Here is a 48,165-nt window from a genome sequence, read left to right on the forward strand (position 1 = left end):
ATGAGATGTTATGGCTCAGCGTGGACGCATGGATGACCTTCTCTGTCAGCGACATACGCAAGAACCAACGATAAGCAACGTTGACTTCAATTTCTTTAACAAGCTGGCGCTCGCTTTTGATGCCGAAGAGATAGCCAAGCAGGATGATTTTAAATAAGCGAACGGGGTCAACGGGTGGACGGCCATTATCTTTGCAATAAAGGTGAGCGACTTCATCTCGAATAAACTCGAAGTCGATGGCGCGGTCGATTTTACGAACAAGATGGTCTTTGGGAACAAGTTGTTCCATCGTCACCATTTCAAGTTCATATTGGTGTGGAGAAGGTTCTTGAAGCATACCGGAGCATCCCTATTGCAACACTCCTATTAGATCAAAGGTCTAGCTCGAAAGCTAGACCTTTGTCAGCAGTCTGACGCCATATCGTTATGATATGGCGCTTTGTTTTTATCAGGTCATCTTATCGGTTTATGCCAATGTCACGTTGCAAATGTGCGGGTAAACGGCTTGCATCATAAGCATGTGCATTGGTGTTGCTGGTAAACAACACATCCATGGCATGAGCGATCAGTCCTTTGATTGTCACCGCGTAAGATCGACGTGTGCGTGGCATGTTTGCCGTAACAGTTGTCATACGATCCTCGCTTTGTTTTCTGAATCACTCGCGGCGCATTATAGAAACAGTGACTTAGATTCTAAACTGATGATAATTCAACCCAGGCATTAGTTTTATTTATCCGAAACACGGCTATCCACCGCAATGACTTTTGTTGATTTTCGGTTAAATAAAGAGCTAGGATAAATAATGGGGGATACGGCAGATTTTAAACAACGTCGATTGCTGAACCTGCCTTCTGCGACATGCTATATCAGGCTTTTTTGCGTATAAATCGACGAAAACGAACAAACTTTACTCACTTTCAGGAAAAAGCTGGTAACATTGCCGTTACACATGTGATTAGGGTGCTGTCCATGCTAGCATTTCTTGCTCGACATTCTGCGTTGTTTCTTTTTATTGCCGCTTTAATCGGTTTTGCGTTTCCTCACCTTTCATTGGCACTTTTTCCCTACCTGCCCTATGTGTTATTCGCATTAATGTTATTTACCTTACTCGGGATCAACCAGTCCCTATTGGTAAGGGCTCTCGGGCAATGGCGCGTTTGGCTTTACGCATTTGTTCATGCCGTAGCTCTGACCATCATCACCTGTACGATTGCATGGGGACTGGGCGCCTCCGATAACATGCTACTCGCGATCAGCGGGATCTGTGCCACTGGCTCGTTATTCGCGACACCTGCCATTATTCGCTCATTAGAAATGGACGCATTAATCGCCATGGCATACACCATTGCGTCAACCTTGCTAATGCCCATTGTACTCTTTATCAACCTCAGCCTATTGAGTGGCGAAGCGTTCTCACTCGACTTACACAGTTATATCGCAAGGCTCGTGATCTTTATTTTTGGTCCGATGGGGATGGCCGCGCTATTTCATGCATGGATTAAGCCTGAGAAGTTAAAACGTATTCATGGAAAACTGGCGCAGTTCACGATTGTATTGGTGTTTAGCTTTCCACTGGGCTTGGTGGGTCCGATTGGCGCTATGTGGCAGAAGGATAGCGGTTACGCCTTGGAGCTGTTAGCAATTTCAGTCGCATTATGCATGCTTTTCTTTGCAGTTGTGTATTATATCTATCGGCGGTACGGGGAAGAAGCCAGCATGATTGCCGCAGTCACCGCCGTAAATCGTAACGTGTTACTCACTTATACAGTAGCTGGCGCTGCATTGGGGCCGGTATTTTTACCTCTCATTGGTGCCATTCAGCTACCTATTTATTTACAACCGTTACTGGTGCGTTGGGGAGTACGTTTAAAGCGCGCATCCCACAACGCCACCACGGATAACTCGCTTAAATAACGGGCACGAAATACACTAACGATGCCCACGCGAGTAGCCAAAAGGTGATTAAACCCACATCGAACCAATCACGCATTTCCATACGAACCTCACTTTCTATTCGTGTGCCGATAAACTGCGTTCCTAGATACATATCGACCATGGAGATGAAAACTTAACCTTGCGGCAACAAAGTGCCGTGGTTACCCTTCATCTGATAGTAAGCAAGGGATGGGCCAAGTAAGTGATTATGATTGCCAGCAGCTATCGCCCTGCTGAGGTGATGCGAGATAACACACCAAAGGCTGGTCAGGGAGCTGCAATACATCTTGAGCTCGCGTGTACTGCATGAAGCATTCTGCCATCGATAAACCAATCGAGCGACGACGCCCGGTTTGAAGTGCATCGTAGCCCTCTTTACCTTGCGCGGTATATGAAGATGACACACCAACGTATTGGCGCTCATCGTCAATCGCAATCCAGTGCTGACCGCGCTTAATGTCTAATTGGGTGATGCGCCCGCCCATTGGCTGCCATGCTTCATAGCGATAGCGCAGATCGGCACAATAGGGAAAACTGCCCGAACCGAGTCCAATCACCCCATTATCCGTGGCATTATTAATCGCACCTTCCAGCGCATTGCGGATTTGCGCGCCAGTTACCCGATACGCAATCACATCAATCGCAAACGGAAGTAACGAACCAGCGATAAGTGCGGCAGAGAGCGGACCTGCATTTAAGCTCACCCGAACGCCACCGGCATTATGAATGGCAAAATCTGCCTCGATACCTTGCTCACGCGCCGCCCATAGAAAGCTTTCCGTCACCAATGGCGCGACATCACTGCCGCCTTGCTGATCCGGCACGCGAACATGACGCAACCGCTGCGGGACATACGTGACAATGTCACTTTCTAACTGTGCTACCCGAGGGCGGTAAGTTTGCTGCAAATACTGCTTGAGGGTGAGATCACTCGGCAAAATCAGAAGATTTTGCTGTTGGTTCAAATAGTCACGTGCCGCTTGGTATGAAGAAGCGGTCAGTTTATGCTCACGCGACGCATCCATCGCCAAACTGCGGCCTAACAATAAATAGTTTTGCCCCTCAAATTGGGTCGGGCGCCCTTTAGCATCTAGCGTTAACGTAAAACGTCCAATTGCCTGAGCGTGGCAACCAGCTTGGACAATCCAGGTATCATTCACTCGATAACCGTAAGGGTCTTGGTTGTCGAGGCCAATGTTTTGAAAATCACCCTGCAGGACGTGGGTGTGCCCACCCACAATCACATCAATGCCAGAGACAGATTCAGCCAATGATTTATCTTTGTCATACCCTAAGTGGCTGAGCAGGATCACGGTACCGACCCCTTGCGAACGCAAGTATGCCACCGTGTTTTTGGCAATTTCTGTCGCGGGCAAAAAGGGCGTGTCATGATCAGGGTTAGCCAGTGCAGCCATTTGCTCGACCGCAAGACTAAAAATACCCACTTTACGCCCCGCTATCGTCTTGATCATCACGCTGGCGCGTTTCTGTTCGGGCAAATACGGCAATAACGCGGGCTTTTCACTGACGCGCTTTTCTTTGTCTGCAGCTTCATTGGCAACGTGCCAATTGCCGGCCAGCAAGGGAAAGGTAATACGATCAAGAAAATCAGCAACCGGACCATTACCCTGATCTAACTCATGATTCCCGATTGCCATCGCATCAATGCCCAGCTGATTGAGCATATCGGCATTGGCTTGCCCTTTAAATAGGGAATAGTACAAGGTACCTTGAAAGCAATCCCCCGCATGCAAGAACATGAAAGCGTGGCCTTTCTGGTCCGCCTCAGCACGAAAACGCTTAACGGCAGATGCAATACGTGCAAAGCCACCGCAGTTCGCATAAACACGCGTCTGTGTGCTATCCAAGCTCAGCGAAACAGGTGTCGATTCAAAATGCGAGTGGGTGTCGTTGATGTGTGCAATGGTTAAAGCGATAGATTGAGGTGCTGTCATAGTAATCCGTGTTACAACACAAAATGTGATGGTACAAGATTATCATCTGAAGGAACAAATCAGGTTAAGTTTCTGATAAATTATCGCTCATATAACAACAAGGATGCTATATGACAACTCAAACTCCTTCCGTGGCTTTTATTGGCCTAGGCGTCATGGGGTTTCCCATGGCCGGACATCTACAAAAAAATGGCTTTCCAACCACTGTCTATAACCGCACAACGGCCAAAGCAGAACACTGGTCAGAACAATATCAAGGGGCCTTCGGTACGACACCAGCGGAGGCTGCCGCTCACGCCGATATTGTTTTTATGTGCGTCGGTAACGATGACGATGTGCGCAGTGTCGTGTATGGCGATATAGGTGTACTTGCCAACATGAAAAAAGGCAGTGTGCTGGTCGATCATACCACGACATCAGCCGAACTGGCCTTAGAGCTCGCCGACGTCTGTGGCCGACAGGGTATCCAATTTTTAGATGCTCCTGTGTCGGGCGGACAAGCAGGCGCGGAAAATGGCGCATTGACCATTATGGTTGGTGGTGAGCCATCCGTTTTTGAACGTGTTGAACCTGTCATGCGCGCTTACGCCAAAGCAAGCCAGCACATTGGCCCCCATGGCAGTGGACAGCGCTGTAAAATGGCCAATCAAATTTGTATTGCGGGCGTTTTGCAGGGCTTGTCAGAAGCGATCGCATTTGCCCAGTCGGCCAATTTAGATATCGACAAAATGATTAGCGCCATCCAGCACGGTGCAGCAGGCTCGTGGCAGATGAGCAACCGCGCCCACACCATGGCAGACGATCAGTTTGATTTCGGTTTTGCCATTGACTGGATGCGCAAAGACCTTGGCTTTTGTTTAGACGAAGCCGCCAAATTAGGCGTGGATCTCCCTCTCACCCAACAAGTTGATCAGCGTTACGCACAACTTCAACAGCGCGGGTTTGGCCGCTGTGATACCTCTGTTTTAATCAAGCAATTTGATTCGGACGATCATTCCAGCCAATCCTAAACCGCGCTGAGCGTGTCTGGCTCAAGCATGTGTAGAGCCAGGCACTGCGGTATTTCTCCTGAGCCTCTTATTGCTGCAGTTGGATCAGCTCTGTCGCCATCGACGAGACAGACTGCGCACCGCGCTCAATTTCTTCCATCGATGCCGCAACCTGCTCGATTTTATCTTTCCCCGTATCTGATGTGCCTTGAGCTTCTTGTATCGATATTCGTATTGCCTCAATATGGCTACGGTTATTTTCAACGACATTAGCAATCTCGCTGGTTGAGGCGCTGGTCCTTTGCGATAGCTGGCGCACCTCATCGGCAACAACAGCAAATCCCCGCCCTTGCTCACCTGCGCGCGCAGCCTCAATCGCTGCGTTCAGTGAGAGTAAATTGGTTTGCTCTGCGATATCACGAATGGTGTGGACGATTTTTTCAATATCAGCAAACTGCGCATTTAACTTTTCAATGCTGACGGTGGCTTGGCCAACCTGCTGTGCAATCAATGCTGATGTCTTGAGCGCTTCTTGCAAATAGTTAAGCCCCTCTTGGCAGACCTGTGCCGTTTGCTCAGACGTACTACTAGCAATTTCCGATGCTTCCTTAATGGTGCACTGAATCTCTTGCTCTCGCTCAATGCGTTGAGTGACATCGCGCGCAAACTGAATCACATTGATGATATTTCCTTGACCGTCTCGTATCGGGTTATAGCTTCCTTCGACCCAAATAATGTCACCGGTTTTTGAGAGCACACGATACAGTCCAGATTGAAACTGTCCTTGGGCAAGTTGAGACCAAAACTGCGGGTTTTCCTTATTAAAGGTACTTTCGCACAACACACTGTGAGGCTTACCCTGCAATTGGTCAGCCTGATACCCCACTAGCGAGAGAAAATTGCGATTAGCCGTTTTTATCGTTCCATCAATATCGTACTCCACCACCCCTTGTGAGCGATCGAGTGCTTGCATGATTGAACCCGTTTTATCGGCTTCCTGCTTTCGTTGCGTCACATCCGCGGCGATCTTGATGGCACTGATCACCTTTCCTTGTTCATCTCGCACAGGAAAATAATTGGCTTCTAGCCATAACGTGTTCCCCTGCGCATCAATGCGCTCAAAGATGCCGGAGAAGTTCTCGTCTTGCTGAACTTTCTGCCACAACAAGCCGTAGTCTGGGTGGTTGGCAACATGAGGCGGACAGAACATTCGGTGATGCTGTCCCTGAATTTGATCCAAGCGATAGCCCACTGCACCGAGAAAGTTCTCGTTGGCCCGAATAATTGTGCCATCTGGTTCAAACTCGATGACAGCATTACCGTCCCATATCGCATTGTACTTTTGCTGTAATACCGTGATTTCGCTCTCTGTCAGACTCTTACTTTTATTCCATCGCAACATAGTCGCCTTCTCTCTTAGCAAAGTGGCTAACCAGAAAATGAGCGATGTTCTACATCACTTGGCACAACCGCCCACACAAACAAATTTAGTCTAGCAAAGCTTTCACGTCTGACCTTATTTGTATTCATTTGTGTACATAGAACGACGATACATCTCCGCAACCGCTTTCTACTCCTGCTTTTGTCTCAAAAAATGATAGGATGACGAGCAAACATGACGGTCACTCGAAAACGTATAAAAGATAAAACGCTGTCCGCGAGTGACTGCGGATGAGAAAAGGCAATTTTTCAAATGGTTAATAATAAGATTCAATGGTTTCCGGGCCATATGCACAAGGCGCGGAAAGAAATCGAAGAAGTCGTTCCTAAGATCGATGTGATCATCGAAGTACTCGACGCACGCATTCCCTTTAGTAGCGAGAACCCGCTGATCCGCACACTACGTGGCGATAAGCCTGTTATCAAAGTACTGAACAAACGCGATCTTGCTGATCCTGCCATGACAGATATCTGGATGGCACACCTAGAACAAGAACAAGGCGTTTCTGCTATGGCCATCACCACGCAGCAGCAAAGTGAAGTCAATCGAATCATGGAGCGGTGTCGCGCGCTTGCTCCTCATCGCGAAGCCATGGGCAAAAACATTCGCTCGATGATCATGGGGATCCCTAATGTGGGGAAATCAACCATCATCAACAGCCTTGCCGGTCGAGTAATTGCTAAAACAGGTAACCAGCCCGCTGTCACGCGCCAGCAGCAGCGAATTAACTTGCAAAATGGCGTAGTGCTTTCGGATACACCGGGAATTCTATGGCCAAAAGTAGAGAATCCACATAGCGGTTTTCGCCTCGCGGCAACCGGCGCCGTTAAAGACACGGCGATGGACTACGACGAAGTGGCGTTTTACACCGTCGAGTACCTAGCCAGCGCCTATCCAGAGCGTCTGCAAGAGCGCTATCAGCTGGACGATTTACCCGAAACTGAAATCGAGTTGATGGAAGCGATTGGTGCGAAACGCGGTTGTTTGCGTGCTGGCGGGCGAGTCGATATTCATAAAGCGTCAGAAATCCTGCTTCACGACCTCCGTGCCGGCGCGTTAGGAGGTATCACTCTGGAAGCGCCCGATATGATTGAAACTGAATTAGTGCAAGTGGAAGAAGAAACCGCACGCCGCGAGGCAGAAAAAGCGGCGAACAAAGAAGCACGGCGTAAGCGCTATTTAAAGAATAAACGCTAAACACTATCCCGCATCTACCTTGTTAGATGCCGGAGAATCCGCACACAATAAGGCCCGATTGCATCGGGCCTTATCTCTTTAGTCTCTAGCATTCATAAAACACGGGCATTCATAAAATACTGGGAAACACAAAGCCGTTGGTCTCAGCCGATTTGGTCAAACGCATTGCGCGCTTGAATGACCAGACCGACAGCCTGTTCAATCAATAAACTGGCAGGCGCATTGATGTACGATACCGTAAATCGCAACGGACTGGGTTGCCAGTCAGCGTCAAGCAGCACTAATTGGCCACAAGCCAATTGATCACGGATCACTTCTTTCGGCAACGATGCGATACCGACGCCTTTTTCGACCAGTCGCACGCTGGCTGACAAAGAGCTAGCAGAGTAAAAACGTACGGCGAGTCCCTTATCTTGCTTAAAATGACGCGATATTTCATGGTACGGGGTTGTATTGCGTGCATAGGTAATAATAGGCCACTGCGCAAAATCTTCTGCTTTAGCCTGCGGGCTAGCAAGTAAATCAGGACTGGCTACCCAGTAAAGTGGATAATCACAAATCGCCTGATTGATAACCGATGGCTCCGCGATTGGTCCCAATAACAACGCAATATCTACGTTACGCGCCAGTAGTTCTTTGCGCAAATTCACCGTTGAATCGACTATCAACTCAACTTCCACATCCGGTAACTGCTGATGTATCAGCTTCAGACAATCCGGTAACCAAGTATGAATCAGCGTCTCAGACACCCCAATACGCAACATTCCGGATAAAGCTTTTGCCAAATCCGCTTTGTATTTCAGCTGTTCAGTACTGGCAAGGATTTTCTCCGCCAGAGGCAGTAACTCTCTTCCTTTGGCTGTCAGCGATACCACTCCGCCCTCACGGTAAAACAGCGTCGTGTTTAGCGCCTGCTCCAAATTCGCAATCCGGGTAGAAATAGCTGGCTGTGTGGTACACAGATGCTCCGCCGCTTGCCGGAAACTGCCGAGATTTGCAATCCATACAAATGTTTCTAGCTGTTTTAGGTTCAACATTGCCGCTTTTCCTTCACCCAAAATCCCGATGAGTAGCAAGTAAATATAGAAGACATCTCTGGTCGATAAATTTTATTTATCACATAAACCAAAAAATCAAGAATAGACATTATCACAAGAAGACTTATTGTTACCAAGTCTTTACATAGTAAGAACCACGGAGGGATCCGGATGTTAGTCTCAGGAAGAAAAGAGCCCTTTGTTCCGCAAGCGCTGCCCCTTGCCGAGCTTCGTCAGAAAATAGGCGTGAATGCTTATACCGGTTCCACGAGCGGATTGGCGCCCGGCTACCTACAAGCCAACCTCGTCATACTGCCGGCTGACTGGGCAAATGATTTTCTACTGTTTTGCCAGAGAAATCCGGTAGCTTGCCCACTCATTGGTGTCACAGAGCCAGGCTGCCCGTTTTTAAACGACATCGGCGCCGATATAGACATCAGCCGTCATGCCCCAGAATACCATGTTTTTTATAACGGCCAGTTTGATACCTCGGTGGCGGATCTAAGCGAGCATTGGCGTGATGATCTGGTGGCTTTTATTCTTGGTTGCTCCTTCTCTTTCGAAGACGCTCTTGTTCAATCTGGCCTGACCGTTCGTAATATCGAGCAAGGTCACAATGTCTCCATGTATGACACCCAGATCGCCTGCCAGCCTGCCGGTCGCTTTTCAGGGAACTTGGTGGTTTCTATGCGCCCCTTCACACCTCAAGACGCGATCCGAGCCATTCAAATTACTAGCCGTTATCCGAAGGCACACGGTGCGCCTGTTCACTTCGGCACTCCGGCTGCCATTGGCATCAGTGATATCAACACGCCAAATTATGGCGACGCGGTAGATATCTTCGACGGCGAAGTACCAGTGTTCTGGGCTTGCGGCGTGACCCCACAGAATGTGATTCGCCACAGTAAACCACCAATTTGTATCACTCATGCACCGGGCAAAATGCTGATCACTAATTTGCTGAATAATGCACTGTCAGTGCTTTAAGACTTTTCAACGCGTCGAGTCAGGGAGGAAACCGTATGAAAATCAATTGTGATATGGGCGAGAGCTTTGGTCTCTGGAAAATGGGCAATGATGAACAGGTTATGCCTTATCTGGATATGGCGAATATTGCGTGCGGTATGCATGCCTCTGATCCCACGGTAATGCTCAATACCGTCAGGCTGGCTAAGCAGCATCAGGTAAGTGTAGGAGCGCATCCCGGTTATGCTGATCTGCAAGGCTTTGGCCGCCGTGACATTGCCATGAGCTCAGATACATTGTCTGCCCTTTTTATCTATCAGGTTGGGGCGCTGGCAGCCATCTGTCACAGCGAATCTGTCGTTCTGAGTTACGTAAAGCCTCACGGTGCACTTTATAACACCATGATGAAAAGCGATGAGGTCTTTACCACGCTGGTTAAAGCGATGAGTAAAGCCGCACCGTCTTTGCCATTGGTGGTGATGGCGGTCCCTAATTATGAAAAATATCAATCCCTTGCTGCTGATCACGGCATTCAAGTAATGTTTGAAGCCTTTGTGGATCGTGCATATGACCAAGATGGGCGACTCGTGCCACGCACTGTAGCGGGCTCAAGTTATCACGAACTATCGCAAATCCGTCGTCAAGCTCGCCAGATGATCGAGGAAAAAAGCGTGACAACCCTTGATGGTCAGATCATCCCTATCTATGCCAATACCCTGTGTATACATGGCGATACGCCATTGGCGCTGCCCACCGCTCAGCTACTCCGTAATTTATTAGCGCTTGGTAACTCATACGGAGTCACCTTATGACTATCATGCCAGTTAATGAAAATTCTTTGATGGTGTACTTTGCCAATCAAGCCAGTCCAGAAACCGCTGATCGCATCGCCGCAGTGCTGCCAATATTACACGCAGAGCTAGAACAATATCTGGTTGACCTTATCCCTTCGTATACCTCTATTCTGGTGACGTTCGACCTGATGGCCATTGGTCAGCGTGATTTTACAGCGCTGATTAAAAAAGCCCTGTCTATCGCTGAGCAGCAGTATATCGAGACCAATGCGAGCCCGATGATCGAGCTACCTGTCTACTACGGACCGGAAGTTTCCCTTGATGCTGATACGCTCTGTCGCCACACCGAACTGGATTTTGACCAAATCATCTCCATCCATGCCAGCACGATATACCGAGTCTATGCGATCGGTTTTGCACCGGGGTTCGCTTATCTCGGCAATACGGACTCACGTATTCATATACCTCGCAAACAAACACCACGCGCCCAAGTTCCTAAAGGCAGTCTGGCACTGGCTGATCAACAAACGGCCATCTATCCGAAAGTGTCCCCAGGTGGCTGGCAGATCATCGGTCGTACCCCCATCGATTTGATCGATTATCAGCGGGAAAATCTGACCGTGTTCGAGATGGGTGCCAAGGTCAAGTTCACTCCAATCAACCGGGATGAATTTCTGGTATTGGGTGGGCGCATTGCAGAGGAAGAATATCGCCGCGCAGAACTGCGCGCAGCGGCTAAACCCGTCTGGGAGGTGGCATGACATTATATGTATTGACACCCGGGCCATTGAGTCTGGTTCAGGATTTAGGTCGTCACGGCCATCAGCATATTGGCGTCAGCCCCGGTGGGCCAATGGACGAACATGCATTTTTATGGGCAAACCGCTTGCTGGATAACCCGTTAAACGCAGCACAAATCGAGATTGCGATGGGGCAATTTAGTTGCGAATTTTACGCAGATACGACGATTGCATTGACCGGGGCAGATATGAATGCTCGCCTTAACGGCAAGGCGGTTGCCTCTTGGCAAAGCCTTCGTGTTCGTGCCGGTGATCAACTTTCATTACCCGGCGCACGAACCGGTATGCGTTCGTACCTCGCAGTCAAAGAGGGGTTTAAAGTCACTGGCGTTCTCAATAGCTGTGCCACGGTTATGCGTGACGGGTTAGGCGGTTTCAGCCGTCAAGGTGACAAATTGATGACGCAGGATCGCCTGCAATACAAGGTAACGCCTCCAATACCAACGCGCAGAGTACCGGAGAAATTCATTCCTGACTACGGTCAACCGCTGATCCTAAGTGTCATTCCCGGCTACCAATACGAATTGTTTGCTCACGCCGAGCGCAAGCGTTTTTTCAGTAGTGAATTTACCGTCACGCCGAAGATTGATCGCATGGGCTATCGCCTGTCCGGTGCTGCTATTCAATGTCAGACCACCAGCTTGATCTCTGAAGGGATCGCGCTGGGTGCAATCCAGATCCCCGCCGACGGGCAACCGATCATCCTGATGCGGGATCGTCAGACGATTGGGGGCTATCCCAAAATCGGCTGCGTCACAGCAAGGGATCTGAGTAAGCTTGCTCAGTGCCAACCGGGGACAACCGTTCGTTTTATTGAAAAAGATCTTTATCAAGCCGAGGCCGAGCGCATGATTGAGCATCACTTTTTTCACGGATACGTCGGCAAAAAATATGCTGAGCAACGGTTGAGTCAAGCGAAGTAAAAAGGCGCCCTTAATTAGGAGTACGTCAGCGAGCTCACTGATTACAGAGACAGAGACGCACACTAAGGTAAACATCATACATTGCCCAGCGGATATGGGCCTTTCAATACAGGAGTAGACGGATGGCATCAGAAAAAGTAATCACCCAGACAGGCAGATCGTCAGCATCAACGACATCTGCGTCGACCAAACCCCATTCAATAACACAGTCAGAATCACGTTCCGGCTTTAACTGGTCGCTTATTATGGGCGCCGCTTTCCTAATGGCAACCTCTGCCGTTGGTCCCGGCTTTCTGACCCAAACGACTGTCTTTACTCAAACCCTTGGGGCCAGTTTTGGCTTCGTCATTTTAGTGTCCATCCTGCTCGATATCGGTGCGCAACTTAATATCTGGCGTGTCATCGTCGTGGCCAAAAAACGCGCTCAGGATATTGCCAATGAGCTACTACCGGGACTCGGTTTTGCCATTGCAGGTGCCGTTTCTCTCGGTGGATTGGCATTCAATGTCGGTAACATTGGCGGGGCTGGCATGGGCATGAATGTGCTATTCCCCTCCCTGTCACCGATTGTCGGCGCTGCCATCAGTGCGGTTATCGCCGTCACTATCTTCCTATTGAAAGACGCCGGTAAAATCATGGACCGCTTTACCATTCTGATGGGAGGTGCGCTGATTGCCATGACACTATATGTACTCTTCTCCACCGAAACCCCTGTCGGTGAAGCACTCTATCGCTCTGTCTGGCCAGAAAATGTCGATGTGATTGCTATCGTGACACTCGTCGGAGGTACGGTTGGTGGATATATCACTTTTGCCGGCGCACACCGCCTGATTGATGCTGGAGTCACCGGCCAAGAGGCCCTGCCACAGGTCAACCGAGGCTCGATTTCAGCCATCAGCCTCGCTTCTCTGGTTCGTATCGTCCTGTTTCTGGCGGCACTCGGTGTCATCAGCCAGGGCGTGATACTGGATCCAAGCAATCCACCTGCTTCTATGTTTCAGCATGCAGCAGGGCATATCGGCTATAAGCTCTTTGGTATGGTGCTTTGGGCGGCAGCCATCACCTCAGTTATCGGGGCGGCGTATACCTCAGTCTCTTTCCTCAAAACTCTGCACCCAATGATTGAGAAGCACTCAAGCGCCTGCATCATTGGTTTTATTGTGGCTTCCTCACTGATCTTCTGTTTTGTGGGCAAACCGGTCACGCTCCTGATTATTGCGGGTGCACTGAATGGTTTTATTCTGCCCGTCACCCTTGGCACTATGCTGATTGCCGCGCGTAAAAAAACCGTCATCGGTCACTATGAACATCCTGTTTGGATGTCGGTTGTAGGTTGGTTGATTACAGCAATGATGGCCGCCATGAGCGTTTATACGCTGTATACCATGTTTCTCAAATAACGCCGCATAGAAAAGCCCCTCATTGAAAGTTTTCTCTATGAGGAATCTCCGACCGCCAACAAAGGTCTAGCTTGCGATCTAGGCCTTTGTATTCGTCGGCGTGCCAAAAAGGCAAGCACTTATCGATAGAACAACCCAGTGATCACGCTATCGCATTTATTAGATCACGATAAGATTTGTTTAATATCGGAAGAAATATCACTGATCAATTGCCGAGCGCTCTCATCTCTTTGTTGCACCAAACTGATAAACAGTAAATCTGTGATCACATTTTGCGCCGTACGGGACGCAATAGACGAACTGCGATGCTTGGTTTCGTCAGCAATGGTATCGAACGTAATGTCTGCGATGTGTCTGATACGACTTCGGCCGGGTCCTAATAAAGCGATCACCTTGGCACCTTGTTCCTTAGCCGCCTCCGTGGCGACTAAAATCTCTTTTCGTTCCCCCGAAAATGAAATGACAATTTGCACGTCATCCACCCCCAATGTGCGCGCGACGGCAATTTGTACATGACTGTCTTGTTCACACAGCGCCGTGATCCCTAGTTTCAATAATTTAAAACTCAGATCTTTCGCAGTCAGCGCCGAACTGCCAATCCCCACCACTTGTACCCGACGTGCTCCATTAAGCCACGCTACCGCTTGATGACAGGCTTCATAAGAAAGGGCATTGGTGGTTTGAAACATGGCCTCCGTTTTCGCTTTCACTAATTTTTGGGAAATCACCGTCATGGGATCATCAGCCAAAATATCACTGTGCATTGGTGTCGATTGCATCACTTGCTTACGGCCAATCTCTTCATTCAGCGCCAACTTGAACTCACTGTATCCTTTGTAACCCATTTTTTGGCTGAATTTCACAATGCTCGATTGACTCACCCCCACCTGCTTAGCCAGTGCTTGGCTCGTTAGCTGCGCCGCTTTCTCTGGATGCGCGATAATCCAATCGCCAATCAGGCACCCCTGCTGCGACAATTGTGTCCGCCGAGCTAAAATTTTATTGATAATTGACATAACGCCTCAACGCCATAAATAAATTATTCCAACATTAGAATTACATCGAATACCCCTAAACTGCTGAAAAAGCATCATTCACCTGCAAATTAAGCGCCATTCATCCCAAATATTATCGACATTATTCCAGAGTCTCCGTGTATAAAGAATAACCATAACAGTGATTTTGATCACTATATTGGAATATTTTATTCCATAGAATCGCCGTCAAATAACAGCTGATGTGAGAACAAAGCATGACAATTGATTTAAGCGGATTGGTCACAGAAAGCCGCAACCCGGCCAGTGCAGAGATAGACACACTTTCAACGGTCGAAATGCTACAAGTGATCAACGATGAAGACCAAAAAGTGGCGCTTGCGGTAAAAGCCGTCTTGCCACAAATTGCGCAAGTGGTGGATGCAATTACGCATGCATTTGCACACGGCGGACGCTTAATCTACATGGGTGCGGGAACATCTGGCCGCTTGGGTATCTTGGATGCCAGCGAATGTCCTCCCACCTATGGCACACATCCGGATCAAGTCATTGGGCTTATCGCGGGTGGCCATCAAGCCATTTTAAAGGCGGTGGAAAACGCGGAAGATAACGAGCAACTTGGCCAAGACGATTTACAGTCACTCAACCTAACCGATAAAGATGTGGTTGTCGGCATTGCGGCGAGCGGACGTACACCCTATGTACTCGGCGGATTAGCCTATGCGAAAACCATTGGCGCCATGACAGCATCGATTGCTTGTAATCCTCATTGCCAAATGGCTGAGGCGGCAGATGTTGCCATTCTGCCCATCGTGGGGCCTGAAGTCGTCACCGGCTCTTCGCGCATGAAAGCCGGTACCGCGCAAAAGCTCGTCCTCAATATGTTGACATCCGGAGCAATGATCCGCAGCGGTAAAGTGTTTGGTAACCTGATGGTTGATGTTGAAGCCACTAACGCCAAACTGATCCAACGCCAAATCAATATTGTCGTGGAAGCTACCGGTGCCTCAAAAGCGGTAGCAGAACAAGCCCTCTGCGCATGCGATCGTCATTGCAAAACTGCCATCTTGATGATTTTGGCCGACTTAGATGCCGAGCAAGCAAAAACTCGCCTCACCGAGCACAACGGTTTTATTCGTGCAGCCCTCCATCGTGATTAACTATTTTTAGCTCCAGAGGATCGCCCCCATGGCCAAAATCACTGCAAATACCGTCGCGCAACTGCTGTCCGCCGTTGGAGGGAGCAGCAATATCAGTCGATGTGGTAACTGTATGACAAGACTGCGGTTATCCCTTGCCAATAACAGTTTGGCTGACCAGTCTGTTCTCAAAACAATCCCCGGCGTTATGGGGGTAGTCGAGAGCGATGAGCAGTTTCAAATCATTCTCGGCCCCGGTAAAGCACAACAAGCGGCGGAGATGATGAATCAGCTTCTTGAATCCTTGACCGTCAGTGGTGACGAAACGTCAGCTGCGACACAGCCAGATCTGGCTACACTGGCGGCCGAGCAAAAACAACAGCTAAAAAGCAAACAAACCAGCGCTATTCAACGCTTTCTGAGTAAGTTTGCCACCATATTCACGCCACTGATCCCCGGCTTTATTGCCGCGGGATTGATGCTTGGATTTGCGACCTTGTTAGAGCAGATGTTTGTACTGGGCCAAACCCCGAGTCCTTTTGTGGTCGATTTGATCGCGTATATGCAAGTATTTGGCAAAGGCTTGTTCGCGTTTCTGAGTATCTTACTCGGCTACAACGCCCAGCAAGCGTTTGGTGGTTCGGGCGTCAATGGTGCCATTCTCGCGTCTTTATTTGTGTTGGGCTATGACCCCGACGCCAGCTCGGGGATCTACTCGGGGATGAGTGAGTTTTTTGGCATGACGATCGATCCTCGCGGCAACATTATTGGCGTATTGATCGCAGCCATTGTCGGTGCGCAAGTGGAACGTCAGGTTCGCAAGTATATGCCAGACGATCTCGACATGATTTTAACCTCGCTCATTACCCTATTTATCATGGGTGCGGTGACCTTCTTGTTGATCATGCCGATCGGCGGCGAGCTATTCAAAGCGATGTCTTGGCTGTTCCTTAACTTAAACGATAACCCGTTAGGTGCTGCGGTTTTAGCCGGCGTGTTCCTGATTTCAGTGGTATTCGGTATTCACCAAGGATTCGTCCCTGTGTACTTCGCGTTGATGGAGGCCCAAGGCTTTAATTCGCTGTTCCCTATTCTCGCAATGGCGGGTGGTGGTCAAGTGGGTGCATCCATGGCGCTGTATTTCAAAGCGAAGAAAGATGCGCTACTGCGCACCCAAGTGAGAGGCGCGATTATTCCTGGTCTGCTCGGTATTGGTGAGCCACTAATTTATGGCGTGACCTTACCTCGCGTGAAGCCCTTTGTGACAGCATGTATTGGTGGCGCAGCCGGCGGATTTTTTATCGGCCTGGTATCGTACTTAGGTCTGCCAGTTGGTTTGAACACAGTATTCGGTCCTTCTGGTATCGTAGCGATCCCGTTGATGACGTCAGATAGCGGCATTTTCCCGGGCATGCTAGTCTTTGTTGCCGGACTGCTTATCGCTTATGTGGTTGGCTTTCTCGCGACATACTTCTTTGGCTGTAAAGATGTCGATTTAAGCTAGTTCATCATCCCCCATCCACATGAACCAGCTTGCGCCCTTGTCTTCCTCAAGGGCGCACCTTTTTCTACGTCCGCGTGCGCGTTTTACACTGACAAAAAAAGAGGGCCTAGCAATATGCGCTAAAAGCCCTCTTCCGTTATACAACCCGCGCTCAATTAAGAACGCGTTACGTCCACCAGCGCATCGGCCAGTATATCAATATGGCGCTCCGCTAAGCCGGCAATATTGATGCGGCTATCTCCAACCGCATACACACCATGCTTATCACGCAGTTGATTGACTTGCTCTGAGCTCAATCCCAACACAGAGAACATCCCACGGTGCTGTTGAATAAAGTCAAAGTAGCCATCACCGGTTCGATCGCGCAACGCTGCCGTCAGGCCTTCACGCAGGCGGTTAATGCGCGTGTTCATCGCTTCGATTTCTTCGCGCCACTGCTTCGTGAGGGCGTCGTCGGTGAGAATGGTTTCGACGATCGCTGCCCCATGATCCGGTGGCATGGTGTAGGTGCTGCGCGCCAGTTGCAAAATACGCCCTTTGGCATTTTGCGCTTCCTTGGCGGATTTACCCACCACAATGGCAGCACCGGTGCGCTCACGATAGAGGCCAAAGCTTTTCGAGCAAGAGGTGGCAATCAGCATCTCTTCAACGTTATCGGCTAACACACGTAGACCACGCGCATCTTCATCTACGCCATCCCCAAATCCTTGATACGCAATATCCACAAACGGGGTAAAGCCATTACGATTAGCCAGCTCAGTGATGGCTTCCCACTCTTTCAGGCTAATGTCCGCCCCCGTTGGGTTATGGCAACACCCATGCAGCAACACCACGTCGTCAGCGCCGGCTTGCGACAATGCATTCAGCATGGCATCGGTATCCACCATTTTGGTGTCTCGATTGAAATACGGGTAGAACTTGACCGTTAGGCCTGCCGCTTCCATGACAGGTTTGTGGTTCACATAGCTTGGGTCAGTCAGCCATACCGTAGTCACCGGCTTGGCGAGATGCATCAGGTCAGCCAGCATCCGCAACGCACCGCTCGCACCCGGCGTTTGTACCGCGGCACAGCGATGGTAAGCATCCGTTCCCTTCAGCAGTAGATCAATCATGGCTTGGTTGAAGTTTTCATTGCCGGCAAGACCAACATAGGCCTTGGTTTGCTGGCTTTGCGCCAATGATTGCTGCGCGGTTTTAACCGCTTGCATAATCGGTGTTTGCCCGTGACTGTCACGATATACACCAATGCCCAAATCCATTTTGTGCTCACGAGGATCGTCACGAAATGCCAATGACAAAGAGAGGATCGGATCCTGCTGGGCAGGCGAGAGCAGATCTAACATAGTATTACGTCCTTTTAGGCTTGGATGCTCAAGATACGTAATACCCTACCCCATGCGGGAAAATTGGCAACCTCTCAGCGCTGATTCTCTTGCCACTGCTGGGCTCGCTCGGACAAAAAGTGTACGCATTGGTTGTCACTCCCTCGCCAGACTAAGTTAGGATCGGCGCGAGATTGTATAAACTTCCCATCAATCAGCACATCAACGTAAGCCAATATTGCTTGTTGTTCCGGCGAGAGCTCCGTCAAGGTATAGCCACTCCATAGCCAAACATCCTTGTCTGGTGCATGCCTAGCTACTTTTTGTAACAATAATTTTACACCGGCGAGATTCGCAGGATGCAGGGGATCACCACCACTCAGTGATAAACCACGCCTTGGAACACGGTTATCCGTGAGATCGTGCATGATTTGCTCACACATTAAGTCCGTGAATGGATGGCCGCTGGTAAGCGACCATGTTGATTTATTGTAACAACCACGACACTGATGCTCACAACCCGAGACGAACAATGTGCACCGTGTGCCGGGACCATTCACGACATCGACAGGAATATATTTGTGGTAGTTCACGCCCCTCTCCTACATGTGTTTGACGCGACGAATCACTTCTTGCTGTTTACCCGGATTAAATGGCCGCGTATCAGGACTGCCCAAGTAACCACAGACACGGCGCGTGACCGATACTTTGGCGGGATCATGGTTGCCGCATGCAGGGCAGGTAAACCCTTTACTGGTGCAATCAAATTCCCCTGTAAATCCGCACTCGTAGCACTCATCAATAGGCGTATTGGTCCCATAGTAAGGCACACGTGTGTAGCTATAGTCCCACACATTCTCGAGCGCTTCGATGTTGTGCTGCATGTTGGGGTACTCGCCGTAACAAATAAATCCGCCGTTTGCCAAGCGTGGATAATCCATTTCAAAATCAATCTTGTCGTAGGGCGTCACCTGCTTTTCCACGTCCAAGTGGAAACTGTTGGTGTAGTAGCCTTTATCTGTGACCCCTTCAATCATCCCAAAGGCTTTAGTATCGAGTTGGCAAAAACGACTGCACAGGTTTTCACTCGGTGTGCTGTACAAACTAAAGCCGTAACCCGTTTCCTCTTTCCAGCGCTCCGTCGCATCATGTAAATACGCGACTATTGCCTTGGCTTTTTTCTGTTTAATCACGCTGTCGTAAAGATGAGGCTCACTGCCGTATAGAGCATTGATGGTCTCATGAAGTCCGATATACCCTAAGGAGACAGATGCGCGACCGTTTTTAAAAATCTCGCTCACGTCATCATCCGCATTAAGACGCACGCCACAGGCCCCTTCCATGTACAAAATCGGCGCAACACGGGCCTTCACCCCTTTGAAACGTGCGATACGGGTATCCAAGGCTTGGCGGGCAATATTAAGCGTCGCATCTAGGCGCGCAAAGAATGTCTCTTCGTCGCCTTCAGCCTCAATCGCCAATCGGGGTAAATTAACACTGACTACCCCCAAATTATTGCGTCCTTCGTGGACCCACTCACCATTTTCTTGATAAGCGCTTAAAAAGCTGCGGCATCCCATGGGTGTTTTAAAAGAGCCTGTTACCTGAACGACTTGCTCATAGTTGAGAATATCGGGATACATGCGTTTGGACGCACACTCCAACGCAAGCTGTTTGATGTCGTAATTCGGATCTGAAGGATGACGGTTGAGCCCTTCGCGAATACAAAACACAAGTTTAGGAAAAACTGCCGTTTTGCGATTTTCGCCCAAGCCCGCAATACGATTGGCAAGGATGGCTCGTTGCACCGCACGAGCGGCCCAGCTTTGTCCGAGTCCGAAGCCAAACGTCACAAATGGCGTCTGCCCATTGGCGGTATGCAAGGTGTTCACTTCATACTCCAACGACTGAAACGCATCGAAGCATTCTTTTTCGGTACGTGCCATGGCGTATTCATCCGCCTTGGCAATGGACCAGGTTTGCGCCACTTTTAGGTGTTTGTGATAGCTGGCTTCGACATAGGGTGCCAGCACTTCATCGATACGATTGATCGTGGTGCCACCATAAATATGACTGGCCACTTGCGCGATAATTTGTGCCGTTACCGCGGTTGCAGTCGAGATGGACTTTGGCGGCGCAATTTCCGCATTACCCATCTTAAAGCCTTTTTGCAACATGCCCGCCAAGTCAATCAACATACAGTTAAACATCGGGAAAAAAGGCGCATAATCGAGATCGTGATAATGGATTTCTCCCGATTCATGCGCACGTACCACCGCACTGGGTAGCATATGTTGTTTGGCATAGTGCTTGGCGACAATACCGGCCAGCAGATCCCGCTGAGTTGGGATCACTTTGCTATCTTTATTGGCATTTTCGTGCAACAGCTCGGTGTTCGTTTGTCCTACCAAGCCTTGCACTTCGTGATTCAATCGGCCACGGCGTTCACGCGCAATATCGCGATCGTGACGATACTCAATGTAGGCACGTGCAACCGCTTTATGCGGCCCAGACATTAGCGCATCTTCCACGGCATATTGAATGTGGTCGATATCCACTTCTTTCTCGCCAGCGAACTGGGTTGCGATCTTATCGGCCAATGATCGAATCGCCTGATCCGATAACGAACACGAACGCGTCCCCTGCGCACGCTGTGCCGATTCTCGCGCACAAGTTACCGCTTGAACAATCCGGTCTGCATCAAATGAGACGCGTGTTCCGTCGCGCTTTATTACCGCTGGCATATGCCCTCCATCACCATATATTGGTTTTAAACCTAGCAAACAACACAAGATGTGGCATTTAATAGCAAGTGGGGTCGCCATTGTGTTGATACAGATCATCGAAGTTTCGAATAGAGAAATTCGGAGGAATAAACGCGTACAAGGTCATCAATGTTGTGATGAATTGTTGTGACTTTTGTTAGTTAAAATCAAACCTTGTCCGCATTTTGTGGGTTCGATCAAATGTGACTTACAGGCTTCAAGTAAGATCACAGTTATGAAGTCATAATTGAGGTTTACGCCACTGTGATCCGGCGGTTTGGAATCGTAGTGATGCTTTGGGCGGTAACGTGCCCGAGCTTTGCGCTGACGATAGCAACATGGAACTTTGAATGGTTAACCCTAAAAGGCGATCAACGCGCTGGAGATCGTGGTGACGAAGACTACCATCAACTCGCCTCGGTTTTTGAACAGCTCTCGCCAGACGTGCTCGCGTTTCAAGAAGTTGATAGCCCGGCGGCACTTGCTCGCGTGGTTCCCAGCGATCAATACACCTATTACTTTTCTGACCGCTACCCCGCGTTGCGTGATAAGCCCAATAGTCAACAACTGACTGGCATTGCGGTACGCAATGGATGGACCGTTTCGAATCCAAAAGATCTTCGCGCGATCGCGTTACCCAGCTTTTTTGGTGTCCCAGCGCTACGCTACGCCACCTACGTGATTATTACGCCCCCTGACCAAGCGCCGTTTCATATGCTGTCTGTCCATCTGAAATCAGGTTGTTTTCATCAATCACAAGGCACCCGAAGCTGCGATAAACTTAACAAGCAGATGCGCGTTCTAGCCGATTGGGTGAGTGATCGTCATCATGCGGGCGAACACGTCGTTGTCGCGGGCGATTTTAATCGCTACATTGGTGAGAGTGATGATGCCGTTTGGCGAGATTTTCAGGCGCGTCTGGTTGAAAAGTCCCCCACACCGCCCCATTTAATAAACGTCACCGCGTCTGTCCGAGCGCGTTGCAAGGCAAGACGGTACAACCATCGAACCCAATCGTGGAATCAAGTCATGTATAACCGCTTGGTGGATCACATCTTAGTCAGTGAACCTTTGGTCAAGCAGTGGCAATACAGCTACCAGCATCACTTTGATTACCATACCGTGATGCGTTACCGTTTAAGTGACCATTGTCCCGTTGTGGCGCAGTTCACTCCGCCAGCAACGTCGCTACGTTAACCCAAAGCACATCATTGCTGTGGTTAACTTGTCACAATACTGACATCGAGCCGCCATAGACTGAATACACTGATGGCAATCAAGCATCTAAATCGTTTAATGTGGTCAGTTAGTAAAAAGACGCAGCCTGTCATCTGGCACCCTGAGTCAGCTAACTGCCATGTGCAAACTAAAAGGGGAAACCGCTAAGCCTTGAAAACAGGCGCAGCACAAGGAGAACCATCATGGATACATTACAACAGCACGTGATCCCAACCGATGACGATCTGCTTGCCGACCATCTCGGCAATGCTACCGGCTTCGAGGAAGACGACGTATTTAGCGATGATGTAGAAGACGCATCCCGCTAGCGGATATCATTGCGTCACTCGTCAGCAGTGACGTACGAATCTTTCAGTTTTAACGCAGCGCTGACAACGTTCCCGCCGCCATTTTGCTAGGTTGTCAGCAAATCCACCGACTTAACGATGCGTCATGAAAAAAATCCTCTCGATGTCCATGCTTTTTGCTTCACTGCTTTCTTTCAATGCATTTGCTGCGCCGGAATTGATTGCCAAATCCACCCTCGATTTTGGGGATTTTGAGAAGACCGCCAATATCGAGATCCAAGGAAACATTCAAGAAGATGTGCTGCGTTTAGCAGAGCGTGGCGTTCAAGATCAAGACGCAGACTTTTTCGTGATTGAACATATTAACGAAGACACACAAGAAGAAGTGTTAGTCGTCTCGGTTAGCCTGTACCGTGAACATGCCACTGACAACCAACAAATGGTTGAAGACCGCCTCGGCTAGCGATTATCCAAACACAGGCGAGTAGCTGCTGGCCTGTGTTTTCCCACCTGACGTCCGTGCACGCCATTTGCTACACTTGCCGCTCTTAATAAAACTAAAATGAGCAATGTCGTGATTGGAACCTTAGATAAGATGCGCACAGAAGCCGGCGCAGAGGTACAGTACTTTCTGCGTGTCGGTGACGAAGAGCTGCATCTCAACCCTCTCCTTGGACAAACCCTAACCCTGACCCACACTGGCAATATCTTTTGCGATGCGTGTGGGCGAAAAACAAAAAAGAGTTACTCACAAGGCCATTGTTATCCTTGCATGAAAAAGCTCGCCCGCTGCGACATGTGTATTATGAAACCTGAAATCTGTCACTATGCACAAGGGACGTGTCGCGAGCCAGAATGGGGAGAGCAGTTCTGCATGACAGACCATATCGTCTATCTGGCCAACACGTCTGGGTTAAAAGTCGGGATTACTCGCGCTAACCAAATGCCAACTCGCTGGCACGATCAAGGCGCCACGCAGGCTCTTCCGCTGTTTCGGGTAAAAACACGCCATATTTCTGGGCTGGTTGAAGTCGCCATTGCACAACATGTCGCGGATAAAACCAATTGGCGCGCGATCTTAAAAGGCGACAATGGTCAGCTCGATCTCCACGCCGAAGCGACGCGACTTACTCAAGCGATTGAATCGGAACTCGCAGATATTCGCCTACAGTTCGGTAGCGATGCGGTTCAGCCCGCCGAGCTAGATGCATTGAGCTTTAGTTACCCTGTCACTAAGCACCCTACCAAGATCAGTTCGCATAATTTTGATAAACACCCTGAAGTCAGTGGTGTGTTACAAGGGATCAAAGGTCAGTATCTGATCTTTGATACGGGCGTGATCAATGTGCGCAAGTTTACCAGCTACGAGGTCAGCGCGTCGCACAGTTAATCACGCGTCCAATCCGCGACACTGTGCAAGTGATGATTAACGCTTGCACAGTGTGCTTTTCTCACGACCTCCAAAGGAAGATGCTGTTCATTTCAGTCAGATTATTGCGGTTGAATACCGGTAATATCTGAGATCAACGCAATATGTTGGGCACTTAACGGCAGTGACCAACGAACATCGCCAGCATCAGCCACCAACACATTGGCATCCGCAATCATCTGTAACGAATCGGATTGAACCTGCATACTTAATTTCATTGCGGGCAATTTGATCACCACTTCATGCGCGGTCACGATTAGCTTACCGTGTTCGATATCAACCACCATCTCCCTCAGTCCTCCAACGATTTATCAGCACGCTTATCGGTGAGCACCGCCATCGTGAGTCGGCTCACACACACGTCTCGACCTCGCTCATCGTGAATAGTGATATTCCACACCTGAGTGGTTGCCCCAAGATGCACAGGACTTGCCACGCCAGTCACTGTTCCCTCTCGCATCGCACGCAAGTGATTAGCATTGATATCTAACCCAACACAATACTTACCTTCGGGCACACACATGTTTGCCGCCAACGATCCCAGCGTTTCTGCGAGCACCACAGACGCGCCACCATGCAACATGCCTAAAGGTTGATGGGTATGGGGAGCCACAGGCATGGTCCCAGTGAGGCTCGATTCATCAAATGCCGTATACTCTATGCCCAAGTGAGCAACCAAGGTATTGCTCGAAGAAGCGTTCAAAGCCTCCAATGACATCGCTTTTTTCCAAATGCTCACACTTTGCCTCTATTTTTCATCGTCGCTGTGGATGTTTGTCATACTGTTGGGTGGGGATCAAGCTACATGTCATGACAGCCCGATATTGAAAACGGCGCCCAGTCGATTACTATACGTTAGTTTTTTCAGTAGCTTGCCATCATCAACGAGTATAACCATAAAGGGAGCCCTCATGCTACGCATCGCAAAAACCGTGTTCTTGTCAGCAAGCCTCACGATATTGCTCTCAGCATGCGCACACTCTCCCACCGGGCGCAATCAACTATTACTGTTTTCCGGTGACCAAATGGCCAACCTTGGTCAACGCTCTTTCGAAGAGATGAAACAGTCTCAGCCGATTAGTTCCGACCAAGCCATCAATGCCTATGTACAATGTGTCACCGATGCTATTTTGGCCGTCGTGCCCCCACAGGCGGATTTCTCCGAATGGGAAGTAGTGGTGTTTGACAGCGAGCAGGTCAATGCCTTTGCGTTACCGGGAGGGAAAGTGGGCGTATACACGGGTTTACTCAATGTGGCAGACACTCCGGATCAACTCGCGGCAGTCATCGGGCATGAAATCGGACATGTACTAGCCGATCACAGCAACGAACGCCTATCTCGTTCTCAACTCGCCACGCTGGGACTCACCATCACAGGTATGTCAATGTCTGACAGCCCATACGCTGCGATGGCAATGGCCGGTTTAGGGCTTGGCGTGCAAGTGGGGATATTACTGCCCTACAATCGTGCGCAGGAGTCTGAATCTGACAAAATTGGCCTACAGCTCATGCATCAAGCTGGCTTTGATCCGAGTGCGAGTGTCACCTTATGGCAAAACATGGCCGCGGCCTCAAAGGGTGCGCCACCAGAGTTACTCTCGACCCACCCATCGCCTGACACTCGTATTCAAGCGCTAGAAAAAGGCGTAAAGGCGCTTCCTCAGGTGCCTCATCGTTTGACACCACGCTGTCAAAAGCCTAGTTAGCCTTATCAATGTAAACATTTGATTAACATCGTGAAGAGCGTCACATACTGCCCTAAATCTCGCTGATGCAAAGGATCTCAGCCGCGTTAGGCCACCAGCGTCACACAAAAAATTAACTTATATGTTACGCTTAAATTTTAGGCCATACGCAGCGAACATCACTTGTGATGAAGCAGTTGTTGATGTTTCTGTTAAACGTCTTGCTTGTGCCGGTAGCCTTTGCCACGCCACAGAGCCAAGTCGACCTATTCGATCAGATGTTTGAAAAGAATACGCTGGCGATGATGCTGATCGTGCCAGACAGTGGTGAAATTGTGGCTGCCAACCCCGCAGCGAGTCGATTTTATGGCTATTCAATCGCTGAACTAACCCAAATGGGTATCAATGATATCAACGATTTACCACCAGATGCGATTGCTGAAGAGCGCAAACTGGCTAAACTTGAAAATCGTAATTATTTTGTCTTTCGTCACCGTATAGCCGACGGAACTACCCGCACCGTAGAAGTCTCGTCGGTACCTGTTGACTATCAGGGCACGACATTACTGTTCTCAATTATTACTGATATTAGCGATCTTCGCGCCACGCAAGAGTCCCTTTGGCACTATCAAAACCGGCTCGAACAAATGGTCGAGACACAAACCGAGCAAATCGCAAAGCAAAAAGATCATCAACTCGTCATTACATCACTGATCATCTTTCTTTTAGGCGCAGGGCTCGCGGTCATGTGGTTGGTGCTAAGCAAATCCAGACGGACGGAGTACGAGCTAAAACTCGAACGGCGACGTCTCGATGAAATCATTCGCGGCACCCACGTGGGCACGTGGGAATGGCATATTCCCTCTGGGGAGCTGGTGATCAATGAACGCTGGGCCGAAATCTTGGGTTACCAGAAAGAAGAGCTTACCCCAGCCTCGTTTGAAACCAGGAAAAAACTCTGCCATGGCGACGATTTCAGCCGTGCATCGAAAGAGATAGAAGCCGCGTTCAGTGACAATAATCCCTTTTATGAGTGTGAATTTCGCATGTTGCATAAAGACGGATTCTGGGTATGGGTATTGGCGAAGGGCAAGATTATGGAGTGGGACCGGAACCACCAACCGCTACGGATGGCCGGTACCCATCAAGACATCAATGAGACCAAACGCTTATATCTTCAATTCGAGCATATGGCGCATACTGACACCTTAACCGGTGCTTTAAATCGTGTTGCGTTTAAACAACGTGCCGATGTCGTCATGGCTCAAGCACGTCAGCAAAGCGCTCACTTTGCGCTTTTGTTTATCGACCTTGATGGCTTTAAGAAAATAAACGATACCTATGGTCATGATGCGGGAGACTGTGTACTCATTGAAACCACCAAACGAATGGGCCATAGCATCCGTAATTCCGACACGCTAGCACGACTCGGCGGGGATGAATTTGCGGTGATTCTCGAGTACACCAGTCAGCCAGACGATGCTGCGCGCGTAGCAAGCAAAATTATTGCCAGCCTAGATAAACCATTTGACGTGGGAGACGGACAACGGGCGCGACTCTCTGCCAGTATTGGCATTGCTTGCTACCCTGAACATGGCGAATCCGTCGAACAACTACTCAATTGCTCTGACGCCGCGATGTATTACGCCAAAAAGTCGCTATCTGGCGGCACCTACGCTTTTTGCGAGCCGGAACATCTATCATCGTCACCCCGCGACGATCAAAAGTAAGCAAGGTTATGACGATGCAGTTCGAGTCGGTGCAGTGGCTCGGGGCGTTTGGCTTGCTAACGCTTCATTGGTCACATCTTGAATCGAAATAAACATATGATTCACCTCGCCGCGTGTATTGGCCATGGGGTGCATGGTGACGTTTTGATACATAAAGGGAAGCTGCCCGGTAATAGGACGCACGTGACGGCAACGAAACAAGTAAGGGCGCTGCTGCCAGACAATAAAGCTGCGGCAACGTAACTCAAACACCGGCTGTGATTTAGCGCGAAACCAAGGCTCGTTGATTTCCGGAAACACCTCAAATAAGGTGCGATTTTGCACATCCTTAGCGTGTTTGCCGCTGTGGTGAACCATAAAGCCGTTCCACATCTGAATTTGGAAATCTTTGTCTAATACAATCAATCCCATATCGATGTGTTGCACCATATCGAGCATCCAATGGAATTGATCAAAATCTTCTGTCATGCCTTACTCCTCATCCATCAGATAAGCCAACTTCGCATCCAATAAAGGTAGCGATTCATCCAGTAATAACAGCAATAGATCGCACTTAATCTCGGTGCCATCAATCTGGTAGCTCACTTCAATGGTCACCGTGCGTTTCCAAGAGCCTTTCATCGCGGCTATCAAATGGTCCGCTTCGACATGTTGTCCCATTAATGCCGGATAGCTTTGCGAAAACTCGAGCGCAGCTTGCTCACCGAGCCCTCGCAAAAAGGCACTAATCAAGATATTGCTGATGTCGACCAACAGCTCAAGTTCATTATCGAGCGAGCCATCATCGGGGTAATCCAACAAGTCAATCATGTCACTGATACTGGAATCGCTGATCAGCATTAATGCTTCACCGGCAATCCCTTCGCCACTAAAACCTTGGCATACGCCGTTCATGGTATCTGACTGTGCCAAGTGGCGAATCGTCATGGTCAATTCAGTGACCTCAAACACGTTAACCTGCGGCAGAGGCATGTGAACAAAGACACCACAATGACGCGCGAGTTTATCTGCCGCCTGCCCCATGGCGATGTTGACCACTTCCATATATATATCGCGCCGGCTCAGTTTCTCCTTCGGTGCATGGGAGCGCTCGGTTTCCGAGGCGGTTGCAGTAGGGAGATAGGCCTTAATTAAAGCCTCAACGCGCTCGCGGCTAATAGGTTTTTTAACAAAGTCTTTCGCTCCCCGTTCAAGCACTTGCTGCTGAGCGAGCGGCTGAATATCACCAGACACCACCACGACGGGGACTGTCATCCCAGCGGCTTGCATCGCTTCAAGGGTTTGATAACCATCCAATTCCGGCATGGTTAAATCAAGGAACATAATATCGATCGACTGACTGTTTAAAACATCTAAAGCCACCTTGCCATTCTCGGCAAAGTGCACCTCAGCATCTAAATCTTTGGGTAAGGTTCGCGCGAGCTGCTTACGCGCCAGTGCGGAATCATCAGTGATCAGAATTTGTGTGGTCAAAAGCCTCTCCTTGTCGACTTCTTAACTGAGGGTGTGGCTGGGTCAACACAGTAAGCATAAACCAAGATGAACAGGGATGAGGGCAAACCAGTCAAAATACTGTCTTTATCGGTCACTGGTTTGAGTTTCAGCCAAGTCACAGAGTGCTTGAAGACGATCCGCGCGACTGATTAAATGAGGATGTTGTAAGTACAAATGATGCAGGCAGACCAAGCAAAGCTGAACACAATCGTTCACCTTTTCGCTGATCGTTTCTGGGTCTTCAAAAAACTCGCCCGTCAGCAACGCCTGCCAATCCTCTGCGAGTGCACTAATCATAGAAATATCTAACGGCGCATTCACAAGATGACGCGCCGCAGGTTCAATGCGCGCCATGTCATCACTGGCAGCAAAAATGTTTCGCAACGCAATAATCGCATCCACCAGCGCCCCTTGCGTGTTGGGACGTTTTGCCGCGGCATATAAGCGGGACATGGCTAAACGAATGCCGCTCGAATCCGTATCATCGACCAACATGCTCCATCGCTCGATGTCCACCAAATCGAGTTCACCTATCGCGATAGGATCGCTGGTTTCGGCCACTGAGCCAAAATCTTGCCGACGGTTATCCAGCGAAAAAGGATCAATGCGCCAGACCCACTCGGGCGCGACAAAGGGTTTGTATTCTGTGAGGTAGCAAAGCGCCATACACAAAGTGATATTGAGTTCCGTGGTTTGCTGATCGGTATTGGCATCCATCACTTCATCTGGCCAATCGTCATCTTCGAGGAAGTCACCAAAGTTGATCGCAAACGCATAGCCCGACTCCAACATAAAACCGTTATTGCGTCGTTTGGCCATTAACCCCGGCGCTTGAAGTACGTATTCAGCAATGCTTGGCGTATAACGGCGAATGCTTCCCCATTTAGTATCCAATTCCGCTAAGTTGGTGAGTGCCGCATTACGAAATCCAACAAACATCGGAATATGTGCCACTTCGCCATCGGCAAGACTGCGGGCGATATCCAACATTTCTTGTACAGTGCTGACAAAGCGATCCGCAGAGACGATCCCGCGGATCCGCATCAAGTCATAACTGTTGATTAAAATCGATACCGGCAAGCTCGCCAAACTCACTACACCACGATGACCGGTTGCATCTTTGTAGTCACCGAACGTTTGCTGAGGATCATTACCTATGGCGTCAAACAAGCGCTCGAGGGACGGATCGGCCAAAATACGCTTTTGCACAATCTTACTGATTGGAAACTGTTCGATAGCAGCCGTTAAGTAACCTGCCCCACGATAGAAAAGATGAGGACGGTGGCCCGCTTTGATCAAAAAGAGTGGATAGAGCTCACCGGCAAGCTGACAAAAGGCACTGATAAGCGGATCAACGCTATTAACACGCGTTGCCAACTCTCCACCTTGTTGTGCGCGCCACACATTGAAAATATGACGACCATTTTGCATCACATGGGGCAGACGATAGAAGAAAGATTGCTCGCTCTCCCCCTGCTCCACCGCAGACACACGTAGCTGTCGACACAGCTCGACATATTGGTTGAGTGTGTCGCGCTGTGTGCGGCTTAGCCCCAATTTTTGCATCAAGATCAGTCGGCCTTCCGCCTCTGTGACATTGAGAATGTAGCTCACCACCCGGTGACCCATGGTTTTCACAAAGTGCGGAATAGCCGGATAGGACATCATGCTTATCCGCCTATTTTTAATCGAAAAATCAATCCAGTTTTTATCACCGTTATCGGCAGAAAACGGCACCCCTTCACCGTGACTATCGTTAACATCGTACTCGTCACATCATCTCGTGAAAGCTAAGTATAGCTATCTCAACAAGTAACAGACGAAGGACAAAAACAGAAACAATTTTGTGACGACTCAATGCGGGGGAATGCTTGACCAAGCTGTAGCACGCATCTATTCTAGCGTACAAGTGTACGCTTAAATAAAGATAACGAGTTATGGATACCAAGGCTTCAACCTCTCCCCCTCAGAAACCACGCTTAATCTGGTTAAACATTAGCGTGTTTACGCTTACTTTTTTGATTGCCGCAATTGGTACGCCATTGTGGGCATGGCATCATGGCTTTGATTGGATGCAGATCACTGCGCTGATTGTCGCTTTCAGCTTTTGCGGCCTGTCGATCACCGCCGGTTATCACCGGTTGTGGGCCCACAAAACCTATCAAGCCCATCCGGCTCTGCGCTTTATCTTCGCTATTGGTGGGGCATTTGCGCTGCAAAACAGCGCGCTTCATTGGTCGTCAGATCACCGCATTCACCACCGCCATGTCGATGACAACGATGTTGATCCTTATTCGGCCAAGCGCGGCTTTTGGTTCTCACACCTTGGTTGGATGCTGCGCGAATACCATCCCAACCGTTACGGCGACTACAGCAACTGCCGCGACCTGCAAAAAGATAAGATCGTGATGTGGCAACACAAGCACTACCTTGCGCTGACACTGGCCACCAACTTTGGCTTCCCTATCGCGTTTGGTTTGCTCCATGGCGATCTTTGGGGCGCGATTTTACTGGTCGGCTTTACTCGATTGGTGCTAAGCCACCACACCACCTTTTTCATTAACTCATTGGCGCATGTGTGGGGCAGCCAGCCTTATACCGATAAAAATACCGCGCGGGATAATGGCGTGCTTGCCTTAATGACCTTTGGCGAGGGCTACCACAATTTTCACCATATTTTTGAGAACGACTACCGCAACGGCATTCGCTGGTGGCAGTTTGATCCCACTAAATGGCTGATCAAAACCGCATCTTGGCTAGGCCTGGCGGAAAAACTGCGCGTGACCCCCGAAGAGAAGATTGAAAAAGCGCGTGCGACCATGCAATTGCAGCGTGTCACACAGCAGCTCAGTGACAAACCACACGCATCGCATCGTCTGCAAATCCTGCAACAAGAGTATGATGCCTTGGTCGCCAAAATGGCGGATTACTATACGCTGAAAAAACAGCTGTTAGCGCTCGAGCGTGACAAGCTGCGCGAAAAAGTCGAAAACGCCGAATTAACTCAGCAATACAAAGATTTAAAGGTGCGTTTTCAGCAACAAAAACGTAGCTGGCAGGTGCTCACCGCCAAATACGCCAGCTAGCCCCGCGACGAACAAGCGACACACGACAAACCGGCCACTTCGGCCGGTTTTTTATCGGATAAGAAGGCGCCGTTGGCAAGATCTGTGTATGCCAGTTAGTTAGACGGGGTAAGGAAAGAAAGCAGGATCGACTCTAGCTCATCCCAAGGTAAGGCGTCGGTATCGATCACTTCGATGCGCGACTCGGCCTGTTCAATCGACATAGGCGTCACAGTAACCACCTGATTGGCGACGTTAAACGCGTAAAACCCCTCGTCTGTATTGACCACCGCTTTAATCCGTTGGGCGTTGATGTTGCTTAATAGCCCATATAAAGCATCAAAGGGAAAGCAACAGTGCGCGGCGAACAACCAGCCGCAGCTGACATAACCCTGCCCTTGGTTTTCTTTGCGGGTATAGGTATCGTCCGGGCCCAGAGCGAGTGTAGTCATCGGCTCGGCATCGTTGTGATGGTGATGATAGTGCGCTTGACGGGCATGACGCGGTAACGCAAGCCACGCAGTCTCGAGCGCCCCCTGCTCAACGCCGGTTACCAAGCTCTTCTCACCATCAAACGCGGCGACATAATTATAAAAGGTGGCGATTTGCGCCTCGCTACACTGGTCAAGCTTATTGGCCACTACCACATCCGCGAGCGCGATTTGATCATGAAAGTTTTGATTTTCACGATAGCGCACATCATCAATACAACGCGGATCCACCAAAGTAATGGTCGCGCCCAACGACAAGGTGCCATCGAAAGGCGGCTGAGTCAGCTTACCGATAATGTCTTTGGGATGACCGAGTCCGGTCGGCTCAATCAAAATCCGATCCGGCTGCTCGGCGAGTAAGGTATTTAGCCCCACTGTCATGGGTAAGCCAGCCACACAACACATGCATCCGCCCGGTACTTCCTTTACCAGCGCACCTTGTTCAGAGAGGATAGCGCCATCGACACCCACCTCACCAAACTCGTTCACCAAGATAGCCCAACGCTCATGCTCGGGTTTATTCGCTAATAAATGACGAATCGCCGTGGTTTTCCCCACGCCAAGAAATCCAGTGATAATGTTGGCTGCGATCTGACTCATGATTCTATCCGCTCCTTACTTGTATCGGCGTAGTGTAACGGATTGCGCCACACTCGTCGCCTTTTGGTCACACGCATGGAAAGTGTCCACGTGCAGGTCAGTGAATGGCTCAAAAAATGATGAAATATCATGCACTCACTGCAAGTGGTGATCATTACCAATAAAAGCTTGGTAGAATGAAAGGTTCGCTAACACACTTCTTAGGAGGAAGTATGCTGAATCCATCAACGGCAAAGTCGGTGATTGACCATGCCCTGTTTTTAGGCGCGGATTTCGCCGAACTCTTTGTCGAACGCCATCACTCAGGCAACGTAGAGCTGTTGTCTGGTGAGGTGGATAAAGTGAGCTCAGGGATTGATTTTGGTATTGGTATCCGGTTGTTTTTCGGCCATAAAGTGCTTTATGGCTACACCAACAGCCGCGATGAAGAACAATTGAAAAAAGTCACCAGCTTGCTGTGCGCGCGTGACAAACGCGATCAAATTGCCACCGCGGGACCGCTCAATTTATCCCATTTAAATGACAAGCACCCGGTGTCTGAACCGTTATCGTCGGATCAACATGTCGCCGATAAGGTGGCGTTCTTACGTCAAGTGGATGCTCGCATTCGTGCCGAGAGCGATAAAATCGCCCAAATTATTGGTCGTGTCGGCCAACGTGAGCAACAGGTCGAAATTTTTAACTCTCATGGCCTGCATGTCACAGATACCCGCCACTACACCCGTATTGCCGCCACGGCGGTCGCCACTAACGGCGAGGAGCAATCAACGGGCTTTGATGCCCCCGGCGCGCTCACAGGCTGGGAGTTCCATCAGGATATCGATCCGGTTGAGCTTGGCGAGCGTGTCGCACGACAAGCGCTGGTTAAACTCGGTGCCCAAGCCTGCCCATCGGGCGAAATGCCGGTGGTGATTGGCAACGGCTTTGGTGGAGTGATTTTCCATGAAGCCTGTGGCCACTTGTTAGAAACCACCTCGGTTGCGAAGCAAGCTTCCGTCTTCCATGACCAAATGGGCGAAATGATTGCAAGCCGTGTGGTAAGCGCGGTGGACGATGGCACCTTGGCGAATGCATGGGGCTCAATCAATATCGATGATGAAGGCATGGAAACCCAGCATACCCAGTTGATCAAAGACGGTAAGCTCACCTCCTTTATGGTCGATCACATGGGGAGCCTGAAAACCGGTTATGCGCGCACCGGCTCTGGCCGACGTGAGTCTTATAAATTCGCACCGACCTCGCGGATGCGAAACACCTTTATTGAGCCCGGTAACGACAGCTTAGACGCCATGATTGGCTCCATGGAGCGTGGCATCTACGCCAAGAAGATGGGGGGCGGCTCAGTACAACCCGGCACCGGCGAGTTTAACTTTGCGGTCCAAGAAGCTTACTTGGTCGAAGACGGTAAGATCACCGTGCCACTCAAGTCTGCCACCTTAATCAGTACGGGGCCTAAGGTGCTTAAAGAAATCAGCATGGTCGGCAAAGATCTTGCCCTTGCCGCCGGTATGTGTGGATCGGTGAGCGGCTCAGTCCCCACCACCGTAGGCCAACCTGCATTGAAAGTCGATAACATCCTAGTAGGAGGCGGTAACGCATGAGTGAGCAAACCATTAAAGCAACCCTAAGCGATGCCGTCGATCAGGTCCTCAGCTTGGTGAAACAGCAAGGTGCGCAAGCAGACGTGATTGCCAACGCCAGCGAAAGCTTGTCACTCAAAGCCGACCAAGGCGATCTCTCCGAGCACAAAGTCACCGCCGGTCAAGTGATCGGCGTGAGGGTGGTCAAAGGGGATCAAGTCGCCACCAGCTATTCAGAATCACTCGATAGCGACAGCCTTGCCAGCATGGTGAACGCCGCACTCACCAACGCAAGCTTTACCAAGGCCGATCCGGATCAGCAAATTCGCGCTGAAGGGCAGCAAATTGATCAACAAGATCCTAGCTTACTGCAAGCAGATAACACCCCGATTGAAGACAAGATTGCGTTGGCGCTGGCCCTTGAGCAAGAGGTGGTTAGCCAACCCCGTGCAACGGGTGCGCCCTACAATGGTTACAGTGAGCAAACCCAATATCAGTTGCTTGCCAATACCTTAGGCACACGCTGCTATCACAGTGAACGTAGCTTTAGTTGCTACACCGCAGCACTGCTCAATCACGACGGTAAGCAAGCGATGCATCTCGGCGCGTCAGTGTCACGCCGCTTTGCTGATCTAGATCTCGCCCATGCGACCCAACTGGCCTACCAAACCGCTGACGCCTTGCTTGAGGGTGGCCCAGTGAAAACCGGTTCGTATCCGGTGATTTTTGAGCATGATTGTCTCAGCGAATTGCTGGGCGCCTTCGGCAGCTGCTTCTCCGGTGATGCCGCCAAGCGCGGAACCAACCCGTGGCGTGAAAAAGTCGGCAAGCCCGTTGCAGATAGTGCGCTCACCATCACCGATGTAGCAAGGCTTGATGGCGGGATGCGTATTAAAGCGTTTGATAGCGAGGGCTTTGCCACCGCCGACACGCCTTTGATTGAAAACGGCGTCTTAGTCGGCTTTTTACACAACAGCGCCACGGCGCAGTATTTTGGTGTTTCCCACACGGCTAACGCGGGCCGCAGCCCCAAAGGCGGTTTGGATGTCACTTCTCGTCATGATGTGATTGCCGCAGGTAAGCACAGTGATGCGGACGTACATGCCGGTGAATACCTTGAGTTGGTGTCACTGCAAGGGGTGCATTCAGGCGCGAATGCCATCAGTGGCGACTTCTCTTTCGGTGCAAGTGGGTTTGTTTGCCGAGATGGCAAACGCGTTCGTCCGGTTCGCGGGATAACGGTGGCTGGTAACTTCTATACCATGCTCAATGAGATAGAGGCGATCGGCAATACCGTGTTACCCAACTATGATGGCGCCTTCTTTGCGCCACGCATCCGCTTCGCCCGCTTATCCATCGCGGGTGAATAACATCGCATCTTCTAAGGTCACTAAAGGCATCGGTTTAGGCTGATGCCTTTTTATTCTCAGTTTGTGCTTCTACGCTTTGTACCGCTGGATTCATCTTTGCCGCCAAGTCGGTAAATGCCTGCAAAGCGACGTCACTGGTAAGAATACGCCCATGCCCTAACCCTTCGGTAGCTAGCACAGTCACATGTGGATAGTCAGTGGCTTTTTCAGTGACGGTAAAGGAAGCAAAACGGTCGTTTTTATCGTGGGCAATCACCACCGGATGACGACGACGTGACAATTTTTCGAGCGGCTCAATGGTCTCGATCGGATAACCATGTTGATCACCCACTTCTCGGACAATTTCATCAAACAGCTTCAGTGAATACCCCGATTTTCGGACTGTGGCATATAAATTCTCGCGATAATTCAGCACAGGTGCGACCAAAAAGAGCGGTAAATCATCCATCTGCGGATGCTGGCTTTCTAGTACCGCGGCAGCGCCCATACTATGTGCAATGATCCCAGAAACATTATCAACTTGATCTAAGACATCATTGATTGCCTGCACAAAGCCGGGAATATGGCTCTCCTCTCCACCGCTTTGACCGTGGGCAGGATGGTCAAATGCCACCGCACGAAAGCCCAGTGACGCGATATGCGCCATCAGTGGAAAAAACTGGCTGGCAGACCCCGACCAACCGTGCGTCAGCAACCAAGTTGGCCCAGCGCCAAGGCTATACATTTGCAACAACCCTTCTTGGCTTTGTACTTGCGCACGCACCAAGCCTTCCGGTTCTGGGTTTGCCATTGGACTGCGGGTTGGAGTGAGAAAGAGCTTACGTGCCACTTTTTTAGCATGACGAGGTGCCAAGCGATGATGACAACGGCTTACCGCTCCCACGAGCGCGCGTTTAGCGCTAAAACGACCCGGCGTTGAAAAATAGACTTTTCTGCTCATTTGCGATCCTTTACGTCAATAACACACCACTCCTAATGTTTGCTACACCAATCATCACGGCGTCTGGGGATTAACACACGTCGCCACCTTACCGGAAGCCTTGTCGTATTAATAGAACGAGCACCCGTTTTAGAATAGGTTGACCTAATACATACTTTCTATTGGACACTATACCATCAATAGTCGCGCAATCGTTGCGCCATATTCGATTTGGTTTTAACAAGTGCTTTTTTTATCTAATTGCACTGTGACATATGTCTTCATTATGTGCACCAGTCGGCATAAGATGCGAGGCAATATCGATCCATTAGCGACATCCGCGGGATCTCACGCTCAAATTATTATAATTCTCTAGATTGGAACGCCGACTATGACAGTTATCCTTTTAAATCTGATCGCTTTTGCGCTGTTGCTGGCGGTGCTTGTCAAATTGCACAAGCAGCAAAAATCCTTATCCACACGTGTGTTTACAGGCCTCGGCTTAGGGGTCGCATTTGGTGCTGCCCTACAAGCGCTATACGGTGCCGACGGTGCAATCACACGCGAAACCATTGGCTACATCAATATTGTCGGGTCTGGCTACGTCAGCCTGCTTAAAATGATCATCATGCCGCTGATCACCGTGTCAATTATCGGCGCGATTTTGAAAGTGAAAGACTCTGGCTCGCTGGGCAAAATCTCTAGCCTGAACATCGGCATCTTGCTTGCCACGACCGCCGCCTCTGCGCTCATTGGTGTATTCGTGAGCAACCTGTTCGGTTTGTCTGCGCAAGATATCGTACAAGGGGCGCGTGAGATGGCGCGCGGTGCTGCTCTGGAGCAACGCTTGGGCTCAGTCGAAGACTTATCACTGGCGGATATGGTTATCTCTTTCTTCCCGCAAAACCCATTTGCAGATCTCGCCGGCAGCCGCCCGACGTCAACCATCGCTGTGGTGATTTTCTCAGCACTCGTTGGTATGGCTGGTGTCACCTTGTCACGTACTCAGCCTGAACTCGGCGAGCGTTTTGAACGCTTTATGGAAGTGGCACAAGAGCTTGTTCGTGCCTTGGTACGTATGATCATCGGCCTCACGCCTTATGGTATTTTGGCTCTAATGACCAAAGTGGTGGCTGGCTCAAACGTGAGCGAAATTCTTGAGCTGGCGAACTTTGTGGTTGCCTCTTATGTAGGCTTGGGTGCCATTCTGGTGATGCATCTGGTATTGATTGGCCTTGTCGGCATGAGCCCGATTCAATATCTGAAAAAAGTGCTCCCAGTGCTGACGTTTGCCTTTACGTCTCGTTCAAGTGCGGCCACGATTCCTCTTAATATCGACTCGCAAATGAAGAACTTGGGCAATGATCCGGCCAGCGCCAACTTCTCCGCCTCATTTGGCGCCACCATGGGTCAAAATGGTTGTGCCGGCCTGTATCCAGCCATGCTAGCAGTCATGATTGCGCCAACCATTGGTATTAACCCACTCGATCCGGGCTTTATCGCCACCTTGGTTGCGATTGTCACTGTGAGCTCATTCGGCATTGCAGGTGTAGGCGGCGGCGCCACCTTTGCGGCACTGATCGTGCTCTCTGCATTGGATATGCCTGTTGCGCTTGCCGGCTTGCTGATTTCTATCGAACCCTTGATTGATATGGGCCGTACTGCTGTGAATGTGAGTGGCTCAATGACAGCCGGCACTCTCACCTCGCGTTTAACCGGTGGCCAAGATAAAAGTGTTTTCGATCACCATGAAGTGGTAAAGCAAGACACGGCTAACGCCTAACGTTACATAACCTTGATTGAAACAATGCCACGCGTTTGCGTGGCATTTTTGTTTTTGCGTTACTCGACATATATAGCCACTCTATTCGCTGACTCAATCCCTTATAACTTGTAAGAATTTATGTCAGCGATTACACTCTGCCTCATTGTAAATGCAGGGACCTCCCTGCCCGTTGTGAGATAAAACATGAGTATTGAACAAACGCTTCAGGCACGCAGTGGCGGCCAATGTGAACTTTGCACCAGCCAAGACAACCTCTCTGTGTATGAAGTCCCGTACTCGCCAGACACCACAGCCAACAGCTGCGTTTTGGTCTGTGGCACTTGTCATGATCAGCTTAACAACCCGGAAAACATGGACGTGAACCACTGGCGTTGTCTAAGCGACAGCATGTGGAGCCAAGAGCCTGCGGTTCAAGTGGTTGCCTATCGCCAACTTTCTCGTCTTTCTAGCGAAAGCTGGGCACAAGATAATCTCGACATGATGTACATGGAAGACGATGTCCGTAAGTGGGCAGAAACGGGGCAAGATATCGAAGAAGTCAAAGTGCTGGACGCTAACGGTGTCGCACTGCAAAAAGGCGACGACGTGACCGTGATTAAAGATTTGCCTGTTAAAGGCTCAAGCCAAGTGATCAAACAAGGCACCGTGATCCGTGGCATTAACTTGACCGACGATCCGACCCATGTACAGGGTAAAGTAAACGGCCAAACCATGTTTGTGATTGCGGAGTTCTGCCGCCGTAAGTAATCGACTTTCGCGCCTGTCGAATTCGATACGTAACATGCAAACCGACGCCATCAAGGCGTCGGTTTTTTTCGGCTGACAAACCGCTGACAGAGTCATACAAAATTCCGCTAGTCGGTATGTGTCTCACGCACTATTATACGCGCCTTTCTCAATCATCTTGGAGTTACTATGAAAACGCGCGGTTGGTTCTTCTTGTCAGTGTTGCTGTTGGCCGGTTGTGCAACGCCTTACTCAACCGAGAAGAACTTTTGGTCATTCGGCATGGGCTTTGATGTGATAGCGGTGAGCGAAGACACGTGGCACATCAGTTTTGTGGGTAATGACTTTACCGACCGGGCTATTGCCCATAAATACGCCCTGCGCAAAGCCGCAGAGCTGGCACAAAACGCTGGCTATCCATACTTCACCTTAAGTGACGAGCAGCTACACGTTGACAATAAAGGCAGCCACGCCACATATAGCGAGCGTAAAGATAAGAAGTGGGATTACGGCTACGGCAATACCTCCACCACCAGCGAAACCACCATCATGGTAATTGCAAAAGGTTATCATCAAGCGCCTAAAACCGACGCCATGGTCTATCAAAGTGCCTTTATTTTACGCAGCGTTACGGTCGAGTAGCGCGCGAAAGTGTGCATCATGGTAAGGCACTTGCGTTATTTTCGCCTGCTTGTACACCATGATGCTTGCGCTAGGTCAGTATCGATGGCATGACGAAGGGTGTATACTTCCGCCTCTTTGCTCATTGCCTCGCTCGATTATGTACAACGACCAATTTTTAATGTTGCTGGCTGTGTTTGAACGCGCCGCCCTTCTCCTTATGGCGCTGTTTTGGCTCACTCGCACCCACCTGATCCAAACCATTGTGCAGAAAACCCAGCGCCATCCGATGGAAACGGCGCTGATTGCCGCGTTGTTCGTGTTGTTTGCATTGTTCAGCACCTACACAGGTGTCAATGTAGATGGATCACTGGTTAACGTGCGAATCATCGCCATCGTCGCTGGGGGCATTTTGTTTGGCCCTTGGGTAGGTGTGACAGCAGGCGTTGTCTCAGGTATTCACCGCTACCTGATTGATATTGACGGACCAACCTCACAAGCCTGTTTGATCGCCAGCATTATTGCTGGGTGCCTGTCTGCCCTGATCCATTATCGCGCCGATAAACAGCACTATGCCCGTTATGGCATTTTAGCGGGAATGATCTGTGAATCGCTGACCATGTTGCTGATTCTTTTACTGGCGAGTGACCAAGCTCTGGCCCAACACATTGTCGCGACCATTAGCTTTCCGATGATTGCGGGTACCGTCTGTATTGGCCTGATCATCCAACTGGTACAGTACATCGATGATGAAAAAGAACACCTCGCCGCCCAGCAAGCCAAACAAGCGCTGGATATCGCTAACCGTACGTTGCCTTACTTCCGCCGCGGTGAAACACGAGGCTTAACCAAAGCGTGCAGTATTATTCGTAAAGACACCGGTGCCGATGCGGTTGCCATTACCGATACCGCCGATGTGTTGGCGTATGTTGGCATTGGTGAGGAGCAATATATTGATGCCCATCACCAAATTAGTCGCCTGACTCAGCAAGCGGTAAAAACCGGTGAACAAATCATCAGCAATGATCTCAACGTGCATGACTTTCGCTCTTTGTTGATCATTCCGCTTTGGGAAAATGGCGTCGTCACCGGGACGTTAAAGGTGTTTTATCGTCAACCTCACCGTATTCGTCGCCCGATGCAAGAAATGGCGATTGGTTTATCGCAATTGATTTCAACCCAGATGGAAGTAGCGCGCATACAAAAGCTTAAAGAAATGGCCAGTAAAGCCGAATTTGCCGCACTACAAAGTAAAATTAATCCACATTTTTTGTTCAACGCTCTCAACGCAATCTCCAGCTTGATCCGGTTGCGTCCGGATGACGCCCGTGGCTTGATTGCCAATCTAGCCGACTTTATGCGTTACAATTTAGAGCGCACACAAGATCTCATCCCTATTACGGATGCTATCAAGCAAGTCAAAGATTATGTGGCAATAGAGCAGGCTCGTTTTGGTGACAAACTTTCCGTTCACTTTGATATTGAAACGACCGACATTAATATCGCGCCTTTACTGATACAACCGCTGGTAGAAAACGCCATTCGCCACGGTTTTCAACCTTCTCGCCGTCCTTGTGATGTCACCATTGCAGTGCGGGCGATTGAACGCGGCGCAGAAATTAGCATTACAGATACCGGCGTGGGCATCGACCCAAATATCGTTAAACAGCTTTATCATGGCACCATCGACAGCCATCATATTGGCTTGATGAACGTTCATCAGCGCTTGATCTTACTTTATGGTCAAGGCCTCACCGTCGAGCCACTTCAGCCAGGAACGCGGGTATCATTTACAGTCGAAAACAAGGAGGCATAATGCGCGCTGTCATTGTTGAAGACGAATATCTTGCTCAAGAAGAGTTGAGATACCTCATTGAAAAGCACAGTGCTATTACTATCACCGAGAGTTTTGATGATGGGTTAGCAGCGCTTAAATATCTGCAGACCCATAAAGTGGATGTGCTGTTTTTAGATATCAACATCCCCTCTATTGATGGCATGTTGCTGGCGCGCAGTTTACACGCGGATGCGCGCCCGCCCTTTGTGATTTTTACCACCGCGTATAAAGAGCATGCAGCAGATGCATTTGAGCTTGAGGCATTTGATTACTTGCTTAAGCCGCTCAATGAAACGCGCGTGAAAGGCGTGCTCGACAAGCTTGCTATCGCAGCTACTCCTGCTGATACCCTGACAGAGCAACGCCATACCTTGCATTTAATGCGCGATAACCGGATCCGTATTACCGATACCGCCGACATTCTTTACGCCGCGGCCAACGAAAAAACCACCTTGGTATATACCCCAGATGGCGAGTTCTATGTGCCCTACACCATCAGTGAATTGATGACACAATTGCCAGCCAACTTTTTCCGTTGCCACCGCTCTTACTGCGTTAACTTAGATAAAATCACCGAAATTGCACCGGGCTTAAACAGCACTTACCACGTTTTTCTTCCCGGTATTCCTCATCCCGTGCTGGTCAGTCGCAGCAATCTGAAGGCGTTTCGCGAACGCATGCAGTTGTAATTCATGCCATCTCGCTGCAGTTCATGCCCGCTAACTGCAGCTCATTTTATCTTTTTCACCTACTCTTGATGTGGGGATTCAGGGTCGTATCTTGGGGGTGTTCCCAATAGATAAAACCCTGGAGCGTTACCATGAACGCACGTTTATCCCCCGGCATGAAAACCCTGCTTGGCACTGTATTAGCCCAATTTGCACTTGGCTCTGTCTATACATGGAGCCTGTTTAATGCTCCCCTTGCAGCCCAACTTAATGAGCCTGTCAGCCAAGTGGCTTTCACCTTTGGTATTATGACACTGGCACTGGCACTGGCGTCTTCCGTTTCCGGCCATCTACAAGCACGCTTTGGTGTGCGCCGTGTAACTATCGGCGCAGGCTTATTGCTTGGCGCCAGCCTCGCGCTAACCTCTGTCGTCGGCCAACTATGGCTACTTTATCTTACCGCCGGCCTTCTGATTGGCTTGGCTGACGGTACTGGCTACCTCATGACGCTCTCCAATTGCGTACGCTTTTTTCCAAAAAACAAAGGGCTTGCCTCAGCTTGTGCCATTGGCGCTTATGGGTTAGGTAGCTTAGGTTTTAAATACATCAATCTATACTTTTTAGCCGCAGGCGGTGCAGCACTCAGCTTTCAAATGTGGGCGGTTCTGGCCTGTGTCATGGTCGTGATTGGCGGCGCACTGATGCACGATGCACCACAGCAAAAAGCCGCTACAAACGCGTCTGAGACCGATGCACCTGCCGATTACAGGCTCTCTGATTGTTTTAAAACGCCACAATTTTGGCTGCTTGCCACAGTATTCGTCACGATTTGTATGAGTGGGCTTTATGTCATTGGCGTCGCTAAAGATGTGGGTGAACTTTATGTCCACCTCGATGCTGCCACCGCTGCGGAAGCCGTTGCCATTATCGCACTGGCAAATCTAGGCGGCCGTCTGGTGCTGGGTGTGCTGTCTGACCGCATGGCGCGCAGCAAAGTGGTTGGCTTAGCGCTGTTAGTCTGCGCCGCCGGTGTCGGCATGCTCCGCTTTATGCCACTTGACCAATACAGTTTCTATCTATCAGTTGCTTGTGTCGCATTCAGCTTTGGTGGCGCAATTACGGTCTTCCCAACCTTAGTCAGCGACTATTTTGGTATGAATTATCTCAGCCAGAACTACGGGTTTATTTATCTTGGCTTTGGTGTGGGCAGCTTTATGGGCTCTGTCATTGCAGCGCTATTTGGTGGCTTTGTCGCCGCGTTCAGTGTCATGCTGGTGATGATCGCGCTCTCGCTATGCATTGCCTTTACTATCCAAGCGCCGAAACGTGATAACCAAGCGGTCAATCACAGCTGGCAGCTTGAATCGTCAACCCATTAAGCGCTCGCCATCTCGGCACGTTACCTCGCTCTGAACGCTTTCCATGATTCAGGGCGAGGTATTTCTCTCTCCAATCTTCATTCTTATCTCCCCACGGACTCTTCCCTTATTCACATAAGACCAAAATGTGACAGTGTCACCAAAAGGTGAATATTTACACTGTAAAGTCCCAGAGTGTGGGCGATATCTCCTTGCTTTATTGATCATTCCTTAACCCTTGCCTATTTTCAATGGACGGCAGATCGCCACTCCTCGCTTTTATATTAGGTTTTTGCATGGCACGTACGTTGTTTGTCACCCTACACAGCAAAGCCGCACTGATTTTCCTTCTCGGTATTGTTGGGATCATCTTTAACAGCTTATTAGTGACTCGCTATTTCTTTTTGTTTGGTATTAACCATTTAGAAGACATAGAGATAACCCGTGCCAACCAGCAGGCAAAAGCCGTTATCCAACGCGTGGTTGATAACCAAGTTGAGTACGCCGTCGATTGGGCCTATTGGGATGACACCTATACGCTACTCACCAACGGGAATACACAATATGCCAGCCGCAATCTCGAGGCCGATACACTGATTTCACTCGGGTTGAGTATGATGGGTTTTGCTGATTTAGACGGTCGCGTGGTGGAGGCTCGGGTGCTCAATAACGATGATGAACGTGAATTTATCCAACGCATTTATCAATCAGCCGCTATCCGTGAGCATATTTCGCAATCGCTGCCTGATGATGCCCTGACGCCACTTTCCGGCCTGTTAGAGATAGATAATCGCCTTTGGGTGATCAGTCTCAACCCCATTCGTGATAGCTCAGGCACAGCGCCTGCGGTGGGTTGGATGGTATGGGGCCAAGCGCTCACCGGACGTTTCCCATCTGCCTATGAGAACATCCTTACCGGCGACAACAGCCTGCTTGAAGGTGCAATTCTGAAACAAATTGAAACCAGCGAGCATATTGTTCGTACCGACACCAAGCTGACTCGCTACACCCCTTTGTACGATTTAAATAATCAGATTGTTGCGACCCTGAAAACCACCGAACAGCGGCGTTACTATCAAAAAGGTAGGCAAGTATTCCAGTATTTGATCATGACGATGCTCGCTATCACATCACTAATTGGCGTACTCGTTTTTATACTCTATCGCCGGAAAATCGCGAAACAGTTTATTTCCTTTGAGCGCGATGTCAGTGCCCTCCTCGGCGACGGCCCGTTACCGCACAAACGCAAAGACACATTCACCCATATTACCGAGCAAATTAAGGCGCTAGCGCACGCGTCATCAAAAACAGAACGCCAGCTCAAGGAAACGCTGTCGCGTTTCGATGCCTTGTACCACAGCCAGCACTTGGGAATGATTATCTTAATGGATGATCAAATTATCGATGTTAATCAAGCGCTATTGGATTTATTGGGTTACGAACGAGAACAAATTACCAGCTTATCCATTCGTGATCTCTGCCGTAATGATGAGAGCACGCTCGAACGTCTTAATTCCCTCTATCAGCAGGGCCCCCGTGATGTGACTCACTTTGAGACGGCCCTGCGCTGCTATAAAGGAAACAAGCTGCCTTGTGCTATTGAAGCAATCAGGCTCGATGAAGGAGAAAACAGCTCGCTGATGCTTTCCGTGAAAGACATTAGCCAACAAAAACAACAAGCAGAGCTGATTGAAACCTTATCACACTATGACACCCTATCTGGCTTACTCAATCGCCCATCAACAACAGAAGCGTTGAACGCGGCATTGGCGAACCAAAAGGGCGTATTCGCACTTTATTTTATTGCCACACGGCTGAGAGAGATCTACGAGATTTATGGCCATCATGCCTATGACAGCATGGTGAAACACATTGCCGATACTTTAAAAGGACAGTTTGTTGGTGCCACCATAGGCCGATTAAGCGAAAACGAGTTCATTGTCTTTACCGACAAAAGCAATGAGCGTGACCTTGAGGCTCATGCCTGTCTTGCCCTCAAAGCCAGTGATAACCATATTGCACTGACCGATGCCGAATTTGATATTGGCTTGAAAGGCGCGCTGATCGGCCCACACCTGCAGTTCCAGCACTTTGAAACCTTGGTACATTGCGGTTTTTACGCTATTGAACAAGCACGTACCGGTAGTAAATACCGCGTAGAGATCGTTGACGAACATATCGCACAGGCAGCGCAAGAAACCTTAGTGATCAACCGCAACCTTGTCTCTGCGTTAAAAAACAATGAGTTCACCGCCTACTTCCAACCCATTGTCAACGCCACATCCAACCAAGTGATTGGCTTTGAAGCACTGGCACGATGGCATCACCCCTCACTCGGTTTAGTCTCACCAGGTGTTTTTGTTCCTTTGGCAGAAAAACACAAATTAATCATTGAGTTGGATGAGGTTGTTCTCGAAAAAGCTTGCGCATTCTTACAACAATTACAGCAGCATTGGCGTAAAAAATCACAACATCGTCTGACCATCCACGTGAACCTTTCCAGTCCCCACTTTGGCGCGAGACGATTAGTGGACAATCTAAAACGCTTGATCAATCGCTATCAGCTTGCCCCGGGGCAACTGGTACTCGAAGTAACGGAAAGCATTCTACTGGGTGCCGATAAAGAAACCATCAAACGAATGCATGCGTTAAAAGCGTTAGGCGTACAACTGGCTCTCGATGATTTCGGAACCGGCTACTCTTCATTCAGTTCTTTATGCAATTTCCCGTTAGATATCGTCAAACTCGATAAATCTTACATGAGCGAAATTGAAACCAATGATAAAGCCAAAACCTTGGTCCGCAGTATCATTAACATGGCACAAGAGTTGGGAATGACCACAGTTGCAGAAGGCGTCGAAACCGCCTCTCAATTGCGCATTGTGAATGTATGGCGCGTCGATGAAATTCAAGGATTTTATTTCTTCAAGCCAATGAGTGCAGAGCAAGCATTAAACACCTTTGGTGAAAATGGTTAATTGTAAGAGCGAGAATAAACCCGACATAAAAGCTATACTACTCGGTCGCTTTCTCTTCTTCTTGCTGATAAACAAGGTGTTTATACTGATCTTTCAGCCTTTTTATCTTTACGAACTCGATGCTAGGAAAGAGTGAACGTAATGTAGCAAGTAGTTCTTGCTTTTGGTCGAGAGTGTTGGTGAATATATCACCATAGTAAGCATACGCACCTTTCTCGGGGATGGCGAATGACAATACACCATCATTCTCTAAGTCAAACACAACCGTACGCTCACAAATCAATGTGGAATGCTTATTAATCGTAGGACGAAAATTCGTCATCCCAAACGACATCAGTGCAAAACCGCCGGCCCCAACAAAGGCAAGAGGACCGAGCATAAACGCGGCAATAATGCAGACCACAACACCCACCCATGCAAAGCCACGTACTACCTGATAGGCAACATCGGGGATCATGTCTTTTTCTGTGTAGTAAATACCTAGTGAGGTCAAGTGATAACAGTAGTGTTTATCAGGAGAGAGAAGGTACCTTGACACCAACACCATCATTGCCATGAAAAAAAACAACACCCAAAACTCAGGCGTATCAACAGTCAGTTTGTAACCCTCCCCAAAAAACTGGTCATTAGCAATTAGAGTTTTTCCGTTTACACTGAAACAAACGGAGAACGCATGATGAAAAAATCACGCTACACAGAAACACAAATCGTAAAGATCTTGAAGGAAGTCGAAGCAGGCCGAAAGGTCAACGAAGTCTGTCGCGAATATGGCATCTCTGATGCGACATACTACAACTGGAAGTCCAAGTATGGTGGGATGGAAGCGTCAGATGTTAAACGGCTTAAAGAGCTTGAGGATGAGAATCGGAGACTCAAGCAAATGTTTGCCGACCTAAGCCTTGAGCACCGTATCGTTAAAGATATTCTGGAAAAAAAGCTGTAGGGCCAGCGGTTAAGCGCGAGCTTGTCGATTACGCTCGCAAACACTATCAGGTCAGTTTGCGAATGGCCTGCCGCGTAGTTGGCATTAGCGACTCAGTCTATCGTTACCGACCAGATCCGCATCGGGATGATGAGGTTATCGCGACGTTGCAGGACGCAGCAGAGCGTTATCCTGCATACGGTTTTGGCAAATTATT

The 48,165-nt window shown here is 49.5% G+C and carries 44 protein-coding genes and 1 pseudogene; 27 read left to right on the forward strand and 18 right to left on the reverse strand.

Features of this window, described 5'->3' with window-relative positions; all coding sequences use genetic code 11:
- A partial coding sequence (locus tag BGK46_RS02560) for a transposase (protein WP_139130718.1) occupies nucleotides 1-337 on the reverse strand: 337 nt, incomplete at its 3' end.
- Between the two features lie 121 nt (nucleotides 338-458).
- Nucleotides 459-632, reverse strand: coding sequence for a hypothetical protein (locus tag BGK46_RS17555; RefSeq protein WP_167315127.1), 174 nt, complete (start codon nucleotides 630-632; stop codon nucleotides 459-461).
- 338 nt (nucleotides 633-970) lie between these two features.
- On the opposite strand from BGK46_RS17555, the gene BGK46_RS02565 reads away from it, so the two are divergent.
- Nucleotides 971-1,915 (forward strand): hypothetical protein, encoded by a 945-nt coding sequence (locus tag BGK46_RS02565; RefSeq protein ID WP_069586900.1) that lies wholly within the window; start codon nucleotides 971-973, stop codon nucleotides 1,913-1,915.
- Here the strand turns inward: BGK46_RS02565 and BGK46_RS17560 are convergent.
- Nucleotides 1,908-2,048, reverse strand: coding sequence for a hypothetical protein (locus BGK46_RS17560; RefSeq protein WP_158011292.1), 141 nt, complete (start codon nucleotides 2,046-2,048; stop codon nucleotides 1,908-1,910). The genes BGK46_RS02565 and BGK46_RS17560 overlap by 8 nt on opposite strands.
- Before the next feature lie 94 nt (nucleotides 2,049-2,142).
- On the reverse strand, nucleotides 2,143-3,891 hold the full coding sequence (locus BGK46_RS02570; protein ID WP_069586901.1) for a bifunctional metallophosphatase/5'-nucleotidase: 1,749 nt from the start codon (nucleotides 3,889-3,891) through the stop codon (nucleotides 2,143-2,145).
- A 110-nt stretch (nucleotides 3,892-4,001) separates the two neighbouring features.
- On the opposite strand from BGK46_RS02570, the gene BGK46_RS02575 reads away from it, so the two are divergent.
- On the forward strand, nucleotides 4,002-4,901 hold the full coding sequence (locus BGK46_RS02575) for an NAD(P)-dependent oxidoreductase (protein ID WP_069586902.1): 900 nt from the start codon (nucleotides 4,002-4,004) through the stop codon (nucleotides 4,899-4,901).
- A 67-nt stretch (nucleotides 4,902-4,968) separates the two neighbouring features.
- On the opposite strand, the gene BGK46_RS17965 is transcribed toward BGK46_RS02575, so the two are convergent.
- The gene (locus BGK46_RS17965) at nucleotides 4,969-6,282 is read right to left on the reverse strand and encodes a methyl-accepting chemotaxis protein (protein WP_069586903.1); all 1,314 of its coding nucleotides are present in this window, start codon (nucleotides 6,280-6,282) and stop codon (nucleotides 4,969-4,971) included.
- Nucleotides 6,283-6,573: 291 nt separating this feature from the next.
- Between BGK46_RS17965 and ylqF the strand changes: the two genes are divergently transcribed.
- A complete protein-coding gene (ylqF, locus tag BGK46_RS02585) occupies nucleotides 6,574-7,518 on the forward strand; it encodes a ribosome biogenesis GTPase YlqF (protein ID WP_069586904.1) in 945 nt (314 codons plus the stop codon).
- A gap of 143 nt (nucleotides 7,519-7,661) precedes the next feature.
- On the opposite strand, the gene BGK46_RS02590 is transcribed toward ylqF, so the two are convergent.
- On the reverse strand, nucleotides 7,662-8,555 hold the full coding sequence (locus BGK46_RS02590) for a LysR family transcriptional regulator (protein ID WP_084781216.1): 894 nt from the start codon (nucleotides 8,553-8,555) through the stop codon (nucleotides 7,662-7,664).
- A gap of 171 nt (nucleotides 8,556-8,726) precedes the next feature.
- Here BGK46_RS02590 and BGK46_RS02595 point away from each other — a divergent pair, with 171 nt between their 5' ends.
- The 5 genes from BGK46_RS02595 (at nucleotide 8,727) to BGK46_RS02615 (ending at nucleotide 13,438) form a co-directional block, all read left to right on the forward strand.
- Nucleotides 8,727-9,542 (forward strand): putative hydro-lyase, encoded by an 816-nt coding sequence (locus tag BGK46_RS02595; RefSeq protein WP_069586905.1) that lies wholly within the window; start codon nucleotides 8,727-8,729, stop codon nucleotides 9,540-9,542.
- A 35-nt stretch (nucleotides 9,543-9,577) separates the two neighbouring features.
- Entirely contained in the window at nucleotides 9,578-10,333 is a 756-nt protein-coding gene (locus BGK46_RS02600) for a 5-oxoprolinase subunit PxpA (protein WP_069586906.1), read from the forward strand.
- The gene (pxpB, locus tag BGK46_RS02605) at nucleotides 10,330-11,076 is read left to right on the forward strand and encodes a 5-oxoprolinase subunit PxpB (RefSeq protein ID WP_069586907.1); all 747 of its coding nucleotides are present in this window, start codon (nucleotides 10,330-10,332) and stop codon (nucleotides 11,074-11,076) included. The genes BGK46_RS02600 and pxpB overlap by 4 nt, the downstream gene beginning before the upstream one ends.
- Entirely contained in the window at nucleotides 11,073-12,038 is a 966-nt protein-coding gene (locus BGK46_RS02610) for a biotin-dependent carboxyltransferase family protein (RefSeq protein ID WP_069586908.1), read from the forward strand. The genes pxpB and BGK46_RS02610 overlap by 4 nt, the downstream gene beginning before the upstream one ends.
- Before the next feature lie 122 nt (nucleotides 12,039-12,160).
- A complete protein-coding gene (locus BGK46_RS02615) occupies nucleotides 12,161-13,438 on the forward strand; it encodes an NRAMP family divalent metal transporter (RefSeq protein ID WP_084781217.1) in 1,278 nt (425 codons plus the stop codon).
- A 164-nt stretch (nucleotides 13,439-13,602) separates the two neighbouring features.
- Here the strand turns inward: BGK46_RS02615 and BGK46_RS02620 are convergent, their stop codons facing one another.
- A complete protein-coding gene (locus BGK46_RS02620; protein WP_069586909.1) occupies nucleotides 13,603-14,454 on the reverse strand; it encodes an SIS domain-containing protein in 852 nt (283 codons plus the stop codon).
- 236 nt (nucleotides 14,455-14,690) lie between these two features.
- On the opposite strand from BGK46_RS02620, the gene murQ reads away from it, so the two are divergent.
- Nucleotides 14,691-15,593 carry an N-acetylmuramic acid 6-phosphate etherase gene (murQ, locus tag BGK46_RS02625; RefSeq protein ID WP_069586910.1) on the forward strand — a complete coding sequence of 301 codons (903 nt, stop codon included), beginning with the start codon at nucleotides 14,691-14,693 and terminating at the stop codon, nucleotides 15,591-15,593.
- Between the two features lie 28 nt (nucleotides 15,594-15,621).
- Complete coding sequence (gene murP / locus BGK46_RS02630; RefSeq protein ID WP_069586911.1) at nucleotides 15,622-17,076, forward strand: PTS N-acetylmuramic acid transporter subunit IIBC; 1,455 nt, start codon at nucleotides 15,622-15,624, stop codon at nucleotides 17,074-17,076.
- 155 nt (nucleotides 17,077-17,231) lie between these two features.
- Here murP and BGK46_RS02635 read toward each other — a convergent pair whose 3' ends face one another.
- The 3 genes from BGK46_RS02635 to nrdD form a co-directional block, all read right to left on the reverse strand.
- Nucleotides 17,232-18,419: an aromatic amino acid transaminase gene (locus BGK46_RS02635; protein ID WP_069586912.1), complete on the reverse strand. Its 1,188-nt coding sequence runs from the start codon at nucleotides 18,417-18,419 to the stop codon at nucleotides 17,232-17,234.
- Nucleotides 18,420-18,493: 74 nt separating this feature from the next.
- Complete coding sequence (nrdG, locus tag BGK46_RS02640; protein ID WP_069586913.1) at nucleotides 18,494-18,991, reverse strand: anaerobic ribonucleoside-triphosphate reductase-activating protein; 498 nt, start codon at nucleotides 18,989-18,991, stop codon at nucleotides 18,494-18,496.
- A gap of 9 nt (nucleotides 18,992-19,000) precedes the next feature.
- Nucleotides 19,001-21,142, reverse strand: a complete 2,142-nt coding sequence (gene nrdD, locus BGK46_RS02645; RefSeq protein ID WP_069586914.1) for an anaerobic ribonucleoside-triphosphate reductase — start codon at nucleotides 21,140-21,142, stop codon at nucleotides 19,001-19,003.
- A gap of 312 nt (nucleotides 21,143-21,454) precedes the next feature.
- Here nrdD and BGK46_RS02650 point away from each other — a divergent pair, with 312 nt between their 5' ends.
- The 4 genes from BGK46_RS02650 to BGK46_RS02660 all read left to right on the forward strand — a co-directional run bounded on the left by BGK46_RS02650 (nucleotide 21,455) and on the right by BGK46_RS02660 (nucleotide 24,079).
- Nucleotides 21,455-22,360 (forward strand): endonuclease/exonuclease/phosphatase family protein, encoded by a 906-nt coding sequence (locus tag BGK46_RS02650; RefSeq protein ID WP_069586915.1) that lies wholly within the window; start codon nucleotides 21,455-21,457, stop codon nucleotides 22,358-22,360.
- 224 nt (nucleotides 22,361-22,584) lie between these two features.
- Nucleotides 22,585-22,710: a hypothetical protein gene (locus BGK46_RS17945; RefSeq protein ID WP_256369738.1), complete on the forward strand. Its 126-nt coding sequence runs from the start codon at nucleotides 22,585-22,587 to the stop codon at nucleotides 22,708-22,710.
- A gap of 124 nt (nucleotides 22,711-22,834) precedes the next feature.
- Nucleotides 22,835-23,152, forward strand: coding sequence for a hypothetical protein (locus BGK46_RS02655; RefSeq protein WP_069586916.1), 318 nt, complete (start codon nucleotides 22,835-22,837; stop codon nucleotides 23,150-23,152).
- Between the two features lie 99 nt (nucleotides 23,153-23,251).
- Nucleotides 23,252-24,079, forward strand: a complete 828-nt coding sequence (locus BGK46_RS02660) for a DUF2797 domain-containing protein (RefSeq protein WP_069586917.1) — start codon at nucleotides 23,252-23,254, stop codon at nucleotides 24,077-24,079.
- A 101-nt stretch (nucleotides 24,080-24,180) separates the two neighbouring features.
- Here BGK46_RS02660 and BGK46_RS02665 read toward each other — a convergent pair whose 3' ends face one another.
- A complete protein-coding gene (locus tag BGK46_RS02665) occupies nucleotides 24,181-24,405 on the reverse strand; it encodes a DUF3389 family protein (RefSeq protein ID WP_069586918.1) in 225 nt (74 codons plus the stop codon).
- A 5-nt stretch (nucleotides 24,406-24,410) separates the two neighbouring features.
- The gene (locus tag BGK46_RS02670; protein ID WP_069586919.1) at nucleotides 24,411-24,857 is read right to left on the reverse strand and encodes a hotdog fold thioesterase; all 447 of its coding nucleotides are present in this window, start codon (nucleotides 24,855-24,857) and stop codon (nucleotides 24,411-24,413) included.
- A gap of 172 nt (nucleotides 24,858-25,029) precedes the next feature.
- On the opposite strand from BGK46_RS02670, the gene BGK46_RS02675 reads away from it, so the two are divergent.
- Nucleotides 25,030-25,824: a M48 family metallopeptidase gene (locus BGK46_RS02675; RefSeq protein WP_069586920.1), complete on the forward strand. Its 795-nt coding sequence runs from the start codon at nucleotides 25,030-25,032 to the stop codon at nucleotides 25,822-25,824.
- A gap of 182 nt (nucleotides 25,825-26,006) precedes the next feature.
- Entirely contained in the window at nucleotides 26,007-27,533 is a 1,527-nt protein-coding gene (locus BGK46_RS02680) for a sensor domain-containing diguanylate cyclase (protein ID WP_175418630.1), read from the forward strand.
- 6 nt (nucleotides 27,534-27,539) lie between these two features.
- On the opposite strand, the gene BGK46_RS02685 is transcribed toward BGK46_RS02680, so the two are convergent.
- The 3 genes from BGK46_RS02685 to BGK46_RS02695 form a co-directional block, all read right to left on the reverse strand.
- The gene (locus tag BGK46_RS02685; RefSeq protein WP_069586922.1) at nucleotides 27,540-28,001 is read right to left on the reverse strand and encodes a PAS domain-containing protein; all 462 of its coding nucleotides are present in this window, start codon (nucleotides 27,999-28,001) and stop codon (nucleotides 27,540-27,542) included.
- Between the two features lie 3 nt (nucleotides 28,002-28,004).
- The gene (locus tag BGK46_RS02690; protein ID WP_069586923.1) at nucleotides 28,005-29,006 is read right to left on the reverse strand and encodes a response regulator; all 1,002 of its coding nucleotides are present in this window, start codon (nucleotides 29,004-29,006) and stop codon (nucleotides 28,005-28,007) included.
- 105 nt (nucleotides 29,007-29,111) lie between these two features.
- The gene (locus tag BGK46_RS02695; protein ID WP_069586924.1) at nucleotides 29,112-30,695 is read right to left on the reverse strand and encodes a hypothetical protein; all 1,584 of its coding nucleotides are present in this window, start codon (nucleotides 30,693-30,695) and stop codon (nucleotides 29,112-29,114) included.
- Between the two features lie 269 nt (nucleotides 30,696-30,964).
- On the opposite strand from BGK46_RS02695, the gene BGK46_RS02700 reads away from it, so the two are divergent.
- Complete coding sequence (locus tag BGK46_RS02700) at nucleotides 30,965-32,113, forward strand: acyl-CoA desaturase (protein ID WP_069586925.1); 1,149 nt, start codon at nucleotides 30,965-30,967, stop codon at nucleotides 32,111-32,113.
- 95 nt (nucleotides 32,114-32,208) lie between these two features.
- Here the strand turns inward: BGK46_RS02700 and BGK46_RS02705 are convergent, their stop codons facing one another.
- Entirely contained in the window at nucleotides 32,209-33,183 is a 975-nt protein-coding gene (locus BGK46_RS02705; RefSeq protein WP_069586926.1) for a CobW family GTP-binding protein, read from the reverse strand.
- A 212-nt stretch (nucleotides 33,184-33,395) separates the two neighbouring features.
- Here BGK46_RS02705 and BGK46_RS02710 point away from each other — a divergent pair, with 212 nt between their 5' ends.
- Both BGK46_RS02710 and BGK46_RS02715 read left to right on the forward strand, forming a co-directional pair.
- Nucleotides 33,396-34,784, forward strand: a complete 1,389-nt coding sequence (locus BGK46_RS02710) for a TldD/PmbA family protein (RefSeq protein WP_069586927.1) — start codon at nucleotides 33,396-33,398, stop codon at nucleotides 34,782-34,784.
- On the forward strand, nucleotides 34,781-36,133 hold the full coding sequence (locus tag BGK46_RS02715; protein WP_069586928.1) for a TldD/PmbA family protein: 1,353 nt from the start codon (nucleotides 34,781-34,783) through the stop codon (nucleotides 36,131-36,133). The genes BGK46_RS02710 and BGK46_RS02715 overlap by 4 nt, the downstream gene beginning before the upstream one ends.
- Nucleotides 36,134-36,167: 34 nt before the next feature.
- Here BGK46_RS02715 and BGK46_RS02720 read toward each other — a convergent pair whose 3' ends face one another.
- Nucleotides 36,168-37,073 carry an alpha/beta hydrolase gene (locus BGK46_RS02720; protein WP_069586929.1) on the reverse strand — a complete coding sequence of 302 codons (906 nt, stop codon included), beginning with the start codon at nucleotides 37,071-37,073 and terminating at the stop codon, nucleotides 36,168-36,170.
- Between the two features lie 370 nt (nucleotides 37,074-37,443).
- Here BGK46_RS02720 and BGK46_RS02725 point away from each other — a divergent pair, with 370 nt between their 5' ends.
- The 7 genes from BGK46_RS02725 (at nucleotide 37,444) to BGK46_RS02755 (ending at nucleotide 47,026) form a co-directional block, all read left to right on the forward strand.
- Nucleotides 37,444-38,835 carry an L-cystine transporter gene (locus BGK46_RS02725; RefSeq protein WP_069586930.1) on the forward strand — a complete coding sequence of 464 codons (1,392 nt, stop codon included), beginning with the start codon at nucleotides 37,444-37,446 and terminating at the stop codon, nucleotides 38,833-38,835.
- A gap of 186 nt (nucleotides 38,836-39,021) precedes the next feature.
- Nucleotides 39,022-39,585: a PhnA domain-containing protein gene (locus BGK46_RS02730; protein WP_069586931.1), complete on the forward strand. Its 564-nt coding sequence runs from the start codon at nucleotides 39,022-39,024 to the stop codon at nucleotides 39,583-39,585.
- 168 nt (nucleotides 39,586-39,753) lie between these two features.
- Complete coding sequence (locus tag BGK46_RS02735) at nucleotides 39,754-40,206, forward strand: CC0125/CC1285 family lipoprotein (protein ID WP_069586932.1); 453 nt, start codon at nucleotides 39,754-39,756, stop codon at nucleotides 40,204-40,206.
- A 139-nt stretch (nucleotides 40,207-40,345) separates the two neighbouring features.
- On the forward strand, nucleotides 40,346-42,001 hold the full coding sequence (locus BGK46_RS02740) for a LytS/YhcK type 5TM receptor domain-containing protein (protein WP_069586939.1): 1,656 nt from the start codon (nucleotides 40,346-40,348) through the stop codon (nucleotides 41,999-42,001).
- Nucleotides 41,998-42,711 (forward strand): LytR/AlgR family response regulator transcription factor, encoded by a 714-nt coding sequence (locus tag BGK46_RS02745; RefSeq protein ID WP_269599022.1) that lies wholly within the window; start codon nucleotides 41,998-42,000, stop codon nucleotides 42,709-42,711. The genes BGK46_RS02740 and BGK46_RS02745 overlap by 4 nt, the downstream gene beginning before the upstream one ends.
- A gap of 131 nt (nucleotides 42,712-42,842) precedes the next feature.
- Nucleotides 42,843-44,069, forward strand: a complete 1,227-nt coding sequence (locus tag BGK46_RS02750) for an OFA family MFS transporter (RefSeq protein ID WP_069586934.1) — start codon at nucleotides 42,843-42,845, stop codon at nucleotides 44,067-44,069.
- Nucleotides 44,070-44,344: 275 nt separating this feature from the next.
- Nucleotides 44,345-47,026 carry an EAL domain-containing protein gene (locus BGK46_RS02755; protein ID WP_069586935.1) on the forward strand — a complete coding sequence of 894 codons (2,682 nt, stop codon included), beginning with the start codon at nucleotides 44,345-44,347 and terminating at the stop codon, nucleotides 47,024-47,026.
- A 37-nt stretch (nucleotides 47,027-47,063) separates the two neighbouring features.
- Here BGK46_RS02755 and BGK46_RS02760 read toward each other — a convergent pair whose 3' ends face one another.
- The gene (locus BGK46_RS02760) at nucleotides 47,064-47,564 is read right to left on the reverse strand and encodes a hypothetical protein (protein WP_139130720.1); all 501 of its coding nucleotides are present in this window, start codon (nucleotides 47,562-47,564) and stop codon (nucleotides 47,064-47,066) included.
- Between the two features lie 138 nt (nucleotides 47,565-47,702).
- Between BGK46_RS02760 and BGK46_RS17110 the strand changes: the two are divergent.
- Nucleotides 47,703-48,165: pseudogene (locus BGK46_RS17110) on the forward strand (transposase); the annotation flags it as partial.

Source organism: Salinivibrio sp. SS2, assembly GCF_001722075.1.
GTDB classification, from domain to species: Bacteria; Pseudomonadota; Gammaproteobacteria; order Enterobacterales; family Vibrionaceae; genus Salinivibrio; species Salinivibrio proteolyticus.

Coding starts and splice junctions, on each gene's coding strand:
- BGK46_RS17555 (WP_167315127.1), bottom strand. CDS start 632: ATGACAACTGTTACGGCAAACATGCCACGCACACGTCGATCTTACGCG.
- BGK46_RS02565 (WP_069586900.1), top strand. CDS start 971: ATGCTAGCATTTCTTGCTCGACATTCTGCGTTGTTTCTTTTTATTGCC.
- BGK46_RS17560 (WP_158011292.1), bottom strand. CDS start 2,048: ATGTATCTAGGAACGCAGTTTATCGGCACACGAATAGAAAGTGAGGTT.
- BGK46_RS02570 (WP_069586901.1), bottom strand. CDS start 3,891: ATGACAGCACCTCAATCTATCGCTTTAACCATTGCACACATCAACGAC.
- BGK46_RS02575 (WP_069586902.1), top strand. CDS start 4,002: ATGACAACTCAAACTCCTTCCGTGGCTTTTATTGGCCTAGGCGTCATG.
- BGK46_RS17965 (WP_069586903.1), bottom strand. CDS start 6,282: ATGTTGCGATGGAATAAAAGTAAGAGTCTGACAGAGAGCGAAATCACG.
- ylqF (WP_069586904.1), top strand. CDS start 6,574: ATGGTTAATAATAAGATTCAATGGTTTCCGGGCCATATGCACAAGGCG.
- BGK46_RS02590 (WP_084781216.1), bottom strand. CDS start 8,555: ATGTTGAACCTAAAACAGCTAGAAACATTTGTATGGATTGCAAATCTC.
- BGK46_RS02595 (WP_069586905.1), top strand. CDS start 8,727: ATGTTAGTCTCAGGAAGAAAAGAGCCCTTTGTTCCGCAAGCGCTGCCC.
- BGK46_RS02600 (WP_069586906.1), top strand. CDS start 9,578: ATGAAAATCAATTGTGATATGGGCGAGAGCTTTGGTCTCTGGAAAATG.
- pxpB (WP_069586907.1), top strand. CDS start 10,330: ATGACTATCATGCCAGTTAATGAAAATTCTTTGATGGTGTACTTTGCC.
- BGK46_RS02610 (WP_069586908.1), top strand. CDS start 11,073: ATGACATTATATGTATTGACACCCGGGCCATTGAGTCTGGTTCAGGAT.
- BGK46_RS02615 (WP_084781217.1), top strand. CDS start 12,161: ATGGCATCAGAAAAAGTAATCACCCAGACAGGCAGATCGTCAGCATCA.
- BGK46_RS02620 (WP_069586909.1), bottom strand. CDS start 14,454: ATGTCAATTATCAATAAAATTTTAGCTCGGCGGACACAATTGTCGCAG.
- murQ (WP_069586910.1), top strand. CDS start 14,691: ATGACAATTGATTTAAGCGGATTGGTCACAGAAAGCCGCAACCCGGCC.
- murP (WP_069586911.1), top strand. CDS start 15,622: ATGGCCAAAATCACTGCAAATACCGTCGCGCAACTGCTGTCCGCCGTT.
- BGK46_RS02635 (WP_069586912.1), bottom strand. CDS start 18,419: ATGTTAGATCTGCTCTCGCCTGCCCAGCAGGATCCGATCCTCTCTTTG.
- nrdD (WP_069586914.1), bottom strand. CDS start 21,142: ATGCCAGCGGTAATAAAGCGCGACGGAACACGCGTCTCATTTGATGCA.
- BGK46_RS02650 (WP_069586915.1), top strand. CDS start 21,455: ATGCTTTGGGCGGTAACGTGCCCGAGCTTTGCGCTGACGATAGCAACA.
- BGK46_RS17945 (WP_256369738.1), top strand. CDS start 22,585: ATGGATACATTACAACAGCACGTGATCCCAACCGATGACGATCTGCTT.
- BGK46_RS02655 (WP_069586916.1), top strand. CDS start 22,835: ATGAAAAAAATCCTCTCGATGTCCATGCTTTTTGCTTCACTGCTTTCT.
- BGK46_RS02660 (WP_069586917.1), top strand. CDS start 23,252: ATGAGCAATGTCGTGATTGGAACCTTAGATAAGATGCGCACAGAAGCC.
- BGK46_RS02665 (WP_069586918.1), bottom strand. CDS start 24,405: ATGGTGGTTGATATCGAACACGGTAAGCTAATCGTGACCGCGCATGAA.
- BGK46_RS02675 (WP_069586920.1), top strand. CDS start 25,030: ATGCTACGCATCGCAAAAACCGTGTTCTTGTCAGCAAGCCTCACGATA.
- BGK46_RS02680 (WP_175418630.1), top strand. CDS start 26,007: ATGTTTCTGTTAAACGTCTTGCTTGTGCCGGTAGCCTTTGCCACGCCA.
- BGK46_RS02685 (WP_069586922.1), bottom strand. CDS start 28,001: ATGACAGAAGATTTTGATCAATTCCATTGGATGCTCGATATGGTGCAA.
- BGK46_RS02695 (WP_069586924.1), bottom strand. CDS start 30,695: ATGATGTCCTATCCGGCTATTCCGCACTTTGTGAAAACCATGGGTCAC.
- BGK46_RS02700 (WP_069586925.1), top strand. CDS start 30,965: ATGGATACCAAGGCTTCAACCTCTCCCCCTCAGAAACCACGCTTAATC.
- BGK46_RS02705 (WP_069586926.1), bottom strand. CDS start 33,183: ATGAGTCAGATCGCAGCCAACATTATCACTGGATTTCTTGGCGTGGGG.
- BGK46_RS02710 (WP_069586927.1), top strand. CDS start 33,396: ATGCTGAATCCATCAACGGCAAAGTCGGTGATTGACCATGCCCTGTTT.
- BGK46_RS02715 (WP_069586928.1), top strand. CDS start 34,781: ATGAGTGAGCAAACCATTAAAGCAACCCTAAGCGATGCCGTCGATCAG.
- BGK46_RS02720 (WP_069586929.1), bottom strand. CDS start 37,073: ATGAGCAGAAAAGTCTATTTTTCAACGCCGGGTCGTTTTAGCGCTAAA.
- BGK46_RS02725 (WP_069586930.1), top strand. CDS start 37,444: ATGACAGTTATCCTTTTAAATCTGATCGCTTTTGCGCTGTTGCTGGCG.
- BGK46_RS02730 (WP_069586931.1), top strand. CDS start 39,022: ATGAGTATTGAACAAACGCTTCAGGCACGCAGTGGCGGCCAATGTGAA.
- BGK46_RS02735 (WP_069586932.1), top strand. CDS start 39,754: ATGAAAACGCGCGGTTGGTTCTTCTTGTCAGTGTTGCTGTTGGCCGGT.
- BGK46_RS02740 (WP_069586939.1), top strand. CDS start 40,346: ATGTACAACGACCAATTTTTAATGTTGCTGGCTGTGTTTGAACGCGCC.
- BGK46_RS02750 (WP_069586934.1), top strand. CDS start 42,843: ATGAACGCACGTTTATCCCCCGGCATGAAAACCCTGCTTGGCACTGTA.
- BGK46_RS02755 (WP_069586935.1), top strand. CDS start 44,345: ATGGCACGTACGTTGTTTGTCACCCTACACAGCAAAGCCGCACTGATT.